Origin of the sequence: Austwickia sp. TVS 96-490-7B (assembly GCF_019331795.1) — a bacterium.
In the GTDB taxonomy this organism is placed as follows: domain Bacteria; phylum Actinomycetota; class Actinomycetes; order Actinomycetales; family Dermatophilaceae; genus Austwickia.
Genome location: NZ_JAHPZL010000025.1, coordinates 1 through 42,292, shown reverse-complemented (window position 1 = coordinate 42,292; position 42,292 = coordinate 1). Strand labels below are relative to the sequence as shown.

Annotated in this window: 41 protein-coding genes and 2 pseudogenes; 22 read left to right on the top strand and 21 right to left on the bottom strand. The window is 61.8% G+C overall.

What is annotated here, in order from left to right; translation table 11 throughout:
* The 3 genes and pseudogenes from KEM60_RS16710 to KEM60_RS15300 form a co-directional block, all read left to right on the top strand.
* Window positions 1–146, top strand: a pseudogene (locus KEM60_RS16710) (ISL3 family transposase); the annotation flags it as partial.
* Window positions 147–180: 34 nt separating this feature from the next.
* Window positions 181–489, top strand: a complete 309-nt coding sequence (locus KEM60_RS15305; protein ID WP_219108817.1) for a transposase family protein — start codon at window positions 181–183, stop codon at window positions 487–489.
* A gap of 7 nt (window positions 490–496) precedes the next feature.
* A complete protein-coding gene (locus tag KEM60_RS15300) occupies window positions 497–667 on the top strand; it encodes a hypothetical protein (protein ID WP_219108815.1) in 171 nt (56 codons plus the stop codon).
* A gap of 379 nt (window positions 668–1,046) precedes the next feature.
* Here the strand turns inward: KEM60_RS15300 and KEM60_RS15295 are convergent, their stop codons facing one another.
* The 4 genes and pseudogenes from KEM60_RS15295 to KEM60_RS15280 form a co-directional block, all read right to left on the bottom strand.
* The gene (locus KEM60_RS15295) at window positions 1,047–1,607 is read right to left on the bottom strand and encodes a transposase family protein (protein WP_219108813.1); all 561 of its coding nucleotides are present in this window, start codon (window positions 1,605–1,607) and stop codon (window positions 1,047–1,049) included.
* A gap of 38 nt (window positions 1,608–1,645) precedes the next feature.
* Window positions 1,646–2,734, bottom strand: a pseudogene (locus KEM60_RS15290) (IS630 family transposase).
* A 380-nt stretch (window positions 2,735–3,114) separates the two neighbouring features.
* Window positions 3,115–3,729 carry a hypothetical protein gene (locus KEM60_RS15285; protein WP_219108811.1) on the bottom strand — a complete coding sequence of 205 codons (615 nt, stop codon included), beginning with the start codon at window positions 3,727–3,729 and terminating at the stop codon, window positions 3,115–3,117.
* A gap of 15 nt (window positions 3,730–3,744) precedes the next feature.
* Window positions 3,745–5,259: an AHH domain-containing protein gene (locus KEM60_RS15280; protein WP_219108808.1), complete on the bottom strand. Its 1,515-nt coding sequence runs from the start codon at window positions 5,257–5,259 to the stop codon at window positions 3,745–3,747.
* A 229-nt stretch (window positions 5,260–5,488) separates the two neighbouring features.
* Here KEM60_RS15280 and KEM60_RS15275 point away from each other — a divergent pair, with 229 nt between their 5' ends.
* From KEM60_RS15275 to KEM60_RS15260, 4 genes are all read left to right on the top strand, one after another.
* Entirely contained in the window at window positions 5,489–5,830 is a 342-nt protein-coding gene (locus KEM60_RS15275; protein WP_219108806.1) for a WXG100 family type VII secretion target, read from the top strand.
* Between the two features lie 26 nt (window positions 5,831–5,856).
* A complete protein-coding gene (locus tag KEM60_RS15270) occupies window positions 5,857–6,147 on the top strand; it encodes a WXG100 family type VII secretion target (RefSeq protein WP_219108804.1) in 291 nt (96 codons plus the stop codon).
* Window positions 6,148–6,265: 118 nt separating this feature from the next.
* Window positions 6,266–6,985: a hypothetical protein gene (locus KEM60_RS15265; RefSeq protein ID WP_219108802.1), complete on the top strand. Its 720-nt coding sequence runs from the start codon at window positions 6,266–6,268 to the stop codon at window positions 6,983–6,985.
* On the top strand, window positions 6,985–8,121 hold the full coding sequence (locus KEM60_RS15260) for a hypothetical protein (protein ID WP_219108800.1): 1,137 nt from the start codon (window positions 6,985–6,987) through the stop codon (window positions 8,119–8,121). Before KEM60_RS15265 ends, KEM60_RS15260 begins: the two co-directional genes overlap by 1 nt.
* 724 nt (window positions 8,122–8,845) lie before the next feature.
* Here the strand turns inward: KEM60_RS15260 and KEM60_RS15255 are convergent.
* The 5 genes from KEM60_RS15255 to nagB all read right to left on the bottom strand — a co-directional run bounded on the left by KEM60_RS15255 (window position 8,846) and on the right by nagB (window position 14,018).
* A complete protein-coding gene (locus tag KEM60_RS15255) occupies window positions 8,846–10,036 on the bottom strand; it encodes an ABC transporter permease (RefSeq protein ID WP_219108798.1) in 1,191 nt (396 codons plus the stop codon).
* On the bottom strand, window positions 9,993–10,709 hold the full coding sequence (locus KEM60_RS15250) for an ABC transporter ATP-binding protein (RefSeq protein WP_219108796.1): 717 nt from the start codon (window positions 10,707–10,709) through the stop codon (window positions 9,993–9,995). Before KEM60_RS15250 ends, KEM60_RS15255 begins: the two co-directional genes overlap by 44 nt.
* Window positions 10,706–11,875, bottom strand: coding sequence for a peptidoglycan-binding protein (locus KEM60_RS15245; protein WP_219108794.1), 1,170 nt, complete (start codon window positions 11,873–11,875; stop codon window positions 10,706–10,708). The genes KEM60_RS15250 and KEM60_RS15245 overlap by 4 nt, the downstream gene beginning before the upstream one ends.
* 38 nt (window positions 11,876–11,913) lie before the next feature.
* Window positions 11,914–12,834, bottom strand: coding sequence for a hypothetical protein (locus tag KEM60_RS15240; RefSeq protein WP_219108792.1), 921 nt, complete (start codon window positions 12,832–12,834; stop codon window positions 11,914–11,916).
* A 398-nt stretch (window positions 12,835–13,232) separates the two neighbouring features.
* Window positions 13,233–14,018 carry a glucosamine-6-phosphate deaminase gene (gene nagB / locus KEM60_RS15235; RefSeq protein ID WP_219108791.1) on the bottom strand — a complete coding sequence of 262 codons (786 nt, stop codon included), beginning with the start codon at window positions 14,016–14,018 and terminating at the stop codon, window positions 13,233–13,235.
* A 140-nt stretch (window positions 14,019–14,158) separates the two neighbouring features.
* Between nagB and KEM60_RS15230 the strand changes: the two genes are divergently transcribed.
* Window positions 14,159–16,327: an MMPL family transporter gene (locus tag KEM60_RS15230; RefSeq protein WP_219108789.1), complete on the top strand. Its 2,169-nt coding sequence runs from the start codon at window positions 14,159–14,161 to the stop codon at window positions 16,325–16,327.
* Here KEM60_RS15230 and KEM60_RS15225 read toward each other — a convergent pair.
* Entirely contained in the window at window positions 16,314–16,982 is a 669-nt protein-coding gene (locus KEM60_RS15225; protein WP_219108787.1) for a peptidylprolyl isomerase, read from the bottom strand. The two genes, KEM60_RS15230 and KEM60_RS15225, sit on opposite strands and share 14 nt — an antisense overlap.
* Window positions 16,983–17,389: 407 nt before the next feature.
* On the opposite strand from KEM60_RS15225, the gene KEM60_RS15220 reads away from it, so the two are divergent.
* The 7 genes from KEM60_RS15220 to KEM60_RS15190 all read left to right on the top strand — a co-directional run bounded on the left by KEM60_RS15220 (window position 17,390) and on the right by KEM60_RS15190 (window position 23,834).
* Window positions 17,390–20,386, top strand: a complete 2,997-nt coding sequence (locus KEM60_RS15220) for a DUF4040 family protein (RefSeq protein WP_219108785.1) — start codon at window positions 17,390–17,392, stop codon at window positions 20,384–20,386.
* The gene (locus tag KEM60_RS15215) at window positions 20,383–20,715 is read left to right on the top strand and encodes a sodium:proton antiporter (RefSeq protein ID WP_219108783.1); all 333 of its coding nucleotides are present in this window, start codon (window positions 20,383–20,385) and stop codon (window positions 20,713–20,715) included. Before KEM60_RS15220 ends, KEM60_RS15215 begins: the two co-directional genes overlap by 4 nt.
* A complete protein-coding gene (locus tag KEM60_RS15210; protein ID WP_219108781.1) occupies window positions 20,712–22,265 on the top strand; it encodes a monovalent cation/H+ antiporter subunit D family protein in 1,554 nt (517 codons plus the stop codon). The genes KEM60_RS15215 and KEM60_RS15210 overlap by 4 nt, the downstream gene beginning before the upstream one ends.
* Window positions 22,262–22,657 (top strand): Na+/H+ antiporter subunit E, encoded by a 396-nt coding sequence (locus KEM60_RS15205; RefSeq protein ID WP_219108779.1) that lies wholly within the window; start codon window positions 22,262–22,264, stop codon window positions 22,655–22,657. Before KEM60_RS15210 ends, KEM60_RS15205 begins: the two co-directional genes overlap by 4 nt.
* The gene (locus KEM60_RS15200) at window positions 22,654–22,914 is read left to right on the top strand and encodes a monovalent cation/H+ antiporter complex subunit F (protein ID WP_219108777.1); all 261 of its coding nucleotides are present in this window, start codon (window positions 22,654–22,656) and stop codon (window positions 22,912–22,914) included. The genes KEM60_RS15205 and KEM60_RS15200 overlap by 4 nt, the downstream gene beginning before the upstream one ends.
* Window positions 22,911–23,279 carry a monovalent cation/H(+) antiporter subunit G gene (locus KEM60_RS15195; RefSeq protein WP_219108775.1) on the top strand — a complete coding sequence of 123 codons (369 nt, stop codon included), beginning with the start codon at window positions 22,911–22,913 and terminating at the stop codon, window positions 23,277–23,279. The genes KEM60_RS15200 and KEM60_RS15195 overlap by 4 nt, the downstream gene beginning before the upstream one ends.
* Window positions 23,280–23,429: 150 nt before the next feature.
* On the top strand, window positions 23,430–23,834 hold the full coding sequence (locus KEM60_RS15190) for a hypothetical protein (RefSeq protein ID WP_219108773.1): 405 nt from the start codon (window positions 23,430–23,432) through the stop codon (window positions 23,832–23,834).
* On the opposite strand, the gene KEM60_RS15185 is transcribed toward KEM60_RS15190, so the two are convergent.
* A complete protein-coding gene (locus KEM60_RS15185; protein ID WP_219108771.1) occupies window positions 23,831–24,601 on the bottom strand; it encodes a phosphatase PAP2 family protein in 771 nt (256 codons plus the stop codon). The genes KEM60_RS15190 and KEM60_RS15185 overlap by 4 nt on opposite strands.
* A gap of 382 nt (window positions 24,602–24,983) precedes the next feature.
* Here KEM60_RS15185 and KEM60_RS15180 point away from each other — a divergent pair, with 382 nt between their 5' ends.
* From KEM60_RS15180 to KEM60_RS15170, 3 genes are all read left to right on the top strand, one after another.
* Window positions 24,984–25,304, top strand: coding sequence for a WXG100 family type VII secretion target (locus KEM60_RS15180; protein ID WP_219108769.1), 321 nt, complete (start codon window positions 24,984–24,986; stop codon window positions 25,302–25,304).
* A gap of 49 nt (window positions 25,305–25,353) precedes the next feature.
* Complete coding sequence (locus KEM60_RS15175) at window positions 25,354–25,644, top strand: WXG100 family type VII secretion target (RefSeq protein ID WP_219108767.1); 291 nt, start codon at window positions 25,354–25,356, stop codon at window positions 25,642–25,644.
* Window positions 25,645–25,758: 114 nt separating this feature from the next.
* Window positions 25,759–26,562, top strand: coding sequence for an ESX secretion-associated protein EspG (locus tag KEM60_RS15170; protein WP_219108765.1), 804 nt, complete (start codon window positions 25,759–25,761; stop codon window positions 26,560–26,562).
* Here KEM60_RS15170 and KEM60_RS15165 read toward each other — a convergent pair.
* The 6 genes from KEM60_RS15165 to KEM60_RS15140 form a co-directional block, all read right to left on the bottom strand.
* On the bottom strand, window positions 26,447–27,484 hold the full coding sequence (locus KEM60_RS15165) for an ROK family protein (protein WP_219108764.1): 1,038 nt from the start codon (window positions 27,482–27,484) through the stop codon (window positions 26,447–26,449). The two genes, KEM60_RS15170 and KEM60_RS15165, sit on opposite strands and share 116 nt — an antisense overlap.
* Before the next feature lie 43 nt (window positions 27,485–27,527).
* Window positions 27,528–28,445 carry a dihydrodipicolinate synthase family protein gene (locus tag KEM60_RS15160; protein ID WP_219108762.1) on the bottom strand — a complete coding sequence of 306 codons (918 nt, stop codon included), beginning with the start codon at window positions 28,443–28,445 and terminating at the stop codon, window positions 27,528–27,530.
* Window positions 28,442–29,242: an ABC transporter ATP-binding protein gene (locus KEM60_RS15155; RefSeq protein WP_255574729.1), complete on the bottom strand. Its 801-nt coding sequence runs from the start codon at window positions 29,240–29,242 to the stop codon at window positions 28,442–28,444. Before KEM60_RS15155 ends, KEM60_RS15160 begins: the two co-directional genes overlap by 4 nt.
* Before the next feature lie 95 nt (window positions 29,243–29,337).
* Window positions 29,338–31,371, bottom strand: coding sequence for a dipeptide/oligopeptide/nickel ABC transporter permease/ATP-binding protein (locus KEM60_RS15150; RefSeq protein WP_219108758.1), 2,034 nt, complete (start codon window positions 31,369–31,371; stop codon window positions 29,338–29,340).
* A gap of 1 nt (window position 31,372) precedes the next feature.
* Window positions 31,373–32,338 (bottom strand): ABC transporter permease, encoded by a 966-nt coding sequence (locus KEM60_RS15145; protein ID WP_219108756.1) that lies wholly within the window; start codon window positions 32,336–32,338, stop codon window positions 31,373–31,375.
* 12 nt (window positions 32,339–32,350) lie between these two features.
* The gene (locus KEM60_RS15140; protein ID WP_370626386.1) at window positions 32,351–33,961 is read right to left on the bottom strand and encodes an ABC transporter substrate-binding protein; all 1,611 of its coding nucleotides are present in this window, start codon (window positions 33,959–33,961) and stop codon (window positions 32,351–32,353) included.
* Window positions 33,962–34,224: 263 nt separating this feature from the next.
* Here KEM60_RS15140 and KEM60_RS15135 point away from each other — a divergent pair, with 263 nt between their 5' ends.
* Window positions 34,225–34,947, top strand: a complete 723-nt coding sequence (locus KEM60_RS15135; protein WP_219108754.1) for a FadR/GntR family transcriptional regulator — start codon at window positions 34,225–34,227, stop codon at window positions 34,945–34,947.
* A gap of 28 nt (window positions 34,948–34,975) precedes the next feature.
* Here KEM60_RS15135 and KEM60_RS15130 read toward each other — a convergent pair whose 3' ends face one another.
* The 3 genes from KEM60_RS15130 to KEM60_RS15120 form a co-directional block, all read right to left on the bottom strand.
* A complete protein-coding gene (locus tag KEM60_RS15130) occupies window positions 34,976–35,656 on the bottom strand; it encodes a DUF5825 family protein (RefSeq protein WP_219108752.1) in 681 nt (226 codons plus the stop codon).
* Window positions 35,653–37,599: a RiPP maturation radical SAM C-methyltransferase gene (locus KEM60_RS15125; RefSeq protein ID WP_219108751.1), complete on the bottom strand. Its 1,947-nt coding sequence runs from the start codon at window positions 37,597–37,599 to the stop codon at window positions 35,653–35,655. The genes KEM60_RS15130 and KEM60_RS15125 overlap by 4 nt, the downstream gene beginning before the upstream one ends.
* A gap of 316 nt (window positions 37,600–37,915) precedes the next feature.
* On the bottom strand, window positions 37,916–38,086 hold the full coding sequence (locus tag KEM60_RS15120; protein ID WP_219108749.1) for a hypothetical protein: 171 nt from the start codon (window positions 38,084–38,086) through the stop codon (window positions 37,916–37,918).
* 184 nt (window positions 38,087–38,270) lie between these two features.
* Here KEM60_RS15120 and KEM60_RS15115 point away from each other — a divergent pair, with 184 nt between their 5' ends.
* The 3 genes from KEM60_RS15115 (at window position 38,271) to KEM60_RS15105 (ending at window position 41,105) form a co-directional block, all read left to right on the top strand.
* Window positions 38,271–39,446 (top strand): exo-alpha-sialidase, encoded by a 1,176-nt coding sequence (locus KEM60_RS15115; RefSeq protein ID WP_219108747.1) that lies wholly within the window; start codon window positions 38,271–38,273, stop codon window positions 39,444–39,446.
* Between the two features lie 49 nt (window positions 39,447–39,495).
* Entirely contained in the window at window positions 39,496–40,176 is a 681-nt protein-coding gene (locus tag KEM60_RS15110; protein WP_219108745.1) for an N-acetylmannosamine-6-phosphate 2-epimerase, read from the top strand.
* 248 nt (window positions 40,177–40,424) lie between these two features.
* Window positions 40,425–41,105 (top strand): hypothetical protein, encoded by a 681-nt coding sequence (locus KEM60_RS15105; protein WP_219108744.1) that lies wholly within the window; start codon window positions 40,425–40,427, stop codon window positions 41,103–41,105.
* A 144-nt stretch (window positions 41,106–41,249) separates the two neighbouring features.
* Here KEM60_RS15105 and KEM60_RS15100 read toward each other — a convergent pair whose 3' ends face one another.
* Complete coding sequence (locus KEM60_RS15100) at window positions 41,250–42,047, bottom strand: sugar phosphate isomerase/epimerase (RefSeq protein ID WP_219108742.1); 798 nt, start codon at window positions 42,045–42,047, stop codon at window positions 41,250–41,252.
* Window positions 42,048–42,292: the final 245 nt, after the last annotated feature.

Genomic DNA, 42,292 nt, shown 5'->3' with positions numbered 1-42,292 from the left:
TCGATGGCGTGGCCATGCTGGGTGTTGACGAGCATGTGTGGCAGCACGTCGACCAGCGTGTTCGCGGCCCAAGGATGCTCACCGGGATGGTCGACCTGACCCGCGACGAGCACGGCACCGTGCATGCCCGCCTGAAAACTCTCCTCTTGACAGGTATCCCCATAGAGCAAGCTGCGAGTGATGGCCGAGCTATGCCTCATCGATGGCACCTACGTCCCTACCGGAAACCGCCCAGCTCAGGGGAAAGAGGTCACGAAAGCCAACTACTCCGGCAAACGCCGTTGCCAGTGTTTCAACATCCAGGTTGCCTCCACCCTGACCCGACAACTCCTCGCAACATCTGTTCCCACTCCAGGAGCTCGACACGACTCCGCTACCCTCGACCTCACCGGCGAGTCACAGATCCTCGCAGAAAACCGCACACCATGGATCGCCGACGCCGCCCAGGGCGCACTGACACCCCTCACAAAGAAGAAAGGACACGAATGAGCCGACAATGAAAAACACTACAACAAAAAAACCCAGCATCCGCAGCCGTGTCGAACGCGCCATCGGACACCTTAAACAATGGAAAATCCTCGCCACCGGTTACCGGGGAAGACTCGCCGAACTCCCCGACATCTTCGCCACTACCACCCGAATCGAGCTATGCCGAATCGGCAGATAGTCAAGAATGGCCTAGAAACGCCTCGTGAATAACGCCCTGAGAGGAGCGACCTATAGTTTATCAACTAGCGACTGCATGTCTTGTATGCACTTTTGCAGGTATTCGTCCTTCACCTGAACTGTTTGGTTCGAAATTTTGGTTTTTCCTGCCTTTTGCTTATGTAATGGGCACCCGCGGGCGAAGGCAACAACGCCTGCTGTCTGGAAGTCCCTTATCTCGAGTATCGTGTTACTCTGATTAGTGAAACTGAACATGGATGGGTTTGCATTAATAAGTTGTTCGACGTCGTGGTGGATAGATTCCAATACGGCCGAGTAAGCAGAAGCGGGGCCCATGTACTGAGGGCGTTATTCACGAGGCGTTTCCAGGTCATTCTTGGCTACCAGCCAAGTCGATAGAGCTCGAGTCGGGTAATGACGGCAATGATATCGGGGAGTTCGGTGAGTCTGCCTCGATAGCCGGTGGCGAGGATTTTCCATTGTTTAAGGTGTCCGATGGCGTGTTCGACATGGCTGCGAATGCTTGATATTTCTTTGTTGTAGCGTTTCTCATGGTCGGTTCGCTCTTGTCCTTTCTTCTTTTTGAGAGGCGTTCGTGCTCCATGGACGATGTAAGCGGTGTCGGCTATCCATGGCGTGTGGTTTTCTGTGAGGATCTGTGACCAGCCGGTGAGGTCGAGAGCAGCAGAGTCATGTCGAGCTCCGGGAACCGGTGTGGAGATCGCTAGGAGTTGTCCTTCCAAGGTGGAAGCGACCTGGATGCTTAAACACTGGCAACGGCGTTTGCCGGAGTAGTTTGCTTTGGTGAGATCTTGCCCCTGAGCTGGGCGGTTGCCCGTTGGGACGTACGTGCCGTCGATGAGGATGGCTCGGCCATCACTGGCTGCTTGCTCTATGGGGATACCTGTCAAGATGAGTGCTTCATTGATGACCGGGAGCATCCTGCGATAGATTCGAGAAGCGGTGGATTGTGAAATATCTAGTGTCTTGAGTCGTTGATTCGTTGGCAGTAGCCCGCGAGGGTTTCGAGGATCTGGTCGGCGATCTTGGTCCAGACGAATGGTTTGGGGTCCTTGTTCCAGTTCTGGGTCCAGGTCACGATGTCGCGTTCGAGTTCGATGACGGAGCGGTGGGTTGAGTGTTGAAGCTTTCGGCGGGTCAGCTCGGCGAACCAGCGCTCGACCAGGCCCCGCCAGGACGCCGAGGTGGGGGTGAAGTGCAGCACCACGCGGGGGTGCTTGAGCAGCCATGCCTTGACGGCCGGTGTCTTGTGGGTGGCGTAGTTGTCCAGGACAAGGTGCAGGTCGAGGTCTTTGGGGGTGGCTGCCTCGACCTCTTTGAGGAAGCGCAAGAACTCCGCTGAGCGGTGGCGGCGGTAGTTGCGTGCGATCACCGACCCGGTGAGGATGTCCAGCGCGGCGAACAGTGTGGTGGTGCCGTGGCGGACGTAGTCGTGGGTGGCTCGCGCGGGCGTCCCGGGCATCATCGGCAGGATCGGCGCGGTCCGGTCCAGGGCCTGGATCTGCGACTTCTCGTCCACGGCGAAGACCAACGCGTTTTGTGGCGGTGACATGTACAGCCCCACGATGTCGCGGACTTTGTCCACGAAGTCGGGGTCCTTGGACAGCTTCTAAGAGTCCACCGCGTGGGGTTTGAGGCCGAACGCCCGCCAGATCCGCGACACCTGGGTCTGGTTCAACCCCTGGCCGGCCGCCATCGACCGCGTCGACCACTGCGTGTCCCCCTTCGGTGGGGCATCCTGCAAGGTCCGCGTGATCAGGGCGTTGATCTGTTCGTCCGTCAGCTTGCGCGGCTGCCCTGGCCGCGGCGCGTCATCCAGACCATCAAGACGACCCACCAAGAACCGATCTCGCCACTTCGCCACCGTCGGCGCACTCACTCCCAGCCGCCGCGCCACCCCGGCAACCGACAGATCATCGGCATACGCCAACACGATCGAGGCCCGCTGCACCAACCGCGCCGACGACGTCGGACGACGCACCCACCCCACCAGAACCGAACGCTCATGATCGGTCAGGACAAGAGACTTCGCGGCAGGACCCGGCATACACAGATCCTACCCGACCGCCAGCGAACTAATGACTCAGGACACTAGCAGATCAGCTAGGAACGTTTGTGACAGATTGTTCCGTAGGAGTTCCAGGGTGAGGATGACGTGTTCTTTGACGGGCAACCGATGTCTACTCAAGTCGACTCCCCGGGAGTGAAAAATGTCAATGACCCGCCTGACGAGTTCATCGAGTGCATCGTGATCGAGTCCTGTTGTAGACTGGTACCGCATCGGTCGCTTTCATGAGAGATGTGAGTCGTCTAACCCAATGATCTCAAAGCGGCCGATGTTTTTATATATGCGTATGGTGACAGGTGTGTATCGATTGTTTCCCGGAGTGTAGGGGGTGGGTCGCTAACGCCTCGTGAATAACGCCCTTATTTGATGCTTTTCTTAAAGCTATTTTTTTCTGAATCCCATGCCTCTCTGAATCGTATCCCCGCGGTGTTGCCTGTCGCCAACAGTTTTTCAACTAATTCCTCAGTAAACCACACTAAACTCGGGTACTTCGGTTGCGGTAACACAAACGCGCCACAATCTGGAACCCGTTGCGGATCAAACTCGGGTTCTTGAATCATGAGTACACGCTCGTTATCAATAGACCACAAGAGTTCACCCGCCTCATTAACATCATCTATGAGGCAGTCCACGACCATGCGCGGCCACCACAGCATTAGTTCGGCTTCGCCGCAAGCCAGCGGAAGTAACTCCCCATACGGCTCCAATAAGTGACTTATCGAGGATATTGCCTGATCTCTCAAGATCAGATATCTCCCCAACATCGCGGACACTTTAGAAGGCAAATAGAATTCCACCTCGTCGTCAGGAAGTGGATTACGTTCAATTTTAAATTCAGGAGGGACCCAAGGTCCTGAATTATAGAATGAGCCTGCTTCTATGCGTCGCTGGTCTTCCACTTGTAACCACAAGCTGCCACTGCAGGGATCTATTACTTCCATCCCGCGAGCATTCCAAGCTTCGAATATCTTCATATATTCTCCTCTCATTTATTCAATCCAAGGAGTCGAGCCAGACTCTAAGAGACTCCCAATCTTACGGAGCAGGAACTTCCCCTCCTCAAGATTCCTAGCTGACACCAACTCTCTCGCAACCCAATCTAAGTAATCGAGGGTATGTATAGTAACGTGAGACACTCCGACACTATCTTTAGGGGCGTTCCTGTTAGGAAGCCATGCGCCATTAGCGGGATCATCAAAATCAAAGCCCCACTGCGCAAATTTCTCTTTCACTGCATTCAGTACAGGCCTATCGTAGCCCCCTGGCAGGATATGGTGTGCCGTATACCCGTATTCCTTTTTCCTTCCTTCTGCTTCCATGGCCCTGCCTAAGCGTCGTTCGTTAATTGTCACCGCCTTTCCAATCTTGTTAGTGTTGATCATCCCATGTTGATCACGATACAAGGCTTTGTTCCCGACCTTCACAGGTCGGGTCTTGAACATGACGCCCCACGAAGCCACGACTTCACCGACCGTCAACGGCTTTGAAGCCATGCTGCTCGGTAACGCACCACCCACTCCTGCCAGCACCGCTGGGGGCTCAGGTAGCCGTGGGATCTCGATACTCCCCACCCGCGCCAACGCTGTCCGCATGTCATCGGCGACCCAGCGTGAAGCTTTCTTGATCGCCGGCGCGGCCATCCGCCCGATCTTCTCCCCCAGCGGGCCAAACGGCGCATAGAGGACACCGTCCCGCACGTCTCCGGCCACATCGACTGGCCGACCGCCATGCATCACCGCATCGACACCCACGTTGACAACTGAGTCAGCTGCGGCGAAGGTGACCAATTTCCCGGAAAAGCGAACCATTCGCACCGTCAGCGCCCCCGCTCTACCAGTGGCACCGACCACCTCGATCACCTTCGTCACAGTCGACGAAATCCGAGCAGCTATGGCCGCCACCTTCAACAAAATGACGCTGATCCGGGTCGCGAAGACCCCTGCTTCTGCCGCAGAGATCAGACCTGACGCCGCTGCTGACGCTCCGGCGGTGACCACGCTGAGCGCCACCCCCACCACGATCGTCACCCCGATCGACGCAGCCATCTCCACCAGGGCTTCGATGACTTCGTCGTGAACTTTCTGCATTTCGTCCGCATAGCCCCGACAGGCGTCCCGAAGGTCCCGACACTGCTTACCGACCAGATCCACATGCTCAGCCAGCGCCGCGAATTTTCCTTCTACGGCACCCATCTCACCGGTGACAAGGCCATCCATTTTTGCCAACGCGTCTTGCACGCCATGGCCAACGTCGTCGACAGTGCGGGCCGCCTGATCCCAGGCGTCTGCAGCGGCTCGAAGCTTGTCAATGTCTGCATCAGGCCACGCCAGGGCAGCAACTTCTGCGATGATCCCCCAGTTGTCCGGGGTCAATCCGTTGCCACCCGCGCACGACACTGGTGCAGCCGCATTCTTCGGTGAGGGCATCGAAGGCAACGGGGAGGAAGGCGCTCGCTTCCCCGCCGACATTGCTTCTGCAATATCGTGATTGGCTGCTGATGCCACGCAAGCTGCTGAGAAAGACCTCAGAATTCCTTCTAAGTCACATAATGTCTTCGCTGCAGATGTCGCAGCTTTGTCGTATCCCTTCCCCCACGACGCACACTCCGGAGTCGTACCGGCCATAGCCTGACACCCTGACAATGAGGACAGCAGAGTGGCATGTCCCTGGCCGGATTTAGCAGCTACCCCATCCAATGCGCTGGCAGCAGGGCAGATTCAGGAGAGGACTCTGATGGGGCAGTTCAGCGCAGACATCGCCGCGCTGCGGCAAGCTGCCACCGAAGTCGCCGAAGCAAAGACACACCTGACCAACAAAAGGGACAGCATCAGCAAATCTGTTGACTCCCTTATTTCTTCGGGTTGGCAAGGCAATGCCTGCAAGGCCTACACCACCGCATGGCGGGAGTGGTGTCACGCTGCTGATGAAGTCCTCGCGGGTCTAGATCAGATGGGTCGCGCCATCAGCGCGAGTCTCGCTGACTATCAATCTCAGGACGAGGCCGCTAGCAGAGGACTTGCCAGATCCGCACAGGGCCTTCACGGTGGCCGGAGCTCCGGTCTCAACATGCAGTGAGTCCACCCCTAGCAGAGGGATATGTCATGACAATCTACAAGATTGACGCGGCCGCTCTCGACCGCGCCATCGCAGATCTGACTTCTTACACCAAAACCCTCGCCGATGATCTAGCAGACATCGACCGTGCTATGGGGCGCCTACAACATAGCTGGACTGGCAACGCTGCCAACGCGCAAGCCGAGGCTCACCAGAAATGGTTGAAAGGTGCACAAAAGATGCGGCATGCGGTGCGGGTGATGGAAAAAGCCGCAACGACAGCGCGCGGCAATTACACCGGAGCGGTAGAAGCCAACATCCGCATCTGGGAATCGTGACTGCCCACCTCACCTGGTGATCCAGTTCCCCTGTGTACGTTTCAGTCCCGCTGATTCACTTTGCAGAGGCGTCGTCTATGGTGCGGATGCTAGCTATCTGTGAGGAAATGAGGTCGCTGTGGCTGTCGTTCGTCGTACCCTCCGTCGTGCCCTGAGCGGTTCTGTCGTCATCGGCGTGTGCTGCCTGTTGCCCATGTCATCGGCGCGCGCCGTGGAAACGCCCACGACATCCTCGGGTCGGTTGTCGGCGCCAACTAGCTCTGACACGCCGCCCTCGTCGACGTCGTTGCCAGTCACTCAGATCCCGCAGATCAAGAAGTACTACTGCGGTCCGGCATCTGGGGAGATGATCGCTCGTGCTGTCGGGGCCACGACTAGTCGAGCTGATGGCGCGCCGTTGAGTCAGGAGGCGTTGGCTGCGCCGGGTTATATGGACACGGACCGTGAGGAAGCCACCAAGTGGAAAGCTGGCACGTTTGTGACAGGTTTGAACCGGTGGTTGGGGGCTCCGCTGTATACGCAGGTAGATAAGCCAACCGGGGAGCAGGCCTGGGACGCATTACATTCTGTGGTGGGCGTGCAGAAACGACCGATCGCCGCTGACGCGGTGGAAATCGCGGGCGGGGTTCATTACAACGGTCACCCGGTTGACCGCACCATCGGGCATTGGATCGTGGGTTATGCCTACGACGACGCGAAGGGCACGAGCACCTGGACTGATCCGGCGTACAACGCCCCAACGGTGTCGTGGTATCGCTCGGTGCAAGCGCCCACGGTGACGGTTGACACGGAGCAGTTCGCGGCTGACCACTTGCAGTACAACGGGATTGCTCGCTGATGGGTCGTGCCGCGCGAGCGGGGCTGGCCACTCTGACAGTGGTGGTGGGATGCCTCGGCGGGTGCGCCGAGGCACCAGCACCCTCTTCCCCAGATCACGGGACGGTGACGTGGGCAGCGCCACCCCCAGGATTATTTGCGGATGAACGCACCGTGAGCAGTGAGATCGGCCGGGTGTTGGCTCTTGCGTCGACTGGTCGGGTGTTGGCGTTTCACGCCACTCGTAGTGAGGGGCAACGGTTGGGGCGTGGTCATGCCGTCCTCATCGACAAAAGTGGCCACCGTGATCTGCCGGAAGATCTGGCGGGCCCGCCACGTCAGGCGGTTAGCGCGACTTCTGCCGGTGGCCGTTTTGTGTGGCGCGAGACATCCAGCACCCGCATGGACGACGAAGACTGGCGCATTATGGCGTCTGACGATAACGTCTCACCTCTGATGATTGGCGACTCGCAATCTTCAGCTAAGGCTGGGTTGCTTTCTCCGGTACTTCCTGATTCGGATGCGAGTCTTGCCACTGACGGCACATCAGCGTATTGGACCGCAGGGACACCAGCTGCTCCGGGGACTCGACCTGGGCCGTCTCGATTGTTCGCGGCTCCTGTGGATGGCAATACTGCGCCACGAGTGTTGGCTCGGTCGGTGTTTAGTCCAGTGTGGGATGGCAGCCGACTCCTCGCAGTGGATGCCGACCCGGCGTTGGATCGGCACGAGGTGCATCTGACGAGCATTGACCGGGCTACGGGGGCACGTCATCCCATTCCGGGACCTCGATTGCGCGACCGAGAGTCGTTGTCTAGTTTTTGTGCTGGCCCTGAGATGGTCGCGTTTGGTCTGGCTGGTCCTGATCCGGGCCGGGGTCGATTGATCGTACGTCGAAATGGTCAGGACTTGGATGTGCCTTTAGCTGGAGGCAACGCACACGTGGTGTGCGGCACGGGGTTTGTCGCGTGGGGCAACGGCAGCGGACAGGGAGATCCAGGCCAATATCTGCTGGATTTACGTCGCAAGCCGATGGTGTACCGACTGGGAGAAGTGCCAGGGCTCAGTGTTGTCAGAGCCGCTGGATCATTCCTTGCTTGGACTCTTCCTGCCCCACGGGGAACTGTCAATCCGTCGCGCATCGCCCGCCTCACCTGACCCGCCCTGACCTGCAGGTGCTCTACAGAAAAGCTCGTACGGAAAGCAGCAGCCCAAACAGGACGGCCATTGAAAACGTGAGAGTGAACGTAGATAGATCGCATTTAATTTTGACGATCCGAGCAGCAACGATGGCCACGCCAATCACGAGAAAAACTAATGAAATAAAGCTATCACGACTAGTAAACCTAGCGGCCACCAAATGGAAAATGTATAAAAATGAAGCCATTGAACCTACGAAGTTATTAGTCTCTTTCACCTTATTTTGAGGATGTTCCACCATTTCCTTTTCAGTCCCTTCAGTAGAGAGAATTGGGGGCAGATCACCTTTCGGCAACTGATCTTGCAGAGCTTATTTATTCCTGATCCTTAACCCAAGGGAAGTTCTAACCTGCGGATCAATACTGCCCAAGAGATGAATCTTGAACAGGTTTTTTGGAGATGCCAACATCTTCAGGTCATATCCAAGGGAGCGTGCGGCAACCTTGACGTAAGCCCGTGTAGCCACACTCACAGAATTTGACTGTAGTACAGATCGCGCGAGTTTTGGGGTCACCCCCCACACCTCTGACAGGTCATCACTAAAAACCCAAAGACGCCCGCACTACTTTAATGTGCAACAACTTTCGCCAGGGTGATCACATCAAAGTTCAGCTCATAGCAGGCAGAGGTGAACTCTGCCCGCACGACTTGTTGAAATTTCGTCAGTAGCGCTGGTCGCCGGTCACAGACCGCGAAGACTGGCTGCTGGGCTGACTTGCGCTGCCCGGACTGCTGGCCACACTGCGGCAAGCATCCCAACCAGCGCTCCCACGAGCAAACCCACCACACACACACGCACGTCCAGCACGGCGATCCATCCGCGATAAACACAAACTGACAAACTGACCAACACCCCGGTGATCACTCCGATCACCCCGCCCAGTGCACCGACGTACGCGCCTTCGATGAAAAAGAGTGCTGCGATGGTTCGTTTAGTCGATCCGAGGGCGACCCGCAACCCGATTTCGGCGCGCCGTTCCAAGACTGCGATCAACATGGTGTTTGCCACTCCAATCGCGCCGACCAGCAACGATACGAGGGACAACCCCAGGACAAGGAATTGAGTTTCCTGAGAGACTTCTTCACGTAGCTGTCCCAGGGATGCTTGCACCAAAGTTTTGTAAAACGTCGGGCGGGACGGATCCAATGCCAACGGCAATTCTGCCGCGACCTGGTCAGCTGCTCCCAGTGCTGTCCGTACGATGACGGAACCGTGAATGTCAGCCTTGGGGGGCGCCGCCCATGACGGGATCAGCACGCGACCAGTCACGGCTCCGGACGGATCGGAGGTCACCCCAATGATGTGGTAAGAAAAGCCGTCAATCCACAGCGATTGCTGTTGCACCGGCCAGGTGAGACCTATCTCTTTGGCCGCAACGATGTCGACGACGGCTACTCGATGTCGTTGCTGCACCATGGCGGCGTCGAAGAATCGACCTGACTCGATCACCAGCGACAAGGCGTCAGCTGTAGAGGCGTCGACGTACGCCGTGTGCAGGTCATGTTTTGCGCCGAATGGCGGTGCTTCGGGGAAGGTCACTGCGGTTAATGACGCCTTCTGGCAGAGGCCTCCGGCTACGATCACGCCGTTGACCTGGGTGGCTCGTTGGGCCGTGGCGGTATCGATGCAGTGTTGTTCGTTGCTGGGTTGGATGGCGGTGACGCGTGTCGCGGCGCGTTCGTCAAACCGGTCGCTGATGGCTCCTGCTGCGCTGGTCGAAATAATCAGGGTCGCTACGGCAGCTGCAATGCCGATGCTCACCCCGCATGCGGTGCGGATGGCGCTGCCGGTGCGGCCAAGTATGGTGAGGAAACTGTCTCGCAATAGGTCAGGAATCGTGGGTCCGGATGCGGGTCTTTTCGACTGCGCCATCTGCTAACACCACCTCCATGTCACCGAGTGCTGCGACTTCAGGGTCGTGGGTGACCATGACGATGATCCGGGACGGGGCTCGCAGCCCTTGAATGACGTCGAGGACCGCAGCTGAGTTACGTCGGTCGAGGTTGCCGGTCGGCTCGTCGCAAAGCAGCACTGTGGGTGACATGACGAGGGCTCTGGCGATCGCGACGCGTTGCATTTCGCCGCCGGAAAGAGATTTCGGGTTGGCGGTGCTGCGATGGGTTAAGCCCATTTCTTCGAGTCCTGCCATTGCCTGTTCTCGTCGTTGCCGCACTGGCACGCGGTTCAGCATCATTGGCAAGCACACGTTGTCGAGGACCGTCAGGTGCGGGATGAGGTGGAACGCTTGAAAGACAAAACCGATGCGGGTACGCCGTACCTGTGCTTGGGCGCGTTCATCAAGGTCGTGGACGGCTTGACCGTTGAGGAGATAAGCGCCTGCTGTGGGGGTGTCGATCATGCCGAGGATGTTGAGCAGGGTGGATTTCCCTGACCCAGATGCTCCGGTGAGGCAGCACATTTGTCCGCCGTGGAGGTCCATGGCGACCCCAGCAAGAGCGGTGACGGGTGGCGGGCCTTGGTAGACCCTGGTGATATCGCGGAGGGAAAGCGATGCGTCTGGTGATGTCGCCACCGTGTCGGTCATGGACTGCTGGCGCCTTGGTCCTGGTAGCCGACGAGAACGGAGTCCCCTTCTTTCAGAGTTCCTGGGGTGGTGGGGGTGACTTGCACCCATCCACCCCAGTTTTCAGCGGTGAGGAGGGGAATTTTTTCGTCGGATTCCTCATTGATGACCCGGCGGAGATAGCGGGCTCCGGAGGGGTCCGTCCAGATGGCGCTGACAGGGACGGTCAGCTCGGGGCGTGGCGCGGTTTTGACGGTGAGAGTGACGGGGAACTGGCCGGTGCCAGCGGCGGTGAGCTCCCCGCTAGGACCGGTCAACACTGCTTGTGGCGTGTCGTTGTCGGATTGGCCTTCGTTGGGTCGTTCTTTCCCACCTTCTGGGGATCCAGTTGGCCCGGTAGCGTTGGTTGCTGCCGCGGCGGCGCGTTGCACTCGATGTAATTTCAAGGTGACCTGGCCGTTGGCGCCGCGCATGGTGGCGGGGCTTCCAGGCTGCCATTGGTTGGCGGCGTCAGTCATCGACTCGGGGATGTCAGCGGTGACGCGGGCTTCCCCGTAGGACACGGTGAGGAGTGGGCCGTTGAGAGTGTCGCCCACTTTGACGTGAGTTTTGTCGACTGCGAGGCGACCTGCTGGGACAAAGACGATGTCGCTTTGGCTGACTCCTGTGGTGCCCTTGGCTGCCCGGGTTGAGGTGATACCGAGTCGGGCCATGAGCGCGTTTTTTGCTGCGGCGGTGCACGCGTCGTAGGTCCCGGTAACGCGGCAGCCTGGGCCGTAGCCGAGGAGGGCTTTTTGGAGTTGCGCCACGTCAGGACCGGAATCTTTGAGTGCAATATCTCGGTAGAGCGGGAAGTCACCGACAAGGGCCACGATCGGCTTGCCGGAGACGTCGGCGATGAGGGCTGGCGCTTGGAAGGGCCGTTGTGGATCAAGGTAGAGCTTGGTGACTACCTGCTCACCAGGGGATTTGCCCTTGACGACAACCTGCCGAGTGCCTTCACGGGTGACCTTGCCTCGCAGAGCGATGCGTTCAGCGGGTTGTTTGATCTCCACAGTCGCAGTGAGACGCGAGGCTTGAGGCGGTCGAGATGTCGCCGCCTTTTGCGCCGGACTAACTGCCTTGGTCGATACGACGTAGAGACCGGTGGCGAGGAGCGCGGTCCCCGCCACCATGGTGGAGACCACTCGCACACCTCGTTTTTTCCAGAGCAGTCCTCCCCGAGTCATCGAAGGGCAGCCAGACCGTTTTCTCGAGCTTTAATCAGCATGTCCCGCCAGGCGACAATATCCTCAACCTTCTTGCCGTAAACCTCTCCGGTGGCTTTTTTCTCTACAGCTTGGTAAGTAGCAACGTAACCGCTCACCTGCTGACACTGAGCATCCGCGAGAGCGGTCTCCATTTCTTGAGACTTTGCCTTTTCGCGCTCGCCCTTCTCATAAAGGCTGACCACCGCTTTCCTGGCCTGCGCAGGCTCGCCGTATTGAAAGTTTTTCTCTTTCATGCACGAGCTCCACTTTTTGTGGACATCAGCCAGATCAGGATCAGCAGAGACCTTCTTACCAACTAGCGGCTTCAGCTCATTCGATTCGATCCAACCCAATCGAAGCATGCGCTCCAAGTCGCCATACAGAGTTTTTCGAGCCTCGGCAAGACAGCCGGTGGTCGAGATCGAGGTTTCTCCTTGCGGAGAAGAATAGCTCACACTGCTGGCATCATCGCCAAAATATGCAACCGAATACTTCTTTTTATATTCCTGAGTAGAATTTTCCCACTCCAAATTTCCATCATCATCATCCTTTTCAGGATTCCCTGTCACTTCAGAGAGGCGATAACCATTTTTCTTAGCTTCCCCTTCAGTGAGACTTAGCGTCCCTTCGGGAACAACATCGGGGATTGCCTTAATGGGCGAAGGGAAGACCTTGTAATGAGCGTCCTTCATGCATTTCTTAGCGATCAAAGTCTCCAGATTGGAAACTTCCTCCTTGCGCTGCTGGATCTCCACCCAGGCAGATGAGGCCTTAGCTGCATCAGCTGGGCTCACTGGACCAGCAGAGCTATCGACTGAGCAGCCAGTCAGCGCAGCAACAAATACTGCACTGGCTGCCACCGCAAAGGATTTATTCAGCATGTCTGGTCGGCGCATTTATGCGATTCACCTTCATCGTTCACAGGCGGAGGTCAGCCACGGCGCAGCCCGGCTTGAGTCAAACGCGGGCTATTCCCATGCATGGGAAGCTATCGCAGGAAAACCCCAGCGATTCTTTGGAGATCGTCGGCATTGCACATCGGCTGCACTGCCTACTTATGCCCCCGATGGCGATGATCTTCACAGGTTGCTCACAGTGATGTCAAATACTTTCTGGTCACGTTTTTGTCAAGGTGAGCTTCTGACCCCGAGCGGCAACTTCTCCTCCGTGAAATCACCTGTTTGTCAACGAAATTCAGAGGGAGGTAACAGTTTCGGCGGATGTGTCTCATCCGCACCATGACAGACATCCGCCGAAACTGTATCTATCTACAGCTCCCGTCACGCCTACCGAATCACAAGTCTTGCCAGGCAGGTTTGGCGTCGTACGTCTCTTTGAAATATGACGACAGTTGCAAACGTGACGCGGCAGCATCATCAAGGAGGACGGTGACATATGGATGCATTTGCAAGATAGTGGCTGGCCACATCGCACTGATGGGCCCCTCGACGAGGTGATGGACGGCTTCAGCTTTGGCGCGTCCGGTAGCGACGAGCAGGAGGTGGCGAGCGTCCATGATGGTGCCGATGCCTTGGGTGAGGCAATGCGTGGGGACCTGGTCCAGATTTCCACCAAAAAAACGGGCATTGTCGGCCCGAGTTTGGCAGGTCAAGGTTTTGATGCGAGTCCTGGAGGCTAGCGAGCTGCCTGGCTCATTAAACGCGATATGCCCGTCGGTGCCGATCCCAAGGATCTGCAAGTCGATCCCTCCATCGGCGGCGATGGATTGCTCATAGGCGGCGCAGGCTGCGGGGAGATCATCAGCCAGGCCGTCTGGTCCATGGACTCGGCTCGGATCGATATCGACACGCGCCACGAATTCTCGTTCGATGACGTTGCGATATCGCTCGGGGTGATCGGCAGCTAGTCCCACGTATTCGTCAAGCATGTACGCCGACGCCAGCGCCAAGCTGACTTGGCCGTCGGCGACACGCCGGCCGAGGGCCGCATAGATACCTAACGGACTTGACCCGGTGGCTACCCCCAGCACGGCGTCCGGGTGGGCGACGAAAAGGGCGGTGATGGCGTCGGCGGCGCGCTCGGCGGCCTGCTCGACGTCCTGACAGATGACGACCTCCATGGACGTCCCTTCCTCGACGGTGGCGACTGCTGTGTCGGCGAGTTCGATTCTGTCAGGCGTGCAGAGACACCGTTGATGCCCCATCGCAGGGGTGGATCTGTCAGTCTCGATGTATCAGACCGGTTTCCGGGGAGGGCGTCATGACTCGGCGTTTCACAGGACTGGCATTGCTCGTGGTGATCGCGTGGCTCGTGCTGGGTGGGGTCGGCGGCCCACTGGTGGGGGCGCTGTCCGGCTTGCAAAAAAACGACCAAGCGTCGTTCTTGCCGGTGGATGCCGAATCGCGGCGAGCCGCTGAACAAGCAGAAGCGTTCACTTCCGGCCAGGGTTTGCCGTTCCTAGTGGTGGTGACGAGAAGCTCCGGGGAGGCATTGTCTGAGGAAGACATCAATGGGGTACGGCGGTTGGCGATATCGGTGCCGGATCTGACAGTTCCCGCCGACGAGAGCAAACACCTGCGCGATCTGCTGCGAGCGCCGTACGGCGTGCTGATTCCCAGTCAGGACAAGCATGCGGTGTTGGTGCCGGTGACGGCGGATGCGCAGGTTGTGGCGGGGAAGGTGGGGGATGTCAGCGGTGCGGAGGCGGTCGCTGAGGGGTTGCGTGCTGGTGCTGGCGCCAAGTTGAGTTCGTCGGATTTGCGGGTGCAGGTGAGTGGGCCGGGTGGGTTGGTCGCGGATGTGGGGAGGGCGTTCGCGGGGATTGATGGTGTGTTGTTGGTGGTGGCGTTGTCGGTGGTGTTGGTGATTTTGTTGTTGGTGTATCGCAGTCCGGTGTTGCCGGTGGTGGTGTTGGCGTCGGCGGTGGTGGGGTTGGCTGCGGCGGCGGCGGTGATTTATCCGTTGGCGCAGAGCGGTCGGATTGGGGTGACTGGGCAGAGTCAGGGCATTTTGTCGATCTTGGTGGTGGGTGCGGCCACGGATTATGCGTTGTTGGTGGTGGCTCGGTATCGGGAGGAGTTGCACCAGTACGAGTCGTGTTGGGATGCGATGCGTGCTGCGTGGCGTGGCACGGTGGAGCCGGTGTTGGCGTCTGCGGCGACTGTGGTGTTGGCGTTGTTGTGTCTGATGGGTGCTCAGTTGGGTGGGACTCGGGGGCTGGGGCCGATCAGTGCGTTAGGCATCCTTGGGGCGTTAGCGGCGGCGACGACGTTTTTGCCTGCGGTGCTGGTGTTGGGTGGTCGGCGGGTGTTTTGGCCGCGGATTCCGCGGGTTGATCATGTCCGTTCGGATGAGGTGTCGAGTCGGTCTGGGCTGTGGGCGAGGGTGGCTCGTCGGGTGACGGCGCGTCCGCGTCTGGTGTGGGTGGTGGTGACGGTGGGGTTGTTGTTGGCGGCGGCTTGGGCTCCGACGTTCCGCGCGGAAGGTCTGAGTCAGTCACAGATGTTTCGGACGTCGGTGGAGTCAGTGGAGGGCGCCGCCACTATTCGGGAGCATTTCCCTGGCGGGACGGGCCAGCCGGCGTTGCTCGTCGTACCGCAGGAGAAGACAGGTGCGGTGGGTGACGCGGTGCGGGCCATTGCTGGGGTGGGGGCGGTGGGTGTGTTGTCGCCGCCGCCGGAGGCTCGTCCTGGTCGTCCGCCTTTGGACATGATGCCGCCGGTGGTCCTGGATGGGAAGGTGCTGATGCAGGTGACGCTGACCGATCAGGCGGATTCACCGGCGGCTCAGGACACGGTGCGTCAGATCCGGGATGTGGTGCATCGGGTGGATTCGGGGTTGGCGGTGGGTGGCCAGAGTGCTGTCACTGTTGATGTCCGGGCTGCTGGGGAGCGGGATCTTGCGGTGATGATCCCGGCAATTTTGGCTGTGGTGTTTGTGGTGTTGATGGTGTTATTGCGCTCGCTGGTGGCGTCGGTGTTGTTGGTCGTGGCGAATCTGTTGTCGTTCGCTGCGACGCTGGGTATTGGGGAGTTGGTGTTTCGGCACGTTTTCGATTTCCCAGGGGCGGACCCGGTGACCCCGTTGTACGCGTTTGTTTTCCTTGTCGCTTTGGGGGTCGACTATTCGATCTTCCTGATGACGCGGATCCGGGAGGAGACGCCACGACGGGGCACGCGGGCGGCGACGGCGGTGGGTGTGGCGGTGACTGGCGGGGTCATCACGTCAGCGGGGGTAGTGCTCGCGGCAACGTTCTCGGCGTTGTTGGTGATCCCACTGGTATTTATGGCGCAGATCGCTTTCTTGGTGGCCTTCGGGGTGTTGTTGGACACCTTCGTCGTACGATCGCTGCTGGTCCCGGGGCTGGTCTATGAGCTGGCCGGGAGGACCTGGTGGCCCTCCCGGTGGGATCGGGTCACTTCTCGGTGACGGTGACTTTTGTCATCTTGTGCACGGTGGTGGGGGTGCCCTGTGGGGTGCCGTCCTTGGCGATCTTTTCCACAATGTCCATCCCGGAGTTGACCTTGCCAAACAGCGAATAATTGGGCGGCAGCGCAGCACCGTGGTTTCCGGTGATGATGAAGAACTGGCTACCGTTGGTGTCCGGCCCGGAATTCGCCATCGCCAGCGATCCCACCTGGTAGGCGCCACCGGCAGGCAACTCGTCGGCAAACGAATATCCAGGGCCACCCTTGCCACTCCCGCGAGGGTCGCCGCCTTGGGCGACGAACCCGGGGATCACCCGGTGGAAGGTCAATCCGTCATAGAAGTGGTAGCGGGCGAGGACGACGAAATTGTTGACGGTCTTGGGCGCCGCTTTGGCGTCCAGCTCGATGCTGATGTCCCCTGCGTCGGTGCCCATCGTCACGGTGTACGTTTTCGCCGGGTCGATGCACATGGGGGGCGCAGCGGAGAATTCAGTGCGACGGGCGGCCGACCCGTCAGCGGCGGGGCACTCTGCTCCGCCTCCGGAGGCCTTGGCTGATGAGGCTCCTGCCTGCGAACCGGACGAATTGTCCGCGCAGGCAGCCAGGATCAGTGGCAGACACATCACGGCGCCATAGCGTGCAAATCGAATGCGCATGATTGTCAGACTAGCTCGCACGGCGCACCCTCACCTCGCCCAGGAGCCGAGACGCTGCAGTTCCACGAGCCGGTCGTTGATGAACCGGCTCGCGAGAACCTGCGTCGCCGACCGCCCCAGACAGGTCGCCATATGGTCACCTTCGACGTTCACCTGGCCTCATCACCAGCGCGGACGCTAGCGGGGCGACCTCGACTACCGACCGCTCACCCACCTGCGACCTGCAACGAAACCGTGGAAAAGCGGTACCTTCGTAGGTAGTTGTGCCGCACCTCTCCCGTCGATAGCCGCACCAAGGCCACCGGCGTGACCACTACCACTGCGGTCAGTGGTCACGGCACCCGCTCGCCGTTGAGCACCCCACCCGTCCATGCGCTCATCTCGAGCCATCACCGAAGGACCTCTGTATGCCCATGGTGGCCACGCTGCTCACGCTGGCCGTGGCCGTCGTCTCGGCACCGGTCGCGGCCTCCCGGATGGGACGTGCCGCTGGTTGGCCGCTCGCCGCGCTCTATCTGCTGGCCACAGCGGTGCTCTGGCCGGTGGTGGCGGACGTGATGACCGGCCACACCCCCAGCTGGCGCACCCCATGGGTGCCCGCTCTGCACGTCGACCTGGCGTTGCGTGCCGACGGCCTGGGCGTGCTCTTCGCGCTGATCGCGCTGATCATCGGCGCGATCGTGTTTGCCTATTCGGCGAGTTATCTCGGCCCAGGCCCTCAGATCAGCTTCTACCTGATCATGACGACCTTCACGCTGGCCATGGTCGGCTTGGTTCTCGCGGACGACATGATCCTGCTTTTCATCTGCTGGGAGCTGACCAGCATCGCGTCGTTCCTGCTGATTGCCCGCTCCGGTCATGCTGGCGAGCAGGCCTCCATGCGCACCCTGCTCATCACCTTCGTCGGTGGGTTGTCGCTGCTCGTCGCGGTCGCTGCGATCACCCATCGGACGGGTACGACCACACTGTCCACGGCCCTGGCCCACCCGGTGTGGCGCGAAGACCCCGGATTCGCCGCGCTCGCCGCGACCCTCGTGGCTATTGCTGGGTTCACCAAGTCCGCGCAGTTCCCCTTCCACGTGTGGCTGCCCGACGCGATGGCCGCGATCACCCCAGTCAGTGCCTACCTGCACGCTGCGGCCGTGGTCAAAGCTGGGATCTTCCTGCTCCTCCGGTTCACCCCTGCGTTTCAGGCAGTGACCACCTGGAATATTGCTCTCACTGTCACCGGACTGGTGACGGCGTGCCTGGGCGGATGGTTCGCCTGCCAGCAGCACGACCTCAAAAAACTGATGGCCTACTCCACGGTCTCTCAGCTCGGTCTGCTGGTCGCCACGATCGGAGTCGGTACGGCGGCAGCCCTCGCTGCGGCCGTACTGCACACCATCGCCCACGCACTGTTCAAGTCAGGTCTGTTCATGATGGTCGGCGTGGTCGACCACGCCGTCCACACTCGCGATATCCGCCGGATGCCCCCGTTGCGCAGCGCGATGCCGGTCACCTTCATCGTCACAGCGATCGGCTGCGCGTCCATGGCCGGTATCCCCCCGCTGCTCGGGTTCGTCTCAAAAGAGTCACTGTTCAGCGGTTTGCTGTACGCCGGAGGGCACGACACCCCCACCTGGTACGGCGCCGCTGCCTTGGTGGTGGCAGCCTCCGCGAGCGTGCTGACCTTCGTCTACTGTGCCAAGGTCGTCTTCGGCGCTTTCATCGATGGCACCGACGACCGCCCGGTCGAGCGCCCCCATGCCGCACTCGTCGCACCTGCAGCCCTGCCCATCCTGGCTGGAGTCCCACTGGGCTTGTTGGTTTCCGCTCTAGACACCCCCGTGCATCAGGCTTTGCGTGCCGCCCTCGGTGGCTCGACGACAGATGGTGACGCCGCCCACGTCCACCTGTCCTTATGGCATGGATTCACGGTAGAACTCGCCGCGACCGCCGCAGTGTTCCTCCTCGGGACCGTGCTGGTCCTGCGCCGTCAAGCATGGTGGACATGGTGGGAACGACCGCTGTTCTCCGGCGACGGGGCCACTGTCATCGGCCGCGGTGTCGCCGTCCTAGTTCGGATCGGCGAGCTGTGCTCACGACCCGTCTCCGTGGACTATCCCTCTCGTCAGGTCACCGCCTTGATGGGCGCGTTCATCGTCGTGGTCGGTGGGGGACTATGGGCCGCGACCGCCAGCGTCGGCGTACCGCAGCCACCCGGTGAGTTGAACCGCCCAGTCGATCTGTTGCTGTTTGTCCTTGTTGCTGCCGCAGTAGCGATGGTCTGCAGTGCCCGCAACCGTCTCGCAGCGGTGGTGTCGCTATCTGCAGTAGGGGCGTTGTGCACCGTGCAGATCCTCGCGTTGGGAGCCCCCGACGTCACCTTGACCCAGCTGCTCGTGGAATCACTCACCGTGGTGGTGATGATGCTGGTGTTGCAAAAGCTGCCCCGACAGTTCGGCGAAGCAGCGCCGCGGCGCCGCGCCTGGGCGCTGGCGCTGGCCTGCGGAGTCGGTATGACCGCTGGTGCCGCGACATTCCTGCTCAACGGGCGCCGCGCCGACGGTGGCGTCACCGACTACTACCAGGAACACGCCTCCGGCGTCTCCGGCGGCGCCAACATCGTCAACGTGATCCTCGTCGAGTTCCGTGCCTTGGACACCCTCGGTGAACTCGCTGTCCTCGGGATGACCGGGGTGGCGCTCGTCGCCATCCTCTCCACCGTGCGTCACCAACACATCGACCCAGTGACACGGCTGCGCGGCGACGAGCAAGCCGAACCAGCGCCGGCATTGCGACCTGAGGGGAGCACCGCTCACCGGGCGATCACCTCAGCGTGGAGCAACGTGCTGGGGTTGCAACTGATGCTGCGTTTCGTCGTGCCAGTGTTGGCTGGCTTGTCTGGGCTGATTTTCCTGCGTGGCCACAACGAACCTGGCGGTGGTTTCATCGCGGCACTCATCGGGTCGGCAGCGGTCGGCTTGACCTACCTATCGACCTCCCGAGACCGCCAGATCGGCCCGCCGCGGCTACCGCTGCGCCTGATCGGCTCCGGGATCCTCATGGCCGTGCTGACCGGCCTGTGGGGACTCGTCGGGCAGGGCTCCTTCCTCGAACCACTGCACGGCCACCTGGGCAGCGTTCACCTCACGTCGTCAATGCTCTTCGACATCGGCGTCTACCTGGCTGTGTTGGGGCTCGTCATGATGACCTTCAACCTGTTGGGCACCTCAGCGGCCAGCACCGAACACTCCGGTGGAGAAGCGACCAGGGAACGCGTCGACGAAAGCGTCGAAGGCGAACTTAGCGGACCGCTAGACACCGTGCGCGGTGAACCCGCCGGTGCTGGCCCCATGCGGGTCGGGGTCCGCACCACCCATCTGGCCAGCGGCCGCCGCCCCAAGGAGGTCGGACGATGATCATCGCCGGAACTGTGGCCCTGCTCGTCACCGGAGGCACCTACCTGGTGCTGCAACGCAGCATGGTGCGGATCGTCTTTGGGATCGGCCTGCTCAGCCACGCCACCAACCTGATCCTGTTGACCGCCGGGGTGACTGCCTGGCGTGGCGAACCCATCACCGGCCGCACCGGGATCACCGAAATGGCTGACCCGCTCCCGCAAGCCTTCGTGCTCACGGCGATCGTGATCACCCTGGCCGTGACTGTGCTGATGTTGATGCTGGCGGTGCTGGGACACAATGACGACACCCATCTGGCACCCTCGACCGGGGAGACCCACGACCGATGATCTCCGCGGACCCACAGTTGACTGCCCAGTCCTGGGCCATCTACCTGCCGTTGTTTGTGGCGTTACCGCTGGCAGCCGCTGCTCTGACCGTCATCTGGCGGCGCGCCTGGGTGGAACGCACTCTGATGGTCGGGGTGCCCTTGGCCGTCCTCACCGGCGGTGTCGCTCTGGTGTGCTTACACCGGCAGGTGCCGGTGCTCGCGCATGGCGTCGGCGGATACGTCCCTGGCATCGCCATTCCCTTTGCCTCGGACACACTTTCCGCCGGGATGCTGGTCATCACCGGTATGGCGACGATGATGAGCAACATTTTCCTCATCTGCACGGGTGAAGACCGATACCGGTTCGTGCCGTCGCTAGCGCTGATGTTGACCGCCGGCGTCAACGGGGCTCTCTTGACCGCAGACATGTTCAACCTGTTTGTGTTTGTCGAGGTCATGCTGCTGCCGTCGTACGCTCTTCTCGCCTTGACCGGGACGTGGCGACGACTGGGTGTCGCCCGAATGTTTATCGTCGTCAACCTCGTGACCAGCACGTTCCTCCTGATCGGGGTGGGATTTGTGTACGGCGTGACGGGCACGGCCAATCTGGCTGCGCTTGTCGGAGTCGCCGCGAAAGATCCTCGCGCAGGAGCTGCAGTCGCCCTAGTGCTGTTGGCCTTGTCGATTAAGGGCGGAGTGGTCCCGGTCCACGGCTGGCTGCCCCGTGCCTACCCGGCCACCTCCCCGGGGGTGATGGCCCTGTTCAGTGGGTTGCACACCAAAGTCGCCTTGTACGGGTTGTACCGGATCTACGCGACCGTTTACGGCGGTACCGCCGCTCCGTGGATGCCAGTCTTAGCTCTGGTTGTCGTCGTCACCATGGTGGTGGGTGCGCTCTCCACGGTCGGTGAACGCCGGATCCGGTCAGCGCTGGCCTATCAGATGGTCAGCGGCGTGGGTCATATCTTGATAGGCCTGGTGGTCTTCACCAGCGCGTCTCTGGCCGCTGGCCTGTTCTACATGGCCCATCACATCGTCACGATGGGAGCCCTGGTGATGGGCGCCGGTGCGATCGAAAAGACCTACGGAACCGGCCGCTTCGATCGATTGAATGGTCTGATCAAACGTGATCCCGCGGTGGCGGTCGTGATCGCACTGGGGTTGTTCTCCCTCGTGGGGTTGCCCCCCACCTCTGGTCTGTGGGGCAAGGTCGGTCTGGTCACCGCGACAGTCGCAGCGTCCACCAACTGGTTGAACATCGTCATCGTGATCGCGATCGTGCTGTCCTCTGTGGTCTCCTTGATCGCGGTGCAACGACTGTGGGGGGACGTTTTCTGGGGCAAACCGATGAGCCGATATCGCCCGGACGACGCCGCTTCTGGTCGAGGTGACTTGATGCCTCTCCCCGAAGACCACCGGGTGTCGGCGCGATTGATCGCCCCAGGAGCAGTGATGGCAGCACTCTCGGTGGCGATGTTCCTCGGCGCAGGCTGGTTGTTCCCCGTGGCTGATCGAGCCGCCCGAGGTCTACTGGATCTAGGTCCATACGTCCAGGCGGTCCTGCGATGAAACTGTGGCACAAGGCGACGTACCTCGCGTTCCTCGTACGTGAAGTCCTTCTCGGCTCGTGGCAGGTCGCGGTCGCAGCGATCCATCCGCGCACGATCAGCACCCCAGCAATCGTGGAAATGCCCCTGCGCTGCGCCTCCGACTTGGAGATCACCATCCTGGCGAGTTCCATCACCATCACACCAGGAACCCTCGTGTTGGGCACGGCCGCCGCGGACGGAGACAGTCCGCCCACGCTCTTTGTGCACGCCATGTTTGCCAAGTCCCGGCAAGAAGCCCTAGATGGTTTGTACGACATGGAGACCAGATTGCTGCGGGCGTCTCGCGGCACCGCTAAGGAACTCCCCGCTATCCCGCCCCACCCCAGCGTTCGAGGAGAGGAGAGCCCATGATCATCGGTCTGACGATCGCTGGTCTGCTGCTCGGCGCAGCAGTGGTGCTGGGACTCGTGCGGGTCGCCACCGCAAAGGACGGCGCGAGCCGCGCGGTGGTCGGCGACTTGGTCTTTTTTTCCACTGTCGGGCTGCTGGTGATGCTCGGCATGGTGACCGATTCCGCAGCGGCGGTGGATGCCGCCCTCCTCGCGGCGCTGCTGGGCATTTTGGCCACAGTAGCTCTAGCTCGCATCATCACGAGAGGACGACGATGACCGGCGGTTCCCCCCAAGTCGTCCTCGAGGCGCTGATCCCTGTCCTGGTGGTCCTCGGGGCGTTGATCATGGTGATCAGCGCGATCGCGATGGTCCGCGAGCGGGACGCCTTTTCCCGGATCAACGTCTTGAGCCCGGCCACCGGTTTAGGCCTGCCGTTGATTGTCCTCGCGGGATATCTCAACCGGGTCCTCGTGGCAGGGTTTTCAGCGATCGACCTGATCAAAGTCATCGCCACGATCGGAGCGCTGCTGGTGGTGTCTTCGCTGGCGAGTAACGTGCTGGCGCGGGCGGCGTACCTCTCGGGAGCCCCGGTGGACCCGCGGACTTCACCCCAGGATTTGGCTGAGCAGCCCAAGGCGTGAGGGTGACCTGCGCGACGTGGCGTTCACAGTGAGGTCATAGCTTCTTCCGAGCGGATCGGAGGGTGCACGTCCGATGGTGGAGGTGTCCCCGCTGCACTGACGGTCCTCGACCGTCGTACGGCGCTGCCCCGTCCCCGCAGAGGAGCCGTGATGACCACCATCGCCACCCGCCAGCAGCTGTCGGTGGTCATGCTGGGTTCTGCTGCGTTGCTCCTGGTGTGGATCCCGATGCTGGGCGTGGTGTTGCCTGCCGGTGCCGACAACGACCGGTGGTGGCAATGTTGGGATCTGCTGGAATTGCTCGCGTTGGGAGTGGGTGGTGTCCTGGCGTTACGCCGGTCCTCTTCGGCGGTCTTCTTCGCAGTCGCGGCGGCAACGTTGCTGCTCATTGATGCCTGCGTCGATGTCGGGACGGCCTGGGTCGACGGGTCGCAGCTGTGGCGGGCTGTGGCCATGGCGGCAGTGGCCGAGCTGCCGTTGACTGTGCTCTGCGTGGATCTGGCGAGGCAGTCAGCCGCCCGCTACCCGGCAGGGCGGGCGCTGCTGGCGATTTAGTGACGGCGTTGGTGTCTCCGGATGTGGGTCAGGCTTTCGTATATCCCGTCTTGCCAGATCACCGGGAGAGTGGACCAACAGGCAATAAGACAGCACACTCCGCCTCCTGCGAAAAGCGGGGCCGCCGCGACATCTCCCCAGAAATGAGCGCCAGCGTACATCCGTGCCACCGCGACAACCGCGGTCACCATGATCCCCACAATCCAGATGAGGAGCGTGGAGCGTTTCATGGCCCTGGCAGCGAGGACCAACGCCAGTGTCAGGGCGACAGCGAAGGCGACATGTCCGGAGGGAAAGCTGTCATGTTGACCCTCAAATGAGAGCGTGTCCGCCGAGGCAAAAGGGGGCCGCGCCCGGTGAAAAAACAGTTTGCCGAACCCCACAGATAGCCATCCGATCATGGTGGTCACCACCGCCACTGTTGCGGCCCATCGGTGGCGCCGCCAGACCACGGCGCCCATCAGCAGGATCGTGATCGGCGCGGCGATAGGTCCCAGCCCGAGCGCTACGACGACAGAGAGCCCATCCAGCCACGGCCGTTGATGGTCGTGCAGCCATTGGTCCACAGCCATCTCGCCGGTGCCCACCGGTCCTCGAACGGTGACATACCACCCCAGGAGCACCCCGGCGAAGAGCAGAAACACGCCAGCCGACCACCAATGCAAGAACGTTCCGGGCAGGCGGGGCCCGGACGGGTGGCGGGCTCGTCTGGTGGCAACCTGCGATGCGATGTCATGCGGGGGGAACTGGCCGGTGGCCTGAGACATGGCTCTCCCTGGAGAACGGAACACGGGACTTCTCAGCCTGCGGGCACCTGCTGTGCATTCACTGAGTGACCATTCCTTGGGACTAGCCGGTCCGTTGTGCACATGTTCAACCCGGCTGACCCGGACATCTTCGTGGGCAGCGTTGAATCACCCCACTTCATGAGGTTTGTTCTGCTGAGCACCAGCGATACGGACGTTCGTCTCATATCATGGTGGCACAGCATGAGGGATGCCATCGAGATGCTGTGGACAATGATTCAACAATCTGTGGATGCCGGTGGCGGCGTGTCAGTGACTCGGTGTAACTTCCGAAACACGCCGCCGTGCAGGGGGATCCTACCGGGGTGAACTCACCCCGTATCACGAGACGGAAGGAACGATCATGGCCGGTGCAGGTTTCGGCGCAGAACTTGAGGCGATGCAGCGTGCAGCCTCACAGGTGGAGCAGATCAACGAGGGGATTCAGGGGAAGCTTCAGTCGCTGCAGGCTGAGTGCCAGAGTGCCAGCGGTCACTGGAAGGGTCAGGCATCGGCCAGCTTCCAGAGCCTGATGGTTCAGTGGAACACGGAAGCCAAGAACCTCAACACCGCGCTGCGTGAGATCGCCGACCAGATCCGTCAGTCCGGTAAGGCTTACTCCGCTCAGGAAGAAGCCAGCATGCAGGGGATGAAGGCTGCCGGTTCCGGCCTCAACATGGGCTGACGCCCACCACACTCGTTTTTGTAGTTCTTCAGGGATGGAAGGTTTCACTATGTCCGAGATTGGCGTTAATTTCGGGGGCTTGGGCAACACCCAGTCACACGTCGCGCAGACCGCCACGCAGATGAACCAGCAGCTGGACGAGCTGAAGCGGATGCTTCAGCCGATGGTGCAGACCTGGACCGGTAGCGCCGCCGCCAGCTACAACGAGAAGCAGCGCCGCTGGGACTCCGCCGCTGCCAACCTCAATGGCGTCCTCGCACAGATCGGTAAGGCGCTGGCCAACGCCAACGATGGCTACCAGCAGACCGAGTCTGCTAACGCTAACCGTTTCGGCGGCTGAGCACGCCCGTAACGTCGGTGTCCGGAAGAGGTCTTCCGGACACCGACGTTGTCATGGTGTCCGACACTATGACGGGCAGACGATGTCGACGACGGATCGGGGTGTACGACGGCGATGGAAAGCATCGACAAAGAAAGGTTCGAACGGTTCTTATGGGATTACGGGGTGCGGTTACCCGTTCCACTGAATCTCGGGCCACGCGGTGACGCAGGTTACGATCCGGCCGGGGGACCAGAATTCGTCGTTGACGACGAGATCCGTCGTGGCCGGTGGACCCCCGGGCAAGCTCGCGCCTTAGAGGGGCTGCTTCGGGTGATGGAGTCCCCGGAGTCGGTCGTAGCGGCGTACCTGTTCTGGGACAACACTGACGAAGAGTCAACTCGGGTGGTGTCAGCGGGCATCATCGCTGATGACGAAGCCATCGTGGTGGTGGAAACCCCGCAGGGTCCTCGTCTAGAACTAGTCGAGTGGTCGCATGTGGCGTCGGCGGTGGTCGGCCAGCTGCCGCTCCCCGCTGCCATGGCCCTCCCCCGCACCACCATCCCGACGTCGGCTCTGCACCGGATCGCCGATGAGTCCGCCCAGGGCGCGTCAACGCGCTCGCTGTCGCGCACCGCAGTGGGCTCCGGCGTCTCACTGTCCGTGTTTGCCCTGCTGTCCTCGATGGTGCCTGACCCGACAACAGGAGGCTTTGCCTGTGCTTCCTGGGTCGAGGGCACCCCGGAGAGCTTGAGTGAGATGCAGATCGACCTGATCATTTCTGCCCAGGGCGGGATGATCCGTTACGGCGACGAATCAACTGTCACCTTTGAACCCCTGACATCGACCACCTTGACCCGAGCATTAGGGCAGTCGATGGCCCGCCTCCCTGCCCGTCGTCGCGGTGGGCTTGGGAGATGTAGTCACACCAGTCTGTGACCCAGGCTGCCGCACCACTGAGCGCAGCGCCGACACCTCCCGTGGCCGAACACACCGGAGTCGAGGCGACCACATCCATCGCGTCTGCCGCGACACCTTCCCGGAGGGCAGCCCACCAGAGGTCACCGGCTGCAGCGACTCCACCGGTCACCACGACCACGTCGGGGTCGAGGACGTTGAGCAGGCCACCGATCATTTGCCCGGTGGCCATGCCACACCGGTGCAACACCTCCTGCGCCCGCTGGGTGTCCGCATTCTGCGGTCCCTGCGCCAGGTCAACTACCTGCGCGGCGGTCAGATCGGCCCCTCCGGCGCGACGATAGGCTGCGGCGATCCCAGGCCCGGAGGCCAACCCTTCCACGTGGCCCAGACGACCGCAGGTGCATGGCACCCCCTCAGCTCCCGGGACACTGAGGTGACCGACATGACCGGCGACATGATGAGATCCAGTGACCACCGATCCCCCAGCGACGTAGGCTCCGCCGATCCCGGTCCCCACCGCGACCAGCAGCATCGATGCAGCGCCTCGGCCCGCGCCGTACCGGGCTTCCCCGAGTGCGTGGGCATGGACGTCGTTGAGCACGGCTGCGGGCACCCCAAAAGTCTGCGCAAAGGGCCCCACCAGCTCGGTGCCAGCCCACCCGGGAAGTGCGTCCGTGGCGTGGGTGACGACACCACGTGCGGGGTCGATCACCCCGGCTGCCCCCACCCCGACAGCACAGAGTTCCTCGCGCACACCTTGCTCGTCGGCGACCAGCCCCGCCACGGCGATCGCAGCAGCCATCACCGCCGCCGCACCATCCCCTGCAGGGGTGAGGACGGTACGGCGACCGTGCACGGCGCCGGAGCCATCGACGACCCCAGCCGCGATCTTGGTGCCACCAATATCAACCGCCAACACACGACGATCACGGTGTCCCATGTCGTCTCTCTGCCGCTGCGAAAACCCGGTCACGGTCGTCCGGTCACACCAATTCGACCCGCTCAAGGACCGCGCGCACTGCGTCGACGTTGGCGCCCTCTAACGCGGTCATCGGCACGCTCATCGTGTTGGTGTCAAACACCCCAAGCAGCTGCAGGGCCGTCTTGAAAGCGCCAACACCCGCTGCCGGGCCCACCTTGCCAACGGGGACGAACGCTATCTCCATCAGGCGCGCTAGCCGATCCTGTTCAGCACGCACACTGTCCCAATCGCCACGCACCGCTGCCTCGTGCAAGCGGACATACCCGGCCGGGTCGACATTGCCCAGGCCAGGCACGCAGCCGTGCGCGCCAGACAGATATGCCCCGTCAACGACCACTTCGTGTCCGGTGAACAGCGCCAACGGTGATCCCGCGTCGCCGTTCTGCATCGCCAACCGCCGGAAGGACACATCGTCACCGGATGAGTCCTTCACCCCGACAATCACCCCGTCCCGCCCCAACTCCACCAGCAGTTGGGGAGCGAGTTTGGTGTGAACACACACTGGAAGGTCGTAGGCCAGCACTGGCACAGATGACGCTGCGCCGATCGTCCGGAAGTGGGTGTCGATCTCTTCCGGCCCGGTGATCGCGTAGAACGGCGCGGTCACCACCACCCCGTCGACCCCGAGACGCTCAGCAGCCCGGACGTGCGCCAACACTCGAGAGGTTTGCATGTCGATACACCCAGCAAGGACAGGTACGGCGCCCGCCACGACGCCACGCACTGCCTCAAGGACCCGGGACCGCAGCTCATCGTCGAAGAAGGCGACCTCACCCGAGGATCCCAGCGCGAAAATTCCGTGGACCCCGGCCTCCAACAGCCTGGCCACCAGCCGTTCCAGTGAGGGGACGTCCAGATCGCCGTCACGGGTGAGCGGCGTCACCAGGGGTGGGATGACGCCGGAGAAAGAGGGACTCATGACAGCTCCACGAAATGGGTGCGGGCGGGGGACGGTGGTGTCGGGTCACCAAGCAGCGAAGGCGTCGCCGACAACAACAGGCGGGTGTAGTCGTCTTGAGGGTCGTCGAACACCTGGTCGGTGGGGCCGGTCTCTACGATCTGCCCGCGGTACATGACTGCGATCCGATCCGAGACATAGCGGACGGTGTTCATGTCGTGGGAAATGAACACCAGACCCAACCCCAGCTGCTTCTTGAGGTCGATGAGCAGATTCAGCACTTGCGCGCGCACCGACACATCCAACGCGGAAGTCGGCTCGTCCGCGACGATCAGGTCAGGGTCCAGCGTAAGCGCGCGGGCGATGGCGACCCGTTGTCGTTGACCGCCGGAGATGTGGCGTGGAAGCACATCCAGCGCTGACTGGGGTAATCCGACGAGGTGGAGGAGTTCACTGACGCGGGTGTGTCGGGAGGTGGTGTCTCCGATCCCGTGGACCCGTAACGGGTCGATGAGTTGGTCGCGGACGGTCATGCGGGGGTTCAGTGCGGTCGCTGGGTCTTGGAAAACCACTGACACGGCCCGGCCTAGGCGGCGTCGGGTCGCGGCGTCGCGGCGTAGCGGGTCCCCTTGGAAAAGGACGTGCCCTTGGGTGGGGGTCTGCAGGCCGACCATGATTCGGGCCAGGGTGGACTTCCCACAACCGGACTCTCCGACGATGCCGATAGTTTCTCCGCGGTAGGCGGCGATGTCGACTCCGCAGAGTGCGTGTACGCGGTCGGGGCGGAATAGTCGGCCGGTGCGAGCTTTGTGGACCATGTGTACGTCGCGCAGTTCCAGCACGGGGGTGCGCACGGTGGGGGTGGTGGCGTTGTCGGGGATGCCCGCGCCGATGGTGTCTTTGGTGGTGGTGTTCATCGCACCGCTCCATCCGTGGCCGCCAGCAGTTCGTCGGTGGCGGCGTATCGGTGATCCACTGGGGCCCCTGCTAGCCCGGGCACTGGTCGCAGTCGGGGTTTTTCGTCCAACCCAAGTGTCGGATGCGACGATCGGGGTGCGAATCTGTCGCCAGCGACGAAATCTGCGGGGCTGGGCACTGTCCCGCGAACGTGATGTAGTCGGTCTGCGCCTGACTCGATGGACAGGACTGCACCCAGGAGACCGCGGGTGTATTCGTGTCGGGGGTCGGTCAGGACGTCTCTGAGGCCGCCTTGTTCGACGACTTGGCCGGCGTACATCACGGTGACCCGGTGCGCGAGTTGCGCGACCAAAGCTAAGTCGTGGCTGACAAAGACCATGGCGAAACCCAACTCGTGACGTAACCGTTCTAGCAAGTCGACTACCTGTTGTTGCACTGTCACGTCGAGGGCGGTGGTGGGTTCATCGGCGATGATCAGCCGGGGGTTGCGCGTCAAGGCCATGGCGATGAGCACGCGCTGCCGTTGTCCGCCGGAGAGTTCGTGCGGGTATGACTTCAGGGTGCGGGCTGGGTCCAAGCCGACCAGTTCAAGGAGTTCTTCGGCGCTACGTCGGCCGCCGCGTCGGGTCAGTTGGGCCAGTTGGCTGCGGATCAGCATTGACGGGTTGAGTGCGGACAGGGCGTCCTGGTAGATCATCGCGATGTCGTGGCCGCGTAAAGCGTTGTGCTCGTGGGGGGTCAGGGTGAGCAGGTCGCGGCCGTCGAACATGATGCGCCCGGTGATCTGGGTGTCGGCAGGGAGCAGGCCCATCACGGCCATTGAGGTGATGGATTTGCCGCAACCTGACTCGCCGACCAGTCCCATCGTTTCGCCGGGTCGGACGTCGAAAGACACTCCGTCGACGAGAGGCACGTCGCCGTGGGCGTGCGGGAAGGTGATGCGTAGGTCTTGCACGGACAGCAGGGGCGCCGGGTCGGGGTTGCTGAGGTGACGGTCGGTGCGAGCCTGTTCTGAGGTGCGCAGCAGCTCTAGGTTGTGATCGAGCAGGGCCTGGGCGTGAGCTTCGTCGGTGACCCCGAGGACGGTGGCGCCGCCTGGTGCTGGGTCGTCAGCTGCCGTCGGAGAGGGTGTCGCGGCTGTGTCGTCGGTGGGTACGGCGACTCGGCGACGTCGTGCTGGGCTGGCGAGGGTGTCGGTCAGTCCTTCCGCGAGGATGTTCAATGACAGCACGGTCAGCAAGATCATCAGTCCGGGGAAGAACGTCGGCCACCAGAAACCAGACAGCAGGACTTGTTTGCCATCGGCGAGGATGTTGCCCCAGCTGGGGTGCGGCGGCTTGACTCCAGCGTTGATGAACGACAGCGATGCTTCGAACACGATCGCGTCTGCGACCAGCACTGTCGCGAACACCATGATCGGTGCCACACAGTTGCGGGCTACGTGCCGCAGCAGGATCGATGGGATCCGCGCCCCCATCACTCGATTGGCAGCGACGTAATCCTCACCGAACTGGGCGATCACGTTGGCCCGCACCACTCGGGACAGTTGTGGGACGTATAGGAATCCGATCGCCAAGATCAGCACGGGTAAGGCGTTGCCGAACACGGCGACGAACACGGCAGCCAAAGCGATCCCCGGAAAGCTCATCACGATGTCGAGGACCCGCATCAGGATCTCTGAGGTGGCTTTGCCAGCTGTGGCTGCTACCGATCCCAGCACTGCGGCGGCGGCCAAGGCAGCGCCGGTGGCGGCTAACCCAATCGCCAGGGACGATCTGGCGCCCCAGACCACTCGGGCAAAAACGTCTCGGCCGATGGCGTCGGTGCCAAACAGGTGCTCCGCGCCGGGCCATTGCACTGGCGTTCCGGTCGCTAAGGGGTCACCTGCCACGAGCGGCGCGCATAGTGCGGCAAGCACGATCAGCGAGAGGAAGCCCACCGCGATCTGGGAGGACAACGGCAACGTACGCAGACCGGCGAGGCGGCCACCGGCGGATGACTCCAGGCGGGAGGTCAGGGCGCGGCGCATGTCAGATGCTCCTGATCCGTGGGTTGACCAGCACATATAGCAGATCAACGACGATATTGATGACGATGAATGCCAACGCCACCGTCAACGTCACCCCTTGCACGAGGAAGACGTCGTTGCGGGTCACCCCGTCGAGGATCAGCTGCCCCATCGCTTGAATGTTAAAGATGATTTCGATGATGACGGCGCCACCCATCAGGTAGCCCACGCGCAGACCTAACACGGTGATCGGGGTGATCAGTGCGTTGCGCAGCACGTTGTGGGCGATCACTTCGGAGCGGGGAATGCCGGAGCCGATCGCCGTACGGACGTAGTCCTTGTCGAGTTCTTCGACCATCGCGGTGCGCACCACGCGAGTCAACGAACCCGCGACCGGGACTCCCAGCGCAAACGCGGGGAGGGCCACATTGGTGAGATACGTCGCCGGGTCTGCCCCGAACGGCACCCACGCCAGGATCAACGCGGGGAAGATCCCAAATCCGCCCGGCACCTGCCCCAACCATTGGATCAGCAGGATCGCCAACCAGAACGACGGAGTCGCCAAGGCGAGAATCGACACGACGCGAATCGCCTGATCAGGCCACCGGTCACGGTAGAGCGCTGCTAGCACTCCGAACACGGTCGCAAGGACCACCGCGATGAGTAGGCCAAGGAAAGTCAACTGCAAGGTGATGGGGAACGCGGTGGCGATCACATCGGTGACTGGCGTGTTGCCGCTCGTGGTCCCGAGGTCGCCTTGCACCATGCCGCTGAGGAACAGGCCATATCGCACCAGCAGCGGCTGGTCCAGTCCATGCTCAGTGCGGTACGCCGCGAGGGCATCCGGCGACGCCGATTCGCCCAGGGCGAGACGAGCCGGGTCGGCTGGTGAGAAGGACATCACGAAGAACACCAAGAAGGTGACGCCCAGCACCATCACGGGAAGAGCGACCAGTCGGCGTCCGACCAGACGAAGCACAGAGGACACCGACCAGCCGCCTTACTTGGTGGAACCGACGTTGACGAAAGACAACCCGGTCAACGCGATGGGCGCGAAATCGACCAGAGTTGTCGGGTCCCATGCGGTGGGACTCTTGCGGTGGAACAGGGGATACAGCGGCAGTTCGTCGCTGAGCAGGTCAAACAGTTCGCCCCAGGTCTTCTTTTGCGCGGCGGTATCCGTCGCGGTGAGTGCTTCCTGGAGGAGTTCTTGGACCTTCGTGTACGACGGCTGGCCCTTCCAGTGCATCCGCTGCTCGGTCCAGGTGTCGCCGGCGTACCACCAGCGCAGCAATAGGTCGGGGTCGTTGCCGAAGACGCTAGGGTCGCCGGGGGCGAGGACCACGTCGTAGGCCTCGGGTTTGCCGTCGATGGTGTTGTAGACATCGGCTGATTTCTTCTCGACGAAGTCAACATCTACACCGGCAGATTTAAGGGATTCTGCGATGATCGGGGTGCATTTCTTCACCCAGTCGTGGTCGGTGCACAGCATGCGGATCTTCTTCAGCCCAGTTTTGGCGAAGATGTCTTTAGCTTTGGCTGCGTCAAAGGTATAGACCGTCTTCGCTCTCTGATAGTCGGGGTGGCCTTCCTGGAGGAATGAGGTAGCCGGGGTGGCTTGGCCAAGTAGTGCGGTCTTCACGACCTTGTCCATGTCGATAGCCGTCAGGAAGCCCTGCCGGTTTTCTTTCGTGGCAAACGGATTACCTGAGGAGTGGTTGAACATGGCAAACAGGAGCCCGAAGCCCTGGACTGATTCAACCTTGGAACTGGCTTTCAGCTGGTCGACAGAGAGGTAGGGCACCGAGTCAACGACCTGGACACTCTTGGATTGGATCGCATTGGTGCGGGTCGCAGCGTCCGGGATAATCTGCCATTTCATGGTTTTGGCGCGAGCCGGTCGGGGGCCGGTGTACTTGTCGAATCGTTCAAACACGATCTGTTTGGAAGAAGCACCGTTATCAGTCATCCGGTAAGGACCAGATCCCACCGGCATCGCATCGAAGGATTTTTTGTCAGCAGCAGCAACCTTCGGAACAATCTTGACCACTGACAGGCGCGCAGCGAGGACTGCAGTGGGATGTTTCAGCGTCAGAGTGACGGTCCGATCATCCTTCTTGACGACTTTATCGACAAACGGAATGAACTGGGCGTACAAGCTCTTATTTGCGGGATCTTGGACTCGCTCAAATGAGAAGACCACATCATCAGCAGTGACTGGACTGCCGTCGTGGAATGTAGCGCCGTCACGCAGCGCGATATCGACACTCGTCCCAGTCGCAGTAGGCAACTCACGAGCGAGCGCGGGATAGGTCTTGCGGGTGGCGGGGTCGATCTCAGTGAGGCCTTCCATGGTGTGCCAGTTGGCGGCGATGGTCAGCGCTGCCGAGGTGCTCATGGGGTCGTAGCCGTTGGTGCCGAGTTCGTAGGAAATCGCGGCAGTGAGGGTGCCGTCTTTGGCCAGGGGCCCGGCGGGACCTTGGCTGGTGCCGGTGGTGTTGTCGCGGGAGGCGCAGCCGGAGACAGTGGCGGCGAGGGTCGCGGCGAGGCCCATCGCGCCGGTCAATTGGAGGAATCCGCGCCTGGAGGTCTGGTGGGCGAGCACATTCACGGTGGGCACCTTTCTGCGGCGGGAGTGTGGTGAGTGGCCCCGCCCGGCGACATTGCCTGACGTCGGACGTCTGACATCCGACGGTGATACCGTGACGATACGACGCCCACCGGGAGGGGTCAACCCATCCGAGCACCTGTGTCGGCTCCGCCTATCGGGACTAACGACCCGCCGACCTCCCCTGTCGGCCGTCACCCCCATCCCCCGTCAAGATGGATCTGCACCGGCGCTGCCCTGCGCCCGGTCAGGAAGTGAGGAGCCCGATGACGACCCCGGTCAGACGCGTGGGTGTGTGGTCGACCACCGAGGAGATCAAGCGCTACATCATCGAGGCCGGTCTACGGCCGGGTGATCCCGTGCCCACAGAGGCCGAGCTGGGCGCGATCCTCGGGGTATCCCGGTCATCCATCAGAGAGGCCATTCGCACCCTCGCGTCCCTGGACATCGTGGAGGTCCGACACGGGCATGGCACGTACGTCGGAGCGATGAGCCTGGCCCCACTGGTCAACGGGATGGTCTTCCGACTGACCTTGGACGCCGCTCACACCTTGCAGAGTTTGCGGGACGTGGTGACCACTCGGATTTCCCTGGACCTGGCGCTCGCTGACGATGTCGTCGCCTGTCACCGCGGCAGGAAGGACCCTGATCTGCACCGGCTCGTCGCAGACATGCGCGCCCACAGCGCGGCCGGACGGTCGTTCCTTCAGGAGGATTGCGCCTTCCACACGGCGCTGCTCCACCACATTGACAACCGGATCATCGCGGAACTGGCGGGTGCGTTCTGGGAGATCCACACCCGCGCCGTACCGCTGTTGGGGATCAGCCCGCCCGAGGATCTTTCCGAGACGGTGGAGGCCCACGCCGCCATCCTGCACGCCGTAGAAACAGGCGACCGTGACGGCTATGTCGCTGCTGTCCACGCGCACTATGCACCACTGGTGCGGGCCATTGACCGCAAGGTCTCCAGCCTGGAGCAGTCAGGGTGAGTCGACTCCGCCAGAAGGACCGCACCCCTCAGACAGCGAAGGACGGGTCGGGCCACCGCCGGACCCGATAAGGAAGCCACCAAGCCCACGCACCGACCACTGCCACCAGCATTTCTTCGAGATAGTCATCGAGAATGTCCGCAGGCACCTCATGGGTCTGGCATCCCTGGATGAGGGCGGTACAGGCATGTAGGTACGCCGGATCGTCGATGACGATGCACCGTAAGGTCCCGTCGCGACGGTCGCGGACTTGCACGAAACCCGGACCGTGACGGTAGAGACACTGATCAACGTAGAAGGCGTCGCGCCACTGCGCGAGGATCGTCCCGTCAGCGTCGCCGTGCAGGACACGAGGTGGCGCTAGATGAGTGATTCCCACCCAGGTGGACATGTTGGCGGTGAGATCCAGCTCCCAGTCGACGCTCATCCCCCGGCTGGTCAGCTCCGCTACCGTCATCAACATCGTCACGACATCTCGGCCGTCGTACTTGCTGGTGAGGTCGACGACCTCCGGCAGCTGCACCCGACGGACACCGCGGCGTACCCATTCGTCGACCCGCTGAGCGATCGCCACCCCTGCTGGCGGGATGTGGTCGCCGATGATCAGATCCGGTGACACTGCTGGCACTGGCACGTCGACGTCGTGGTGACCCCACACGATCAGCGGGATCGTGGTGGTGCGCGGATTCCCCGTGATCGTGGCCGTCATCGCTGAGCCACCTGCTGCGCATCAGGGTTGCGGTGGGCGTCGTCCTTGTCGGGGGTGTGTCGGTGGCTCCGATGGCAGTCGAATCGGAGCAGATGCTGGTTAGTGTCATCGGGCACCACATGGATGTAATAGCCGTCTTCGGTGAAAACCACCCCCCACCCCAGCCATCGGTCCAAGATCTCGTGGAGGGTCGAGCTGTGCAGCTGGCCAGATCCAGACGGCCCGAAGGACTGCGCGGCCAATGACACCAGAGAGCGGGGTTGTTCCAACGCTCTGAATAGCGCGATCTCTGCCGGGTCGGTGATCCACTGGACATCCCAATCATAATCAACACGACGAGACCTCAGGAGTATCTGGTCTCCGAGGTCAGTGCCGGTCAAAACAGCGTCGGGATAGCACTCCTGCCACCGATTCGTCGCTGCTCGGATCTGGTCGGCAACGTCCTCATTGATGCCATGGGAGGGACCGACAAAAAGATAGGCTAGATCAGTGAGTTCGTCGACTGGCAGGTCGTAATTACGCGCATATTGCGGATGCGGCGACAGCGGAGAGAATCCGAGATCTGGGCGATCGAAAAAGGGACTGAACCTTTCGATAGCGATACGGGTAACGCCCCCTAAAGGGGGAAGATGATGCAAGGCAGGGAATTGTGCAACCAAGGGGAGGTAGTCCTGCTCAGTCTCCCCAGGAAATCCGTACAAATAATTCCAAGCGACCGATAATCCCACGCTCGCTGCATCCCGCAGCATCCGCACATTCAGGCAACCAGTGACCCCTTTATCCATCAGGGCCAGCACTCGTGAACTGAGATTCTCAATACCCGGCTGAACGATCACCACCCCAGCCTCCACCAGCGACCGAAGTTGATCCTTCTTCATATTGGCCTTGATCTCATACTGGAGCCGTAGATCATGGCCAGACTCGATCAGCTGGGAGATAAATGTCCGCATATACCCCATATCCAAGATGTTGTCGACCACAAACATATCAAGCACCTGATGCTCGCGGACTAGGCCGACAACTTCATCATAGAAAACCTCTGGCGCCTTGCTGCGAAACTGCAAAGAGGACCCGTTGAGGCCACAAAAAGTGCAATGATGCCGCTCACCCCACCAACATCCCCGGGCACCCTCGACGACGAGTTTTGGCTCCACCCAGTCATGCGCATGCGACGCCGCCAATCGGTCGATATATCCCCTGAAGTCAGGTCGAGACATGTCCTGCGGCATCAATGGCTGAGAACCCATCGGGACGATCAGGATGTCCCCGCTGGGCGCGCGTCGACACAAGCCGGGAATGTCGGCGAAAAGTTCATGCGGAGCGTGACGACCATGACGTTCTAAGACCTCAAGAAGATCAGGGAAAGCCTTCTCGCCTTCGCCGCGCACCACGAGATCGAGAAAACCGAAGTTGCGCAGCACGGCCGCACCTTGCTTGTCGTCGCAGTTCGCTCCCCCGAAGACAATCGTCACCTCAGGGTCGCGCTGTTTGAGCTCTTTGGCAGCCGCGAGCGCTGCGACGTTCTGCTGGAACGTTGAGGTGAATCCGACGACGTCAGGTTGGGTGGTGATGAGCTGGTCGATGAGTTCGGTCACGAACGGTTTGGCTAAGCTGCGCAGGTCTGTCGCACAGTGGATCTGTTCTGATGTCAGCTGAGGTGCGGTGCGAAGTGCATCGGCCTGCCAGGTGGGGTCGTCGTGGAGTGCACCGGCAAAGACCCAGTCTCCGATGCCCTGGAAGTAGGAGTCCAGGGCGAGGTACTGATAATCCGCGAGGGTGAACTCTCGGCGTGAGACGATCCAGTCGACGTAGTCGAGATTGGCGTGGATGACATCGACCTGCATGTGGGGATGCCGTCGGGTCACTACTTCTCGGAGGATTCCCAGGGCCAGGGATGGGACGTCGACGAGGGCCCAGGGCATGTTGACGAGGCTGATTTTCATAGCGGTCCCTCACACAGTCGAGGTGATCGTGGTCCGGTGTGGCGCCGACTCTGGCGCAGCAACGGGAGGGTCCCTGCTGCGCCAGAGCCGACCCCGGTGATTCCTCGGCCGTCAGGCTTCGATGATGATCTTGATGCGGATGGCACGATCGGGGCTGGCGAGATCGAGCGGGTTGTTGTGCACTGTGGTCTTGCGCATCGTGAAACACCTCCTCCCTCATGACGGGGCGGGACCGGCACGCCGGGTGACGGACCGGGGCCTAGGGTGCGATCACTGTGGGGCTGGATCTGCAGGGATGTGGACGTCTCTGGGATTCTCAGTACGTCGTGGCGCCAGGGATGTGCGTCGAGTCGAAGACTCGGCGTAGGTCGCTGCTGTGCGCGGTCAGGGGGTCTGCGGCGTCGGCGTTCCAGAGTCGATGGACATCAGCGGCTCGGTGAAGGCCGATGGTGGGGAGGTGGTGTTGGCCGCTGCGGGGCTTGGCCATGGACGTCACGCTACGGAGCTCACCGCACCAGAACGATGGATGGCGAGTGAACTTCTTACGACGGCAACGTTGTTGCTGGACTCTTCAGCGCATCGCCATCGACAGATCGTGCCGCCGGAATCACCTGACATCGGACATCTGATGTCGTACTGTGAGGCCACCTTCGTCCCACTAAGGAATGACGATGTCCCCTTCTCGGCATGCGCTTCGCGCTCTCGCCCTGGCGATCACCGCCCCGGTGCTGCTCTTCTCCGTCCCAGCGTCCGCTGACCCCGGATCACCGCCGTACGCCGAGCAGGACCTCGCCGTCGGCGGACAGGGCGGATTCCCGAACTACCGCATCCCCGCCGTCGCAGTCAGTCCTGGCGGGCACATCCTGGTCTCCTACGACGGACGACCTCAGAGCAATGACGCCCCCGGTCCCAACAGCATCCTGCAACGCCGATCCCAGGACGGCGGTCTGACCTTCGGTCCTCAACAGACCGTGCACGGTGGGAAAAACAGCCCCAGAGAGGGCTATTCCGATCCCAGCTTTGTGGTGGATCAGCAGACTAAATCGGTCTTCAACTTCCATGTGCTCAGCTACGACCAAGGCTTCGCCGGGTCCCGACCTGGCACCGACCCGCACGACCGGCAGGTCCTGCACGCCGAAGTGTCCCGTTCCGATGACGACGGCCAGACCTGGACCCACCAGACCATCACCGCGCAGATCACCCCGGACCCGACCTGGCGCTCCCGATTCGCGACCTCCGGGAATGGCATCCAACTGCGGTACGGCGCTCACGCAGGTCGACTGGTCCAACAGTTCACCATCATTGATGGCGGCAAAAACCAGCGCGCGGTCTCGGTGTACTCCGACGACCACGGCGCCACCTGGACAGCCGGGGCCGCGGTGGGAACGGGGATGGACGAGAACAAAGTCGTCGAGCTCTCCGACGGACGACTCATGATGAACTCCCGCGACTCCGCCCGCTCTGGATATCGCAAGATCGCATACTCCCAGGACGGCGGTGCCACCTGGGGTGAGGTGAGCATCGACAAAAACCTCATCGACCCCGCCAACAATGCTTCCCTCATCCGCGCCTACCCGGACGCGCCGCAGGGCAGCGCCCAAGCCAAAGTGCTGCTGTTCTCCCATGCCGCCTCATCCACATCCCGTACCAATGGCACCATCCGGATGAGCTGCGACGATGGCAAAACCTGGCCGGTGTCCAAGGTGTTCCAGCCCGGTCAGACCGCCTACACCTCACTGGCGGTGCTACCCGACGGCACAATCGGCCTGGCCTATGAACCCGGCCACAACGGCATCCGCTTTGCCCGATTCGACCTGTCCTGGCTAGGACAGACCTGCCAGAGCTGACATCGCAGCCACGACACATCCCGCCACCGGACCCACGTCGAAGGAACCCATGTCCGCTGTACTTGACCTTCTCCGTCACCGCCTGATCGTGTCCTGCCAGGCCTACCCGGGGGAACCGCTCCGCCACCCCGAAACCATGGCTCAAATGGCACAGGCCGCTGTCATCGGGGGCGCCGCCGGCATCCGCGCCCAAGGGCTGGCGGACATCTCCTTCATCACCGGCCGCGTCGACGTCCCTGTCATTGGCCTGTGGAAAAGCGGTCACGAGGGTGTCTTCATCACCCCGACAGTGCGCCATGCCCGGGCTGTCCTCGACGCCGGGGCCACGATCGTCGCTCTGGACGGCACCCGCCGCCCCAGACCTGACGGATTAACCCTCGCCCAGACCGTCACTGCGCTTCGGGAGAGCCACCCCACCTCGTCGATCATGGCCGACTGCGGATCACTCGACGACGCCTTAGCCGCCGCAGACGCCGGAGCCGACCTGATCGGGACAACCCTGGCTGGATACACCCCTGAACGGGCCAGCACCCCTGGGCCAGACCTGGAACTGCTCCAGCTCATCACCGACGCTCTGCCTGACATCCCGGTGATCGCCGAAGGCCGGATCCACACCCCCGACCACGCCAGAGCAGCGCTCCTCGCCGGAGCCTTCGCCGTTGTCGTCGGGACCGCGATCACACACCCCACCACCCTCACCGGATGGTTCGCCGATGCCATGACTCACTGATCACCGCCCCAGGCGACGTCACGTCAGCCATTGACGCCATCTTGGGAAAAGCCCTATGACGTTCATCCACGAAAGGACATTCCCCGCAAATCGGAAAAAGCTACGGCACTAGCAGTTTTGGCGGTGTGAACAACTGCTAACTATCGGCTCAAGACTTGGTCAAATGTCTTGAATGAACGGTCGGCAGGGAGTAGCTGTGGTCTGGTCTGGCGGGTCCGCCGCCGGACCAGAACCGACAGGAGACACGGATGATTCGCCGTACCCTCAGTCTGGCCTCAGGGGCTGTAGCACTCGGAACCATCGCACTGATCATGCCGTCCGCGGTCGCCACCGCCGCGCCGGTCGCCCCGGCCAACTCCGACACCAGCGTGCCCGCGCTCCCCATCGTCAAAGAGCAGCACAAACGGCCGGTCCAGAAAAACCTGCTCAACCCCAAGCCCGTCTGCAACGCCTGGGAAGACAGCCGGGTCGTCATTGAACGTGCGCAGAAATCCTTCGAACCAGTCGGGGCTGTCGAGATGCGCAATGACACCACCGCCACCATCCCCCTGACCCAGACCCTCGCTCGCACCCACAGCTTCACCGCCGGGATCAGCGGCGACGTGGGCGGCCAGTTCGCCAGCGCAGTGAAAGCAACGATTGCTCCGACGTTCGCGTTCACCATGTCCTGGAACGCTGGCCAGGTGATTGGCCCGTACCAGGTGCCTGCAGGGAAGACGGCGCGGGCCAGCTACGGCTTTGGGGTGATCACCTTTGATGGGACCCACCAGTTCTGCAAGTTGGACGGCACCTGGAGTAAGCCCACCCGGGTCAATGGTCGGGCCCCGTTGGCGAGCACCGTACGAGTCCAGCTCTACTCTGACCCGTCCGATGTCTTGAATGCGCGGCGGGCGGAAAATGTCCCCACCGATCAGCGGCAGGCCCGCTAACCAGCTATTCCTGAGACCACCAGCACTGCATGTCGTCGGCCGCTCCCCCTTAGCATCCGCCGACGCCCCCTACCGACGTGAAGGTCGTCATCTCCCACGGTCCGGCCGGCCGGAACCCTGCCCCGACCGGCCGTGGCCGAGGTATCACCACGATTCGACGCTGCCCCAGGCGGCGAAAAGCCCTGCGGCTTCGACGCTGGCCCGAGATGCGGCGAACGCCGTACGTGCCCAAGAAGCCGCATCTCTTCGTCCAGAGCGCACCCAAGGCACCTCCACACTGACCGGCAACCGGTCCGGGAAGGCACTGAGGAAGGCGCCGATGTCGGCGATTCCGTCACCAGGCAGCACCCGCGGTGAACGAGGCCCACCGGCCAGAGGCGCCACGTCGCACAGTTGGACCATCACCACCAGGTCGGCGTAGGCGGCGATCTGGGCGGAGGTGGCGCGGCTGCGGTGATGATGCAGCAGATCGGGCAGGATCAGGCAATCCCATCGTCGAGCCAGATCTGCTGCTTCCATCAGGTGAGGTACGGCGCTGCGTGCTGCCGGTTCGATAGCAGGGACGATCCCGTGGCCGCGGGCGTCGTGGACGAGGGCGGCGAGATGGTCGTCTCGTCGAGTGGCGTCAGGGTCGGTGATCGTCACGGTGAGGGTTTTTGCCCCGAGGGCGGCTCCGGCTTCCAGGACAGGCAGCCACTGCGCGGCTTCGGTCCGGCCGTCCAGCAGCACCCCGCTGATGTCCTCAAGCAGGACACCGTTCGCGATCAATGCCCGAGCGGTACGCCGAGATTCCACTCCACCAGCGTGCATCTCGCAAGACGCGGCTCCGCCGTACACCCTCCCGGTGCGGGCGCCGACCCCAGGGGTGAGTTGCAGACCAACGAAGTCGAATCCAGCGTGGGCGGCATTTTCGACCATCAGATGCGGAGCGACACCGGGCATGGACGCCGCTGCCAGTCCTAATGGTCGTCCGCCCCACGGGCGGATTGCTCGACCCCCATCACATCCAGCCATGTCTAAACCATTTCTTGAACAGTCATGCACCCCTCCCGAACGATCAAGACGTCCCGCGGTGCTTCCCCCCTGGTGAACGGCACGACGATAAGAGCCGGTCAGGTCGGACGTCCAGTCGTGATGGATGGGAACGCCGTTTTTGCGCACATACTGCCGGTGGACGTTCGGCCACC

Bases quoted from the DNA above. Each gene is read 5' to 3' on its own strand.
- KEM60_RS15300 (WP_219108815.1), top strand. From the start codon at position 497: ATGAAAAACACTACAACAAAAAAACCCAGCATCCGCAGCCGTGTCGAA.
- nagB (WP_219108791.1), bottom strand. From the start codon at position 14,018: ATGGAGGTCGTCATCTGTCAGGACGTCGAGCAGGCCGCCGAGCGCGCC.
- KEM60_RS15210 (WP_219108781.1), top strand. From the start codon at position 20,712: ATGATCTCCGCGGACCCACAGTTGACTGCCCAGTCCTGGGCCATCTAC.
- KEM60_RS15155 (WP_255574729.1), bottom strand. From the start codon at position 29,242: ATGGTCCACAAAGCTCGCACCGGCCGACTATTCCGCCCCGACCGCGTA.
- KEM60_RS15190 (WP_219108773.1), top strand. From the start codon at position 23,430: ATGACCACCATCGCCACCCGCCAGCAGCTGTCGGTGGTCATGCTGGGT.
- KEM60_RS15305 (WP_219108817.1), top strand. From the start codon at position 181: ATGGCCGAGCTATGCCTCATCGATGGCACCTACGTCCCTACCGGAAAC.
- KEM60_RS15240 (WP_219108792.1), bottom strand. From the start codon at position 12,834: ATGCGCCGACCAGACATGCTGAATAAATCCTTTGCGGTGGCAGCCAGT.
- KEM60_RS15170 (WP_219108765.1), top strand. From the start codon at position 25,759: ATGGAAAGCATCGACAAAGAAAGGTTCGAACGGTTCTTATGGGATTAC.
- KEM60_RS15285 (WP_219108811.1), bottom strand. From the start codon at position 3,729: ATGAAGATATTCGAAGCTTGGAATGCTCGCGGGATGGAAGTAATAGAT.
- KEM60_RS15160 (WP_219108762.1), bottom strand. From the start codon at position 28,445: ATGAGTCCCTCTTTCTCCGGCGTCATCCCACCCCTGGTGACGCCGCTC.
- KEM60_RS15185 (WP_219108771.1), bottom strand. From the start codon at position 24,601: ATGTCTCAGGCCACCGGCCAGTTCCCCCCGCATGACATCGCATCGCAG.
- KEM60_RS15220 (WP_219108785.1), top strand. From the start codon at position 17,390: ATGCCCATGGTGGCCACGCTGCTCACGCTGGCCGTGGCCGTCGTCTCG.
- KEM60_RS15215 (WP_219108783.1), top strand. From the start codon at position 20,383: ATGATCATCGCCGGAACTGTGGCCCTGCTCGTCACCGGAGGCACCTAC.
- KEM60_RS15130 (WP_219108752.1), bottom strand. From the start codon at position 35,656: ATGACGGCCACGATCACGGGGAATCCGCGCACCACCACGATCCCGCTG.
- KEM60_RS15205 (WP_219108779.1), top strand. From the start codon at position 22,262: ATGAAACTGTGGCACAAGGCGACGTACCTCGCGTTCCTCGTACGTGAA.
- KEM60_RS15230 (WP_219108789.1), top strand. From the start codon at position 14,159: ATGACTCGGCGTTTCACAGGACTGGCATTGCTCGTGGTGATCGCGTGG.
- KEM60_RS15135 (WP_219108754.1), top strand. From the start codon at position 34,225: ATGACGACCCCGGTCAGACGCGTGGGTGTGTGGTCGACCACCGAGGAG.
- KEM60_RS15105 (WP_219108744.1), top strand. From the start codon at position 40,425: ATGATTCGCCGTACCCTCAGTCTGGCCTCAGGGGCTGTAGCACTCGGA.
- KEM60_RS15100 (WP_219108742.1), bottom strand. From the start codon at position 42,047: ATGCCCGGTGTCGCTCCGCATCTGATGGTCGAAAATGCCGCCCACGCT.
- KEM60_RS15150 (WP_219108758.1), bottom strand. From the start codon at position 31,371: ATGCGCCGCGCCCTGACCTCCCGCCTGGAGTCATCCGCCGGTGGCCGC.
- KEM60_RS15175 (WP_219108767.1), top strand. From the start codon at position 25,354: ATGTCCGAGATTGGCGTTAATTTCGGGGGCTTGGGCAACACCCAGTCA.
- KEM60_RS15195 (WP_219108775.1), top strand. From the start codon at position 22,911: ATGACCGGCGGTTCCCCCCAAGTCGTCCTCGAGGCGCTGATCCCTGTC.
- KEM60_RS15295 (WP_219108813.1), bottom strand. From the start codon at position 1,607: ATGCTCCCGGTCATCAATGAAGCACTCATCTTGACAGGTATCCCCATA.
- KEM60_RS15225 (WP_219108787.1), bottom strand. From the start codon at position 16,982: ATGCGCATTCGATTTGCACGCTATGGCGCCGTGATGTGTCTGCCACTG.
- KEM60_RS15250 (WP_219108796.1), bottom strand. From the start codon at position 10,709: ATGACCGACACGGTGGCGACATCACCAGACGCATCGCTTTCCCTCCGC.
- KEM60_RS15180 (WP_219108769.1), top strand. From the start codon at position 24,984: ATGGCCGGTGCAGGTTTCGGCGCAGAACTTGAGGCGATGCAGCGTGCA.
- KEM60_RS15110 (WP_219108745.1), top strand. From the start codon at position 39,496: ATGTCCGCTGTACTTGACCTTCTCCGTCACCGCCTGATCGTGTCCTGC.
- KEM60_RS15260 (WP_219108800.1), top strand. From the start codon at position 6,985: ATGGGTCGTGCCGCGCGAGCGGGGCTGGCCACTCTGACAGTGGTGGTG.
- KEM60_RS15125 (WP_219108751.1), bottom strand. From the start codon at position 37,599: ATGAAAATCAGCCTCGTCAACATGCCCTGGGCCCTCGTCGACGTCCCA.
- KEM60_RS15275 (WP_219108806.1), top strand. From the start codon at position 5,489: ATGGGGCAGTTCAGCGCAGACATCGCCGCGCTGCGGCAAGCTGCCACC.
- KEM60_RS15165 (WP_219108764.1), bottom strand. From the start codon at position 27,484: ATGGGACACCGTGATCGTCGTGTGTTGGCGGTTGATATTGGTGGCACC.
- KEM60_RS15120 (WP_219108749.1), bottom strand. From the start codon at position 38,086: ATGGCCAAGCCCCGCAGCGGCCAACACCACCTCCCCACCATCGGCCTT.
- KEM60_RS15270 (WP_219108804.1), top strand. From the start codon at position 5,857: ATGACAATCTACAAGATTGACGCGGCCGCTCTCGACCGCGCCATCGCA.
- KEM60_RS15200 (WP_219108777.1), top strand. From the start codon at position 22,654: ATGATCATCGGTCTGACGATCGCTGGTCTGCTGCTCGGCGCAGCAGTG.
- KEM60_RS15115 (WP_219108747.1), top strand. From the start codon at position 38,271: ATGTCCCCTTCTCGGCATGCGCTTCGCGCTCTCGCCCTGGCGATCACC.
- KEM60_RS15255 (WP_219108798.1), bottom strand. From the start codon at position 10,036: ATGGCGCAGTCGAAAAGACCCGCATCCGGACCCACGATTCCTGACCTA.